Below are 57,671 nucleotides of genomic sequence, written 5' to 3'. Positions count from 1 at the left end.
GGACCCCGACTCGATCAGCCAGCGCCAGCTGCTGGACGAGCTGGCCAAGCTCCAGGACAAGCGCAGGCCGTTGCCCGTCATCGCGATCGGCATGGGCCCTGACGTCGACGTCGACGAGCTGACGAGGATCGCCGACGCCACCGGCGGCAGGGCGTTCACCACCGCCGACCCCGCCGGGATCAGCGACATCTTCGCGCAGGCGCTGAGCACCATGCTGTGCCAGCCGCCCGCGTGCCGCCCTCAGTAGCGCAGAGCGTCAGTACGGGTCGTACGGGCCGTCGTGGCCGAACAGCCGCGCGACCGGCCGCAGCCTCAGGCGGAGCAGAACCTTGATCCACACGTTGCGGACGAACCAGGGCATCTCGGCGAGCACTCGCCTGCGATCAGCCCGGCCCGGCCGCGTCAACCGGAAGCGTGCGAGGGAGCCCGCTCGGTCCACGTACACGTATCGGTTGCCGCACAACACCTTGGCGATGATGCCGCAGGTGACCCCGATGGACGAGAACGCGTCGTGGACCAGAATCTCGCCGTCGGGAACGAGGTTCTCCGACCACAGCATGTCGTCGGTGAAGGTCCAGTAGTCGTGCTTGCCGTCGATGTACAGCAGGTGGACGCGTTCGTTCCACTGCTTGCGCAACTTGGTGCTGTACTCGTCTTCGAGCCGCACGACGTCGTTCAGGCCCGCTCGGGCGAGGTTCTTCTCGAAGCTGACGCGCGTGGGAGTGCCGCCGAAGAGCCGGCCCTCGACGAACGGGTCGACCGCCACCACCGTCGCGCCGACGGACCTGGCCGCGAGGCCCAGCACGGTGGTGGACCGTCCCTGGTGGCTGCCGATCTCCACGATCCGCGCGCCGGGACCGAGCCGCAGCGCGGCTCTCCACAACATGGTGGCCTGGTCGACTGTCAACCAGCCGGGGACCTGGTCGCCCAGCTTCCACGCTTGCTCGAACGCCGTCGGAGAAACCATTGCCACCTGCCTGACTACGCCCCAGACCGATCGTGGTGGCTCAAGATAGCGATAGTCGCCCCGGAGCACTACCCGGTGGTAACTTCCTGCGCCATCGAGAGCCTGAAGATCGCACACCGGAACCCGACCACGTGGGTGCTCGTCGCACTCACGGTGCTGTCGTTCGCCCAGCGGTTCGGAACCGCCACGTTCGACACGAAACTCGACCTGGCCGTCAACCCGGTCGGCTTCCTGGGCAGGGCACTGCACCTGTGGAACCCGGCGGCGACGGCGGGCGAGCTGCAGAACCAGGCGTACGGCTACTTCTTCCCGATGGGGCCGTTCTTCGCGGCCGGCCAGATCCTCGGCATACCCGCGTGGGTGACCCAACGGCTCTGGTGCGCGCTCCTGCTCTGCCTCGCGTTCTACGGGGTGCTCAGGCTCGCCCGCGCGCTCGGTATCGGCCACGAGCCGACGAGGTACGCCGGTGCGCTGGCCTATGCGCTGGCTCCTCGGGTGCTGACCGAGATCGGGCCGCTGTCGTCGGAGATGCTGCCCGCCGTGATGTTGCCGTGGGTGCTGCTGCCTCTGGTGCTGGCGGACCGGATCGGGTCACCACGCCGGGCCGCCGCCCTGTCGGCGCTCGCGGTGCTGGGGATGGGCGGCATCAACGGCGCGATGGTCGTGATGGCGCTGGTCCTTCCGGGGATCTGGCTGCTGACGCGCAGGTGGAACCGCGCGCACGTGAAGCTGGTGCTGTGGTGGTCCGGCTGCGTCATCGCGGTCGCGTTGTGGTGGATCCTCCCGCTGCTGCTACTGGGGCGGTACAGCCTGCCGTTCCTCGACTACATCGAGTCGGCGGCGAACACCACCGCGCCCATGTCGTTGTTCCAGGTGCTGCGCGGGACGAACCAGTGGGTCGCTTACGTGCTCCAAGGCGAACCGTGGTGGCCCAACGGTTTCATCCTGGTCGACAACCCCGTGCTGATGGCGGGCACCGCGCTGGTGGCGCTGGTCGGCCTCGTCGGACTGGCCCGGCTCGGGTTGCCGGAACGCCGCTTCCTGGTGCTGGGAACGCTGGCCGGGCTGACGCTGCTGACCGTCGGGTACGTCGGCTCGCTCGACTCGCCGCTCGCCGAGACCGTCCGCGGACTCCTGGACGGGCCGCTCGCGCCCCTGCGCAACGTGCACAAGTTCGAGCCCGTGCTGCGGCTGTGCCTGATCCTCGGGTTCGTCCACGGCCTGCACCTGGCCCGGCCGGTCGGTCTGAAAGCCGCTTCCGAGCACTGGCGGCCACACGCTCGCACCGGCGTGGCGTTGCTGCTGATCGCGGTCGTGGCGGCACCCGCCTGGCTGCTGACCCTGCGGCCCGGCCCGGGGTGGTCGGACGTGCCGGCCCACTGGCGCGAGGCGGCGGGATGGCTCGCGGAACAGGACGGCAGGGCGAGGACGTTGTTGTTGCCCGCCAACGGTTTCGGTCAGTACACCTGGGGCAGGACCGTGGACGAGCCGATGCAGTCGCTCGCGGAGTCTCCGTGGGCGGTGCGCAACCAGGTGCCGCTCGGGTCCGAGGGCAACACCCGGTTCATGGACGCCGTCAACGACGCGCTCGCGGACGGGCGCGGCTCGGCGGGACTGGCGGACTTCCTCGCTCGCGGAGGATATCGGTTCCTGCTGCTGCGCAACGACATCGAGCGTGAACAGACGGACGCACCGCCTCTCGCCGTGCTGCGTCAGGCGCTCCAGGGATCACCCGGCATCGAGCGCGTCGCCCAGTTCGGGCCCGAGGTGCGGATGAGCGACCAGCGGCTCGTCAGCTCGGTCGACGCCGCCGCGACCGGGAACGCGCTGGAGATCTTCGAGGTGAAGCGGCCGATCCAGGTCGTCACCGCCGTCACCGACGCGGACGTGCCGACGGTGAGCGGTGGACCGGAGTCGTTGCTGCCGTTGCTGTCCCAGGGACTCGTCAAGGTGGACCAGCCCGTCGTCCTCGCGGGTGACGCCGAAGGGCGGACCGGGGCACTGCTCGTCACCGACGGCCTCAGGCGCAAGGAACGCAACGTCGGCAGGGTGTCCGACAACCTCAGCCAGACGATGTCCGCGGACGAGGAGTCAAGACAGGGACGCGTCGCGCTGGACGTGTCGCCGTTCCAGGACGCCAAGGATCATCAAACCGTCGCCGAGTACCGCGGCATCCGGGCCGTGCGGGCGTCCACGTCGACCGCGTACGCCGACGCGGCAGGGGCGATCGACCCGGCGAACTCGCCGTTCGCGGCGGTGGACGGCGACGGCGGGTCCGCGTGGCACTCGTCGAGCTTCACCGGACCCGTCGGGCAGTGGCTGGAGATCGACCTCGACACCCCGCGCTCGGTCGGCGAAGTGACGCTCGACCTGGTCGACGACCTGCGGGTGGGCTGGACGGTCACGCGGATCAGGCTCACCACGGACGCGGGGGAGAGCGAGCACGACGTCCCTTCCTCCGGCGGCGCGCACGCCTACCCCGTCCGCCCCGGTCTCACCGGCAGCGTGCGCCTCACGATCCTCGGTGTCGCCGCCGACAGGCAGGACGGCAACGTCGGCGTCAAGGAGCTGAGCGTGCCGGGCATGACGGCGCAGCGAGCGCTGCGCGTGCCAGGCGACCAGGACGCGGCCAGGCCGGGTTTCTCGTTCACCCGCGGCAGCCAGTCGCGTCCGGCCTGCTACCGGACCGACGGCACAGTGCGATGCGACTCGTCGCTGTCCCGGTTCGGTGAGGAGGTCAACGGGCTCACGCGGCTGTTCCGCACCTCGGCCGACGGGAAGTTCGTGGTGAACGCCACCGTCGTGCCCTCCGCCGGCGGGAAGAACCCGGTGACGCCGGAGGGCCTGACGATCACGGGGTCGACCTCGCTCGCGGGCGACGTCGCGGCGAGCCCGTTGTCCGCTGTGGACGGTGATCCGGGCACGTCCTGGGTGCCGGACGTGACGGACCTGCGGCCGACGTTGACGTTGACCTGGAAGGGAAAACGCACTCTGTCGAAGTTCGGCATCGAGGGCGCGCGAGGATCCAGAACACCCGTCGAGCTGGAGGTGCGCACCGACGCGGGCACCGAGGTCGTGCGTGTCGGCGCGGACGGCCTCGTCACGATCAAACCGGCGGACACCGAGAAGCTCGAACTCGTCGTGCGCGAGTCGGGCGGCTTGGGGCCCGCCGAGATCGGTGAGCTCCGGGTGCCCGCGCTCGATGGCGTGCTGAAGCCGGTGCCCGCGACGACCCCGTTCACCGTGCCGTGCGGCCGGGGTCCGGTCATCGACGTCGACGGGAAGAAGATCAACAGCTCGGTGTCCGGCGTGCTCGGTGACGTCATGGCCAACCGCCCGTTGAAGGCGGTGCTGTGCGACGACGACCTGGCGACCGCTCTGGAGCTGCCGGCCGGTGACCACGTGCTCACCACGTCGCGATCCGACTCGTTCGTGGTGCAGGACGTCTCCGTGACCCACGTCGAACTCCCGAAACCCGTTGCGACGCATCGAGAAGTCACCATCGGCGTCTGGGACGCCACCGAACGGCAGGTCACCGTCGCGCCGGGAGCCCGGGCACTGCTCGTGGTGTCCGAGAACGCCAACGAAGGCTGGTCGGCAACCCTGAACGGGCAGGCGTTGGAGAAGGTCCGCGTCGACGGCTGGCTGCAGGCGTACGTCCTGCCCGAGGGCGACGGCGGCGTGGTCGCGCTGGAGTTCGGCCCGGACGCCCGGTACCGGACGGGCCTGCTGGCAGGCGCGCTGGGAGTGCTGGCGGTCCTCCTGCTCGCCGCGATCCCCGTGCGGCGGAAAGTGACGTTCGTGGCGCCGTCACGGAGTCGTTGGCTGATGGTCACGATGCTCGTGCTGCTGGCCGTCCTCGGTGGCATGCTGCCGGTCGTGGCGGTGATCGCGTGCCTGCTCGCGCGTGAGTTCTGGACGGCGGCGCCGAAGGTGATCGCGTTGGGCGGGATGGCCCTGGGATCGGGTGTCGCGGTGCTCGGCCGGATTCTCGGCCACGGGCAGGAGTGGGCCTACGTCCCGTTGGTGCAGGCCGCGTTGCTGGTGGCGGTCTCGGCGGTGGTCGCGGCCTCGTTCGGCCCGTTCGGCCCGCGTCAAGATCCTGTCGCGCCGTGACGAGGCCGGTCGCGCGCCTCGATGAAGATGCCCGCGACCACCAGCCCGGCCGTGGCGAGCAGTGCGCCGGTCACGGCCTGACCGACCGAGCCGTTGAGCCACGAGGTGATCAGTGCGACCTCGACGACCACCGCGATCCACACCGTGACGGTGGACCGCCGGTCGCCGCTCGCGATCCGGGAGAACAGCAGCAGCTGCGCCAGCGCCAGGCAGGAACCCGTGAGAGCGAACTGCCACAACGGAATCGCGTCGCCGTGGTAGTTCACGCCACCGATCAGCGACACGCCCAGCGGCCCGAACAGCGCACAGCCCACGATCACGAACGCGTCGAGGCCCGCGCACACCGCCAAGGCCTTCGGCAGCATGCGGCGGCGGTCGTCCGCGTCGGCCATGCGGGGCAGCACGAGCACGCCCACCGCCTGCGGCAGCCAGTACGCGATCTTCGTGACGACTGCTCCCACCGCGTAGCCGCCCGCCTGGTCGGCGAGCTGGTGCCGCGCGAGCACGAGGTCGAGGTTCACCAGCAGCACCAGCGCCAGCATGGCCTGGGACGCGTGCATCACCTCGGCCGCGCCGGCGGGCCGCGCCGGACGAGGACTGCCGCACAGCCTCCACCCGGTCAGCACGACCAGGAACGAACCGATGGCCGTGCCCGCCAGCACCGAGGTCGACGAGGGGGAGAGCCACAGCCCGATCACGCCGCCGCCGACCTTGCCGAGTCCTTCCAGGCACACCAGCAACGCCAGCGCGCCGAACCGGTGCGTTCCCTGGAGGAGACCGTGCAGGACACCGAGAACGGTGAGCGGCGCCAGGGACAGCGCCAGCCACACGACCGGCCACGGGTCGTTCAGGTGCAGCAGGCGGGCGAGCAGGGGCACCAGGGCCAGCGTCAGCACCGTCATGCCCGCGCTCACGCTCAGACCCAGCCCGAACAGGGGGCGTGGGCCGAGGCTAGTCAGGCGCAGGGCGGCGACGGTCTGCAGGCTCATCGCCGGCACCACACCGATGACCACGAGCGCGAGCAGCGCGCTGAGCTCACCGAACACCGCGGGCACCAGGGCTCGCGCGGCGGCGATGGTCAGCACGTAGCTCGCCGCGTTGGCACCCAGCAGGGCGCCGGTGATGAGCAGGGCGTCCAGGCGGGAGGTGGTCGTTGCCGGAGCGGACACGCCGGATCCTTCCGGTGGCAGGGTCTGCCGCAGGGGCTACCCGCGAGTACTACTGGCCGGTAGTTTCGGCGACTGTAGCCCCGGTGCGACCGGAGAGGGAGCAAGTGCGGCTGAACGGACTGAAGCTCTACGCCACGTGCGCGGCGCTGGCGCTGGCCGCCCTCGCGCCCGTGCTGCTGCCGGGCTACGTCCTCGTCTACGACATGGTGTTCACGCCGGAGCAGCCGGTGAACGCGGCGGCGTTCGGGCTCGGGGACGCGCTGCCGCGTGCGGTGCCGGTCGACGCCGTGGTGGCGCTGCTGACCCAGGTGGTGTCCGGCCAGCTGGTGCAGAAGGTCGCGCTGCTCGCCATCGTCTTCGCCGGCGCGCTGGGTGCCGGGCTGCTGGTGCCGACGGACAAGACGGGCGTGCGGATCGTCGCCGCCGTGGCGTACTCGTGGAACGCCTACGTTGCCGAGCGGCTCTTCATCGGCCACTGGACGCTGCTGCTGGGCTACGCGGCGCTGCCGTGGGTCGCGATGGCCGGCCTGAGGATGCGCGCCGGCGAACCGCGCGCGTGGACCGGGCTCGTGCTCGCGAGCCTGCCTGCCGTGCTCTCGGCGCCGGGCGGCGTTCTCGCGCTGGGCACGGCGCTGGCCACCGCCGGACGCCGCAAGGCGTGGCAGGTCCTTGCCCTCGGAGTGGTCCTCAACGCGCCGTGGTGGGTGCCCTCGTTGCTGCACAACGGACTCTCCGACCCGGCCGGGGTCGAGGCGTTCAGCGCGCGCGGGGAGAACTGGGGCGGGCCGGTGCTCAGCGTGCTGGGCCTGGGCGGGATCTGGAACGCCGAGGTCGTCCCGGCGAGCCGCGCCAACCCGATGCTTCCCGTGATCACGGTGCTGCTCCTCGGCGCCGCGGTCCTCGGTCTGCGCGAGCTGTCGAAACGCATGCCCGTGTGGCCGTTGGCCGGGCTCGGCGTGCTCGGGGCGGCGCTGGCCCTGATCGCGGTGCTGCCGGGTGGCGCGATGGCGCTGGAGGCGCTGATCCGGCACGTGCCCGGCGCCGGGCTGTTGCGCGACAGCCAGAAGTGGGTGGCGTGGCTCGCGCTGCCGTTCGCGATCGGGCTCGCGGCCGCGGTGGAACGACAGCGCGCGCGGCTGCTGGTGGCAGTGCTGCTGCTCGGGTTGCTGCCGGACCTCGCGTGGGGCGGGTTCGGGCGGCTTGAACCGGTCCGCTACCCGGCTGACTGGGCAGCGGTGCGGGACAAGCTCGCCGACCAGCCCGGCGACGTGGCCGTGTATCCGCTTTCGGCGTTCCGCAGGTTCGACTGGAACGACCGGCGCACCCAACTCGACCCCGCGCCGCGCTTCCTGTCGGGTACGACCGTCGTGGACGACTCGCTGTCCGTCGGCGGGCGGGTGGTGGCGGGGGAGGACCCGCGCGCGGCTCGGGTGCGCGGCGGTGACCTGAGCGGCATCGGCTGGGTGCTGGTCGAGCACGGCACGCCGGGCCGGTTGGACGAGAACCTCCTGGCACGGCTCGAGAAGGTCCACGACGGGCCCGAACTCGCGCTGTACCGGGTGCCTGGAGCAGTGCCGGATGAACCGAACGGCCCACCGGTTGCACCCGTTGTGCTGGCCTGGGTCGCGGCTGGGTCACTGATCGGCACCAGCCTGTTGTGGAGACGGTTACCGGTCGGTAGATTCGCGGCACCCCGACCTGAGGAGTAACCGTGGAACTGGTTTCGGTGCTGGTAGCGATCGTCGCCGGGGCCGCGCTCGCTGGAGGGGTCGGCGTCATCGTCGTCTCGGAGAACCACCCGGACAAGGTGGTCGAGCAGCGCATCGAACAGGGACAGAAGGCCGAGGAGCCCGTGGTCCTCGACTACGGCTCTCGCTGACCGGGTGACCGTGGCTCGCTAAGGGACCCTGCGGCCTCCTGGAGGATCCTGCGCGAAGCTCGGGACCCCGCGCGGATGCCCTGTGCCTGAGTGGAGTTCCCGAACCTCGGCCCGGCCGCGCTGGTGCTCCGTCCGTCCGGTTGGGACGGTGCGCGGACCTGGTTCGCCGATGGTCACTGCCGCGCGGGCGATCCGCTGGTGCGGGTCGCGCTCGTCGGCGACTCGCTGATGATCGCCGCCCACCACGGTGCGACCGGCGCGGCGTACCGGCGGGAAATGCGCGCATGCCAGCCACACACCCGGGCCTTGACCCCCGGACCCGGCCCGAGGCGACACAGGGCACCGGTGCCTCGGTCGTGGTCCCGCGCCCGCCGCAGGTCTTGGCCACCGCTCGATGTTCGGTGACCTATGGGCGAGGCGGGGGTCGCCACCCCGTCACTCAGGCTGAACAGCTGTGCCACCACCGCCACAGGTGCTGGACACCACTCTCGGCGTTTTGGTCGTGACACTGTCGAAAATGTGCACGGTCACTGATTCGGTCAACCAGCCGTTGCTTGCGATGTACCAGTTCCCGGCCGCATCGGTGTAGAACTCGCCGTAGTGTGCCGAACTGGCGCGAGTGATCCACACGTCGATCTTGCGGTTCGGCGGGTATCCCGATCCCCATACCTTGGTGACCGAATGGGGAATGCTGCTGGCGGCTGCGGCACCGGGGTTCCCCAGCGCCCACAACCCGTTGGCGCAGTGGGGGATGCGACTGCCGGCGTCCCGGCTCGGCAGCACCCTCCTCGTGTCGAACCTCGGCGTCGTCGAGGGGATTTCAGCACCCGGCGCCTCTTTCCCGCGGCGAGCGGCCGGTCGGGCGTCGCGTTCGGCGTGGTGACGACAGGGGAGGTCACCACGGTCACGGTGCGCGTGCGGCGCAGGAACTTCGACGCGGCCGCCGCCGCGGAGCTACTCGACCTGCTGTGCGACGCGGTGTTCACCAGCCACTTGGCGCGAAGGTAGCCGCAGGGCGCTGTGCACGGCGTTCTCGAACGCGTCGAGGCTCTCCGCCCAGCTGAACTGCTGGGCACGTTCCCTGCCCGCCGCACCCATCGCCTTGCGCAGCGGACGGTCCCGCAGCAGCGTTTCCGTGTGCCGCACGAAGTCGTCGAAGTCGTCGGCGAGCAGGCCCGTGCTGTGCTCCACGATCGCCTCGGCCACGCCGCCCGCTGAGCGGTACGCGACCGTGGGCACGCCGTGCGAGGCGGCTTCCATGATCACGATGCCCCAGCCCTCCTTGACGGACGGGCACACGTGCACCCACGCCCCGGCAAGGATCTCGTGCTTGGTCTGCTCGTCGACCCAGCCGTGGATGACGACGCTGTCCTGGACCCCGCGGTCGATTGCGTGCTGCCGCAGCACGTCCTTCCACGGGCCCTCGCCGACGAGTTCCAGCCGCAGGTCCGGCCACTTCGGACGGAGCCGCGCGACGAGGTCGATCGCGTGCTCCAGGCGCTTGTGCGGGACCAGCCGGGACACCGCGACGAGGACGGGGGCCTCGGTGCGGCGCGCGGTGACCACGGGCGGCGCGTCCAGGCCGTTCGGCACGACGACCGTGCTGCGCAGCTCGACGCCCAGCTGACCCAGCTCGTCCCGCGTCACGTTGGACACCGTGATGTAGCGGCACTTCCGGTACAGCCGGGGCGCCAGCCACGACTCGATCCACCAGCCGATCGAGCCGAAGAACGGGCCCAGCGCGCTGTGCCACTGCTCGCGGTGCACGTGGTGCACCAGCACCAGGACGGGGCAGCGCGCGACCAGGCGGCTGAAGAAGGGCATGCCGTTCTGCACGTCCACGATGACGTCCGCGTCGGAGCGCAGGATCGCCAGCAGGGCGTACAGGTAGACGGTGAACTTGTTGCCGCGCCTGCGGAAGCGGACGCCCGCCACCCAGTCGCCGGACGGAGCGCGGGCGTGGCCGGCGCACTGGATCGAGACCCGGTAGCCGAGCTGGGCCAGCCCTTCCGCGATGCGTTCGACGTAGCGTTCGGAACCGCCGCCCTCGGGGTGTCTGGTGTCGCGCCAATTCACCAGCAAAATGCTCGGCCGGTAATCGCGACAACGCGACATCTGCCTCTCCCGATGCTAGGTTACTGTCAAGTAGCCATGGTAGACGGAATGCGGGAGATGGCAATGGTCGAGATCGGTTCAGTTTCGGCCCGGGAAAGTTCGCACAGGCCGACGTTGACGCGCTCTGTTCGGCTTTTTCGTGCATTTCTGAAAGAGCAGTCCGACCCCGACCACTTCTACCGCGTCCTGGCCGTCGACTCGGTCGCCCAGGTGTCGTCGTACGTGTCGCTGAGCGGCTCCGTCGTCCTCGACGTCGGCGGCGGTCCCGGCTACTTCGCCGAGGCGTTCCGCGGCGCCGGCGCCCGGTACGTGGGTCTGGACCCGGACGTCGGCGAGCTGTCCGCCCGCGGTGAGCCCGACCCCGGCATGATCCGCGCGAGCGGGACGGCGCTGCCGTTCCGCGACGGTTCGGTGGACGTCTGCTACTCCTCCAACGTCCTGGAGCACGTCGACGACCCGTGGCTGATGCTGGCCGAGATGGTGCGTGTGACCAGGCCAGGAGGCACCGTCTTCATGTCGTACACGCCGTGGTACTCACCTTGGGGCGGCCACGAGACCGCGCCGTGGCACTTCCTCGGCGGCCACTACGCACGGCGTCGTTACGAGCGCCGCAACGGCAAGCCGCCGAAGAACGCGTTCGGTACTTCCCTGTTCCCGGTGAGCGTCGGGGCGGTCCGGCGGTGGGCTCACCGCCAGACCGTCGCCGACGTGGTCGAGACGTTCCCCCGGTACCACCCGTGGTGGGCGAAGTGGATCACCCGCGTGCCGGGGGTCCGGGAGATCGCCTCGTGGAACTTCGTGATCGTGCTCAGGCGACGTGCCTAGCCCGTCGTCCGACCATGCCGAGCGCAATTCCGGCCAGCAGCAGCACCAGTCCGACGGAAAGCAGGACGACCGGTCCGGTGCTGCTGATCAAAGTCAATTTGTCGCGAGCCTCGGTGGCGCGCTCGACCGATTCTTTGACCGTTTTCTCGTTGAAGGTCAGGGTGGCGTCGAGCAACACCGTTCCTTCTTTTCCATCAGGTCCGGCGAGTACCTGCCGCTGCTGTTCGGAACCCTTGATGATGATTCCGCTCGTCGGCTCCACCCACATGGTGCGGGTGTTCTGGTAGCGGCGTTCCGCCTTGACCGAGGCCTCGGTGCTGTTCACCAGCTGGCCGGGCACCTCCTGGTCGCGGAACTTGGTCGACGGGATCTTCTGGACGAACTTGTAGACCTCGAGCCCGCTGAGTTGCTCCGTGCCCTCGTATCGGGCGGTCGACGCCTTGCGCAGGGTGGTGTCGAAGTACTCGTAGTCCTGCGGCTGCGTGTCGAACGGGAACTTGTAGTTCAGGCCCTCCTGGTGCACTGCCTTGTCTGCCGCGGTGGGGTCGCCCTCGGTGTCGGTCACGTACTGCTGGGTGCACTTCTCGAGAGCCATGTTCGTCCGCCGGTCGAGGCACACGCGGTGCTTCATCGCGGAGACGAGCTGGTTCTGGGAGTCGGTGACGACCAGACCCTGGTCCCACACCATCACGTCGCCTTCGACCTGGGCCTCCGGCAGGGTCAGGTTGCTCTCGACCTTGCGGGTGGCCGTCAGCTGGGCGTCCTTGACGACGAGTTCCTTGGGGTAGAAGACCTTCGCTGCGCCTTCCGCGACGGACTCCGTCTTCTGGTCGAGCGGCACGACAGCGAGCTCGGGGTACACGTAGAAGCGCAGGACTGCTCCGAGCGCCAGCGAGAAGATGCCCAGTCCTACCAACACGAGGCTCGCAACACGTCGCACTCGTCCTCCTTTTAGGTGTGAGAGGGACGTCACAGTGGCGTGGAAACTACCGGACAGTAACCTCTGCGCAACCCCCCGACCGGGGTGACCCAAGTCATCTTGATCGGTCCGCGTGCAGAAAGAAGCTACTCGGCCGCCGAACCGCAGAGCCGTTCGGCGGAACCCCTGCTGGCCAACGGGTAGCGGCTGAACGAACCAGCTCCTTACTCATCGGCGACGATGCCGGAGGAAGAGACACGTGGAAGAAACCCCTGTGTGCTATCCCGGAGCAGTTGAGCAGGCCCGGCTGCTCGCCCGCGGTGCGACGACCGCAGCAGAGCTCCTTGCGACGACGGAGAATCGGTTCAGCTCCTGGCGACACGTTTTCACGGATGTCGATTTGGCGGCCGCCCGGCGCAGTGCCGAGGAGGCCGATCGGCGGCTGGCGCGCGGTGAGCGCGGAAGCCTGCTTGGCCTGCCCGTCGCGGTCGAGGACTCCCTGCCACGATCGGCGTTCGACGTGCTGGCCGCGGCGGGAGCCGTCGTGATCGGCCGGACGTCGGCGGCCGAGCGGTATCGCAACCCGACGCCGGGCATCCCCGCCACGGCACTGGATCCGACGGTGTCGGGCACGGTGGTCGCCGTCGCCACCGGCGTGGTGTCCGCCGCACTGGCGCGCCGCGCCCCCGGTGCCGGCCAGGTACCGGCGGGTGGCGTCGGCGTGGTCGGCTTCGAGACCTCCGGCGGAGCCGGTGTGCTGGCGAGAACCGTGGCCGACGTGGCGCACGTCGTGCGTGCGATCGGCTGGGAGGTCGAGGCCGCGAACCGTCCACTGAGGATCGGTGTGTCGTTGCGAGGTCTCTCGGTGACCACGCGCACGCGCGCGCCCATGCGCCGAGCCGTGGAAGACGTCGCCGCGCTGTTGTCGTTGCACGTCAACGAGGTCGTGGACCACGACCCGCACCTCGCCAGCGAGTCCCGGCTCCTGCTGGCGCCGCACCTGGCCGCCGGGCCCCGTGAGCTCGAACTGCTCGACCGGTTCGTGCCTTGGCCGTTCCGCGGCATCTGCCGGTCGATGAGGGCGGCGGAGCGGGTGATGCTGAACCACATGTTCACGGGTGTCGACGTGCTCGTGACGCCCGGTCACACCGGTCCGGCCGAGACGATGTCGTTGCCCGGCGGGGTGCTGGTGCGCAACGGCGTCACGTCCCCGTTCTCCCCGCTCTGGCGGGTCAGCGGGTATCCGGCCGTGTCCGTGCGTGCGGGCTCGGACGCCGCCGGGAACCCGTTGCCGGTGACCCTGATCGCGGTGCCGAACGCGGAGGGCGCGCTGCTCGGCGTCGCCCGGATCATCGAGGAGGAACACGAGGTTCACCGGAGGCCGTAGTCGACGTTCGAGGACGACACCACGTTCTTGAGGTCGAGCTCGTCGTCCGGGTCGCTGGCGTTGGTGACGCCGTAGGTGATCGCGCCTGCCAGGCACGCACCGATCACCAGGGCCAGTGACCCGGCGACGAGACCGCGCCGGTGCAGGAGCAGCAGCACCAGCCCGATCGCGAGCAGCACGGCCCCGCAGACCCACAGGACCACGGGCAGAGCGGTGATCACGAACAGCTTCGGCAGGTTCTTCCTGACCTGGTCCACGTTCGCGGTCACCGAGGCGTTGGTCAGCCGCAGTTCCCCTGCGAACACAGGGGTTCCGGCGCCTTCGCTCTGCGTGTCGGTGCGCAGCTCCTGCCTGATGTCCTCGCGGACCGAGAGCACCGCGCCGGTGGTGGGCTCGACCAGCAACGTGCGGGTGACGCCGTAGTACTGGGTGACGTCCACGGACGGCTCCGCGCTGCCGACCAGGGAACCCGGTACCTCGAACCGGTCCAGTGCCGTCTGCGGTACCGTGTGCACGAACCGGTACACGTCAAGTCCTTGCAGCAGCTGCTCTCCAGCGAAGTGGATGTCGACCGGGCGCTTGAGAACCGTGTCGTACCAACGGTAGTCGCGTTGCTCGGTGTCGAACGGGAACACGAAGTTGAGGCCGGGCTGGAGGAGTTGCCGGCCCTCGGCGGTGATCGGCTTGCCCTGTTCGGTCTCGTAGAACTCCCCGTGACAGGGTGCGACGGCCTCACCGGTGCGGCGGTCGAGGCAGATCTTGCGCACCTCGGCGCTGAGCACGAGCTTGCCGGCGTCCTCCTTGACGATCGTCGCCCGCTTCCACACGGTGACGTCGCCGTTCTCCTTGATCTCGGGGGCAGCCAGATCACCCTCGACGTGCGTCGTAGCCGTGAGTCGGAGGTTGTGACGGATCTCCGGCGCTCCGTCGGGCGGGTAGACGACGGCGGTGACTCCTTCGCCTTCGGAGACCGAGACCGTGTCGATGTTGTGCTGCAACTTGGCCAGCAGGGGATAGGCGTGCAGTTGCAGCACGAGTCCGGTGGCGAGAGCGAAGGCACCGAGTCCGAGCAGGGCGACGACGACTGCGGTTCGCACGGGTCCTCACAGGTATTCGGTTGGCAGGGGAGGTGGTGCGTGAGCTGCGATTTCCGGTAACCGTACGTTCAGTTCTACCTCGCCGGTGAGCTAGATCACAAGGGCATACCTGAATCCCATTCGGGTTACCTGGTCACGACGGCTGAGTCACGATCACCCTTCAACTTCGTCAAGGTGACGCGGGGATCTGGTGCGCCGCCGATCGTCGTGGAGGATCGGCGCCGCAACAGTCCTGTTCAGGTCGAAGAGCTTGGGGGACGTATGAGCGTGCGCAGATGGTCGGCCGTGGCCTTCTCGATCGCGGTCCTGGCCGGAGTCGCCGGTCCGGCCGCGGCTTCTGGATCGGTGCCGACGTGGCGCCTGGTGCCGATTCCGCAGAACAAGGCCACGAGCAACCTCTGGGACGTGGCAGCCGTGGACACCAGGAACGCCTGGGCGGTCGGCCTCGAGGGCTACCACCCGGACCAGCAGTACACGACCGGTGATCCGATGATGCTGCGGTGGAACGGGATCAGGTGGTCCCGCACGTCACTCCCGGTCGTGCGGGGGCGGGTGTCGTTCGAGCGCGTGGCGGCGTCGTCCGCGAAGGACGTCTGGGTGAAGGGTTCCCTGAGGGCGAGCGACATCACCGACAACGTCAGTCTGGTGTGGCGCTACGACGGCAGGACGTGGACCGAGGTGCCGTACCCGCCAGGTGCGACGCCGAGCACGCTGACGATCCGCGATCTGTCCGTTGTGGACGGACATGCCTGGCTGGTGGGCTACCGCGGCAACACACCGGTCTTCCACGAGTGGGCCGCCGGGTCCTGGCGGGAACACCAGCCTCCCACCGAGTGCGTGAACGGCGGCGGCTTCGTCAACTTCTGCCAGATCAACGCCGTCAAGGCCTTCGCGCCCGACGACGTGTGGGCGGCGGGCAACGGCATGTGGAACGGCTACATGGGCCCACTGCTGTTCCACTGGGACGGCACGGCGTGGCGGGTCGTCGAGATCGGACTGAACCAGCAACAGGTCAGCCTCCAGTCGCTGGACGGCCTGTCCTCGAAGGACATCTGGGCGGCCGGCGACAGCGACACGGGCGGCGGCAACGTGGTCGTGCGAGGAGACGGCACCACCTGGCAGGTCGTCGGCGGCCTGAACACCCAGCGCACTCCCGGCCTCGCGGTAGGCGCGAACGGCGCCCCGTGGGTCATCGGGGGCTACCCGCAGGCGACCTTCAACACGCACGGCACCGGCGGCTGGACCGCCACGCCGGCACCGGTTCCGGCAGGCGCCTGGAGCGCGGCCTACAACTCCATCGCCGCCGTTCCCGGCACGAACAGGATGATCGCGGTCGGCTACGCGGACCTGCCAGGCACGAATCCGCTCCTGCTTCAGGCGGTGATCGCCGACTACGCGACGCGGTGAGTCAGGATCCGCCTCCGCGCACCCCGCGCGGAGGCGGGTCGCCCGTCGGTGGAAACCGAGGGGCTTTGCGCGGCCGGCGACAGTAGGGTCGGGACCGTGGAGCGAATCGCGGGATCGTTGTACGGGCTGGCTTTCGGGGACGCGCTCGGTCGGCCGACGGAGTTTCTGAGCATCGCGGACATCGATCAGGAGTTCGGTCCCGCCGGGCCGGATGATCTGGTGGGCGATCCCGCGTTGGTCACCGATGACACGCAGATGGCGCTTGCCGTCGCGTGGGCGCTGCACGGCGTCGACCGGTACACCGCCGATGAGCTTGAGCCGCGCTTGCGGGAGCGGTTCGTCGCTTGGGCGCACAGCCCGGAGAACGATCGCGCGCCGGGGATGACGTGTCTGCGCGCGTGCGGCGGACTGGCGGAGGGCACGCCGTGGGTGGAGGCGACCATCGCGGGTTCCAAGGGATGCGGCGCGAACATGCGCGTGACGCCGGTGGGCCTGGTGCCCGGACTCGACCTCGATCTGCTCGCCGGGGTGTCCCAACTCCAGGCCGCGATGACCCACGGCCATCCCACGGCGCTGGCCGCGTCCGAACTCACCGCCTACGCGACGCGATTGCTGGTCGACGGCGCCGAACTGCCCGACCTGCCCGCCGCGCTGCTGGCCCGCTGCGCGGAACGGCGTTCGATCTACCTGGAGGAGTGGCTCGGATCCCTGTGGCAGATGCCGGGCGCGACCACGCCCGCCGACTACATCGCCCGCGGCTGGGACGAGTGCGCGGTGGTCCTCGATCGACTGGTGGCCGCCCTCGCTCAGCCTGACGACGGCCTGGACGCGTGCCTCGCGACCGGCGAGGGCTGGATCGCCGAGGAGGCGCTGGCGACCGGTCTGTACAGCGCGGTCCGCCACGCCGACGACCCGGTGCGTTGCCTGGTACGGGCCGCACGGACCAGCGGCGACTCCGACTCGATCGCCGCGCTCGCCGGAGCGTTCGCAGGCGCCGCACACGGTCTGGCCGCTTGGCCGGCGGACTGGGTCGCACGCATCGAGTACGCGGACCAGTTGGCCGCCTTGACTTCCGGACCGCCGGCGTGAGCGGACGACGCTAGGTTCCTTGTCGACTGTGGAGCCAATGGCGCCACGTGTTCCGTGTCGACATGGCGCGCCAAAGTTCTTTGAGGTACCAGAAGCATTTCACGACCGTCCGCACACGGCACCCTGATGTCGGGATTCGCTGCCGTGCCAGGATTTCCTCATGGACCTAGACGTTTTCGTACCAGAGCTCATCCGGCGGAACTGGGCTTGGGCGGATCTCAACTCACCGTGCGGCGCCCTGCCACAATGGATCGAGCGCGCGGGCGACCTGGTGGCAGACGGGGAGATCGTCTGGTCCACGCCGGACGACGCGCCCTTCGGCGAGGCAGCCCACGAGGTTCCGCCGGGGACCTATCCCGTCTTCATCGGGACGGACGGCTACAGCGCGGACGACGGGCGGACGCGGTACGACGTGCGCGTGGTGTTCATCGCACTGGCCGGACCCGAGAAGCTCGCCGCGGCCACGTGGCGGCACGACCAGGCGGGCCTCATGACCGTCGAGAACTACACCTGGCTTGCCAGTGCCAAGGCCAACGAGTTCGTCACGGGGGAGACCTTCGCCCGGCTCAAGGACGCGGTGCTGTCGGCCGAGAGCGTTCACCGGAGAGGGCCTTGGCCCAACGAGGTCGTCGATCCGGACTCCGGGCTCAACGTGTTGCTGTTCCCGTCGTACGACGGCGGCTCGGGCATCTCGTGCATCGAGCTGGTGGACGAGGATGAACTCGTCGGCCTGCTCCACTTCAGCTACGGGATCTGACAGCAATCCCGCTTCAGGAGGCCTGAGGAACGTTGTCCGCGACCGGACCCCTGTTCGGGGAGCACATTTTCCGCTCCAGCCTCGCGGATCCCCACAACCCGCGCCGGTCCGCCTGCGTCAGGACGATTGGTGTTGCTCGAAGGCGGGCTCAAGGAGATCGACGACCAGTTGTCCGGCCGCAACTCGCGCAGCCGTGACGAACTCGCGGGCGCCCGGTTGACGCGGACGATCGCGGTGCGTCGTGCCGGCGGAATCGCCGCCTCCGGCGAGACTGAGATCAGAAAACTGTCGGTACCCCGCGCTACGGTGCCGCCGTGAATCCCAGGAACGTCAAGATCCTCGACCAGATCCGCACCGAGGCGCTCGTGCGCGGCATCCCGGAACCCGATGTGGAGCGGTGGATGGAGCTCGTCCGCCCGTCCGCGCTCCTGACGCTCGACGGGGACGGGCCCGTCGTGGGCCGGTTCGGCGGTCCCATCATGCTTCCCGCCGACGTCGAGACGCAGCAGTACCCCCTCGTCGCGACCTTCGACTGCGCCGCCCTTCCACGGGAAGCGACGGATCTTCCGTTGCCGTCCGACGGCAGGCTGCTGTTCTTCGGTTATCCGGAAGAGCACGGCATGGGTGAGGTCGTGTACGTGCCGGAAGGCGCGGCCGTCGTGGAGCGGGAGCTGGATCCTGAGTCCTATCCGGCCTGCAGTGAGGACTTCGCGGAGAACCACGACGAGTTCCCGCAGGGCGACATCCACCTGACGATCGACGTGTCGCTGCCGTTCGTGGGCACGGTCGGCGCGCCGCCACCGGTCTATCTCGTGCCGATGCCAGGACATCCTCACGCCGAGGCGCTGGCCGAGGTGTGGGCGGACCAGTGGGGTGGGGCTGCCCTGGTGCTGGGTGGATACGGCACGGACTGCAACGGGAGTGACGCGACCGAGATCGCCGTTCTTTGCGCTGCCGCCGAAGCGAAAGCGCAGCGATGGCCCGGCGGCGGCACGCCGTCGTCCGATGCCGGCGACTGGGTTCTGCTGCTGGAGTTCAACGTCTACCGGTCCGGCGGGGGCGCTGCCATCTTCTGGGTGATCCAGCGCGAAGACCTGATCGCACAACGCTTCGACCGCACCCAGGTCCTCGTGGACTGGAACCCCTGAGATCGACTTCTGGGCTAGAAGGCGTCCTCGGTGAAGTCGCTCGGCGGGTCGTCGTCGAAGTCGTCGCGCGACCGCCTGGGGCGCTGCTGGCCCGCCTCGACGATGTCGTCGAGGTTCTGGCCCTCCCTGATCGCCGTGTACGCCCGCTTCAGCGACGGCATGCTGGTCTGCATCGCACGCTGCACGTCGGGATCGTTGACGGCCTTGCCGGACGCGATGTCCCGCCAGGACATCGCGCCCGAGTCGACCTTGTGCTGCAGGTCCTTCAGCGCGTTCGGCGCGTCCTTCGACCGTGCGAACTTCTCGATCGCGGCGATGTCCGCGGGGGACAGGTCGGCGCCGCGGGTCTGCACCCTGGACGCTTCCAGAGCGACCTTCTCCAACTGCGCGCCCTTGGCGTCGAGATCTGTTTGCCACGCCTGCAACTGCTGGCGTGCGCTGTCGTACGGGAACGTCATTCCGCACCGCCCGAGCTCGAGGAACCGTTCTCCGCCCAGTGCTTTGCCTTCTGCGCGTCCTTGTACTTGTCGTGCGCCTTGTACCCGCCCTTGGCCATGCCCCACGCGCCACTGCCCACGGCGGCCGTGCCGTCGCCGAACTTCTCCGTGCCGTCCTGCCACGTGTCGACCACGTCGAAGAAGTCGTTGACGTCCCGCACGTCAGGGATCTTGGCGAGCGCGGTGCCCCACAGCTTGATGCCGTTGATCATGCCCTTGACGCCTTCGATGAGCGTCTGCATGGACTGGATGAGCTTGCGCACCTGGTCGACGATGTTGACCACGTCGTAGACCATCCACACGGCACGACCCCAGCCGACGAGCGGGATCCACGCCGTCATCGCGGCCTTCATCAGCTTGTCGCAGATCTTGTCGAGCAGGGTCAGCGCGAGTTTCGCGGCCGACCGGCAGGAGCTCGCCATGTTCTTGAACCGGTCGCCGATGAACTTCGCGACCTGCGAGTCCCACTCGATCGCCGTGGTCCACGTGCGACGCATGCGGTTCTCGAAGCTCTGCGCGGCACCGCCGTCCCAGCTCGGCGCGAGTTCCCCGATGCCGTTGTTGACGTTGTGCCGCACGTTGTCCAGCGCCTTGGCGATCCGGTCCCACGCGGCGGCGTTCGCGTCGATCTTCTCGAAGTCGCCCGCCAGCGGCATGACCAGGTCGCGCACCAGGTCGTCGCCGGTCACCTGCTGGTAGATCCAGTTGACGCCCTGGATCTTCCACCCGGCGGCCTCGATCAGCTCCTTGACGGTCTGCCGGCCGGGCCGGTCGTCGGGTGCGGCGCGCAGCGCGACGTTCGGGTCCTCGATGTCCTGGTAGCCGTTGCAGACCGCGCCCGTCATTCGCCGACCCCCAGAAACCGGCCCAGCCAGGACGGGGGCTCCATCTTGCCGCCCGCGGTGTCGATCAGGCAGACCCCGACCTCGTCCGCCTTCTCGTAGACGTGGGCCGACTTGGCCAACGACTCGGCGTCCTGGCTCATCTTCTTGTTGGCGGCCTCGAGGGTCTCGCCGTAGAGCTGCGCGACCCCGGTCACGACGGGGTCCAGCAGCGACAGCAGCCCGGTGAACCCGGACGTGTCCCCACCCTTGACGATCGCGTGCTCCCGGATCGTCAGGAAGTGCTCGGCCTGACGCTCGAGCAGTCCGCTGTAGCCGCGCAGCTCATCCGGCACGACGTGGAACTTCTCTGCCATGGCGGTCATGATGCCTGACGTCAATCCGCGTTTCCGTCGCATTTACCGAAAAAACCCCGAATCACGTCATGAGTGACCGCGCGTGCGCCGGTAGTAATTCCGCCAGTTCACGAAGCAGCGGCAACGGCACCGTGGAGTACTCCGGGGAGCGGTGGTGCGGCTTGATCATGGGGTGGAAGCGTGCCGGGGGCTCGCCTGACCGCGCCAGGGCCGTTCCGATGCGGTGACCGGGGACCTTGAACGCCAGGTCATAACCGTCCACTTCGGACACTCTCGGCAGCCACTCGGACGCCGGGTAGACCGAACCCTGGTGCGTGGTGACCGATACAGGCCGTGCACACCGAAGTTCCGGTCGCCGTCGTCGCTCGTGAGCGACGACGATGAACAACGGCGCCTCGTCGGCAGTGCCGTACGCGTCGTCGACGGACGCCCAGTCCACGTCGTGCAGTCCGGCCGGCGGGGCCGTGGTGCCGCGCAACGGCGGCCGCTCCACACCACTAACAGGGCGCACTCACGAGCCGAACGCCGAATCCACCGCCTTGGTCAGCTCGCCGACGGTCTCGACCAGCGGTGCGACGGGCCTCACCATGTTGTTGAGCCGCTCGAGGGTCCGCGCGATCACGCCTCGATCGGGTTCGGGGGAGTCCAGTTCGTCCTGGAGTTCCTCGGCGACCTCGTCCACCGCGTCGGGGAGCTCCTCGCGGTGGCGTTGCAGCAACGTCATCAGCTCGGTCACGAGCTCGTTGGTCGCCGGTGCGGCGGTGAAGTGCTGGCCGTGGCTGATCGCGCGGGCGTTCTCACCGACCGCCTGGTTGCCGACGTTGCTCACCCCGCCGGACTGCTGGATGCCGTAGTTCGGTGAGCTCTCGGGCATGCTTCTTCCTTCTGTCACGTCGCTTTTCCGGCGGCGGGTTCGGGTGTGGGGAGATTCGTGGTCGCGGTGGCCTCGCTGCCGACCGCCTGGTTGCCGACGTTGCTGATGCCGCCGGTCTGGATGATGCCCTGGTTGAGGATCGTCATCTGGCGGTTGCGGAACTCGGTGGTGTCCACGCCGCGTTCGTCGAGGAAGTCCAGCAGCGCGGCCAGCACGTGTCGTTCGATCAGCTTGAGGTGCTTCGCGGCGTCGGTCTTCTGGAAGTAGTTGTGGTAGTTGGCGTCCGAGGCCTCCTCGCGGACGCTGAAGCGGGCGCCGTAGCTGTAGCCGAGGTCCTGCAGGGCGATCGCCCGCTCCACGGTGCGGTGTCGTTGCCAGCGCCAGTAGAAGGTCACGTCGCGCACCACGCGAAGAGGAGCGCGCGGGACCGCACTGGACAGTCCGCTCGCCGCCCTGGCCAGCATGCGTCCGATCGCGCCCGCGGTGAGCACCGGGCTGATCCGGTCCACGTCGTGGTACTGCTGCCACAGCGGGCCCAGCACCGTCCGGTCGCACTGCAGGTACAGCAGCCGTCCGTCGGTGGAGAAGTGCAGGAACGTGCTGGCGACGACCTCGCTGCCCCACGACGGGACCTGTGCGCACAGGTAGTGCCTCGCCGAGCCGTGCGGGCGCGCGGCGAGCCGGGCCAGGTCCTCGGCCGGCAGGTCCTGTCGTGGCGCCCGGTCGCGCTCGGGCAGGAGAGCCGGATGCATGGTGAGGGCGTTGCCGCTGACGAAGGCCCGCTCGGTGAGGAACAGTCCTGGCAGTTCGTCGGGCTCCACGCCGACGCCCGCCAGCCGGTCCCGCACGTGGGCGACCAGTTCGACGACGTCGAGCGGCACCACGCTCTCGGTGCCGGCGTCGGCGTCAGGTCGCAGTGACGGCAGGGCGAACGACCACGTCGACACGAGCGGGCCGTGGCCGATGAACGGGGTGAAACCGTCGTAGACCGTCACGTTGCCGCGTTCGGCCGCGTCGATCGCCTCCAGCCGGTCGTCCAGCCACGCCTGGCTGGCGGGCATCTCAGGTGCGGTGTCCGGGCGGAACTCGGCCCGGGTGAGCTCGCTCAGCAACGTCTGGCGGGTCCGCCATTCGTTCCACACCACCAGCGCGTACATCACCAGGCCGGTCAGCAGGGCGAGCCAGGGCAGGCCGACCAGCCAGTCGTCGACGGGAGGCTCCGGTCGCGGGCGGCTGCGCGTCGCCGCCGGGGCGGTGCCGAGCGCGGACACGATCGACACGGTCACCAGGACCAGGACGGCCAGCGCGATGAGCGCGAACACGGCGTCGCGCAACCTGCGGGACTCCGCGGCGCGCCGGGCGAGGCCTCCGGCGACGGGAAGGACCACCAGCAACGCCAGGATCGTCCACAGTGGAGAGAGAACGAGGGCCAGCGCCGTCGCCGCGAGCAGGCACCAGTCCCGCACCTGGCGTTGCCGGAGTCCGGCGAGCGCGTGCAGCAGCACCGGGCGCAGCGAGAACCCGACCGACGGCGCCACCGCGTGCAGGTCGCCGGTCACCAGGGCTTTGATCATCCGCTCGGCGAAGCTCTCGTCGGTCCTGGCCGCGACGCACAGGTACCGGGTCGTGTCGTCGGGGGAGAAAGCGGTCGGCCGGCTCATCGATGCTCCTTCACCACAACGACTTCGGTGCGCGGGCAGGGCGTTCACGGTTCGCCGGGTTACGCCGCTGGTTGGCCACGACGGCGCCGAGCACCGACCCGAACAGGACGCCGAACATCGCCGACGTGCCGAGCTGGCTCAGGAAGAAGTCCTCGGCCTGGTCGGGGACGTAGTAGGGAAGTGCCGCTCCCGCGTCGAGCAGAACCACCCCCACCATCCCGGAGACCAGCCCGGCGATCGACGCGCTGAGCGTCGTCAGTCCCACGGTGGCGACGAACAGGGCAACGCCGCCCGCGGCCTCGTTGACCCACCGCGACACCCTTGACAGCCCCGCGACGGCCAGCAGCACGAACAACACCGTTCGCAGGTTCGCGAACCAGAACAGGAACGGGCCGACGCGATCGACGTCCACGTGCCATCTCGGATAGGTCAGCATCACGTCGAGAACGCGAAAAGCCGAATCCGGGTCCGACAGCGCGACGGCGAGTTCCTGGTACGTCCACGGGTTGCCGACGAGCAGGACGAAGCCGACCAGCACGGCGACGCCAGGCGGGAACGAGCGGCGTAAGTGAGGTTCCCCTGGTCCGGTCACACCGGCAAACCTAGATCCTCTGCCGGTCTCACGGCGACGGCCGATCGGCCTATGGGTGACGAGAGGCGAACCGCGAGATGTGCCGCGCCCGGCTGGAATCTCCTGGCAGGTGGACGAGTGTCCACTTCGGCCCGGTGGGCGGGCTCGCCGGGCCACGTGCGGCGATGAATAGGCTTTCACGTTTTAGTCGTGATCGTCAACCATCCGGTGGCCGTTGCTTTTAGGGTTATTCCTAAAGATTGACGGACTTGTTACGTCTCGTTGACAGGGGTCTGGCAGCTCCGCCATGATGGAAAATAGCATAGGAGACCAATGGGAAAGGTTGTTTCGCATTCTGCCCGGCGTGAAAGCGGCCGCCATTTGAGATAGCGCCGATCCGTCCCGGAAATCGCATTTGTGTTCAACGCGGCAGGACCTTGTGGTCGGCGACGCTTTCGTGAGTTGTGATGACAACGATGGCATGCGGCGTTGCCCGGCCGGACAACACGCATTGGAGAGTTGGCGTGTCCCAGGGGAATCTGGAAAAGGGTTTCGATCCCTCGCTCGTGCCCAGCGTCGCGGCGGTCACCTCACCGCACGGCCGTGAGACCGAACTGCGCGCGGTCGAGGACCTGATCTCCGCGATCGGCGCGGGCGGCCAGGCGCACGTCGTCGTGCTCCAGTCCGAGTCGGGTTCCGGGAAGACCTGGTTGCTGGAGCGGGCCGCGGCGCTGGCGGCACGGCACGGGTTCGCCGTCGTGGACGGCGTCTCGCCGCGCGCCGGTGCCGGCCGGCCCGTCGCGCTGGTCGCCGCGCGCAACGGGCGGAGCGAGGACGACCGCATCGCCGTGCTGGCGGCACGGTGCGAGGCACAACTCGCCGGGCACCTGCGGCATGAGCCGGTGCTGGTCGTCGTGGACGACGTGCAGTGGGCGGAGCTGGCTCTGCTGCACGCGTTCGGCGTCGTGATGGCGAAGCTCGGCGCGGCGCCGGTGCTGTGGATGTTCGCGCTGGACTCGGCGCACGCCGAGGCGCCGAACGGCCAGCTGCTGCACTCGCTGGTCCGGCAGCACCGGGCGAAGAGACTCGGCCCGCTGGAGCCGCTGTCCGGCGCCGCGGTCGTCAGCCTGGTCGAGGACGTGCTCAAGGCCACGCCCGATCCGGGTGTCATCGCGCTGTGCGAGAGCGTCGGGGGTGAACCGCGGTCCGTTGTGGACCTCGTGCTGGCCCTGCGGCAGGAGCAGTGCCTCACCCTCGCCGGCGGGGTCGTCGAGCTGGCGCACGAGGCCGTGACGGCAGGTATGCCGTCGGCGGTGGAGGCCGAACCCGGCGCGCGGCTGCCGGAGGCGTTCGTGCGCATGGTCCGCTCCCGGCTGGGGCGGTTGTCGCTGCGGTCGCGGGAGGTGCTCCAGGTCGCGGCTGTGCTCGGCGACAGGTTCCCGCCGCAGGACCTCGCCGAGATGCTGGGCGAGCGGACGTCGCAGCTGCTCGGGCCCCTGCAGGAGGCCATCCGCGCCGGCGTGATCGACAGCGACGGGGACGAGTTCACGTTCCACCGCGAACCGGTCTGGCTGGTCGTGCTCGGCACCGTGCCCGCGTTGCTGCGCACGATGCTGCACCGGCAGGCGGCAACGATGCTGGTCGAGCAGCGCCGTGCCGAGGCCGCCGCCGTGCATCTGGTGCACTGCGCGAAACCGGGCGACGAAGGTGCCATCCGGATCATCCGGGAGGCGGTCCTCGGACTGCTCCCCACCGCGCCGCAGACCGCCGCCGCGCTCGCCACCCGCGGCCTCGAGATCGCCTCCCCGGACAGCGCCGACCGGGTGGTGCTGGCCACCACCGCCGTCGCCGCGCTGGTGCGCCTGGGCGACCTCGGCGCCGCCGTCGACCTCGCCACCGAACAGCTGCGCAGGTGCGCGGGGGAGTCGTCGGCCTCGCTGCGCAACTGGCTCGCGACGGCGTTGATGCTGCGCGGCGACGAGGCGGCGGCGAAGGACGTGGTCGCCGACCGGCGGGAGGACCACGAGTCGTGGCCGGATCTGTTGCTCCTCAACACCTTCTCCGGCGAGGAACGACGTGAGGTCGTCGACGTGGCGGACCAGGTGCTCGCCGATCCCGGCGCCCACAGCGACGCGGTCCGGGCGGCCGCGCTCACCGTCCGCGCGCGGGTGCGGTGGCGCGAGGGTGAGCTGACCGAGGCGCTGGCCACCACCGACGAGGCCATCGCGCTGCGCCCGGACCCGGCCGAGGTCTGCCAGGCGGACCCGCTGTGGATGCGGGCCTGGATGCTCACCAGGGTGCGCAGGCTCGACGACGCCCTGGCGACGGTCGAGCAGGTGCGCCGCACGATCGACGAGCAGAACATGAGCGTGCTCAGCTCGCTCCCGCTGGCCCTGCGGGCAGAGGTCCTCCTGGTCAAGGGTGACCTGGCCGCCGCGGAGGCCGACGCGACGGCGGGCCTTCAGGCGTCCGAACGGGCCGGCACGCCGATGTACGAACCGCAGCTGCGGGCCGTGCTGGTGATGGCGGCGCTGCGGCGGGGCGACCTGGCGGCGGCGACCCGGCACCTGCGCGGCCTGGAGAGTCGCGCGCCCGGCGGTCAGCCGTTCCTGTTGCGCTGTCTGCTGTCCGCGCTGCTCACCTCCGCCGGCCGTGGCGCGCGGGAGGCGATGGAGGAACTGCGCGAGGTGATCGAGGACCCGGCCTCACGCCGGCGGCTGGTCCTGGAGGACCCGTCGTCGACGTCCTGGGCGGTGCGCACGGCGCTGAGCGCGGGGGAGACCGACCACGCCAAGCTGATCGTCGTCACCGTCGAGGAGATCGCCGGGGCGAACCCGGAGCACTCCGCGTTCGTCGCGGCCGCACGGCACGGCCGGGCGCTGCTCGAAGGCGACGTCGCGGGCCTCGCCGGCCTGGAGGACCTCTACGGCGCCGACGTGTGGGCGGTGGCGTCGTTGGTCGAGGACCTGGGTTCGCTGCTGCGCGACGAGGACCGCGACCGCGCCGTGCTGGAGCTCAACCGCGCGATGGAGCGCTACGACGAGTTCGGCGCGGCGTGGGACGCGGCACGGGTGCGACGCAAGCTCCGGCGGCTCGGCGTGCGGCGCCGGCACTGGAACTACGAGGCCCGTCCCGACTCGGGCTGGGAGAGCCTCACCACCACCGAGGCGAAGGTCGCCGCGCTCGTCGCGGCCGGCCTGACCAACCGGCAGGTGGCCACCGAGCTGTTCGTCTCCCCGCACACCGTCGGGTTCCACCTCCGGCAGATCTACCGCAAGCTGGACATCCGGTCCCGCGTCGACCTGGCCCGCATCGCGCCGTGACCCGTCATCCCGACCGGGTCACGACGACGCTGTGCGGCCCGTGGAACACGATGTCGTGCGGGAACTTCACACTGTCCACTGTGTAGTCGCCCAACGCCGCGAGGAGCAGGCCCAGCCCGATCTCCAGCTCGGCACGGGCCAGCGCGGCGCCGAGGCAGTAGTGGATGCCGAGACCGAAGCCGGTGTTGCGCCCACCGGCACGGCTCAGGTCCAGTGAATCCGGTGCGGCGAACCGGGCAGGGTCACGGTTCGCCGCACCGAGCATCACCATCACCCTGGTGCCGGCCGGGATCTCCACGCCCGCGACGACGGCGTCCTGGTGCGCCCACCGCCCGACGGCCTGCACGGGCGGGTCGAACCGCACGAGCTCCTCGACGGCGGTCGGGGTCACGCCGCGCCGCAGTTCCGCGAGCGCCTCCGGCCGGGACGCCAGCGCCAGGACCGACTTGCTCAGCACGTTCGTCGTCGTCTCGTGCCCGGCGGTCATCAGGTGCACGCAGGTGCCGACGATCTCGTCCGACGACAACGGTTCGCCGCGAGTCTGGGCGGAGACCATCAACGACACCAGGTCGTCACCGGGCTCGAACCGCAGAGTCCGCATCAGCGCGAGGAAGTAGTCCCGAAGCTCTCGCGCGGCCCGGTCGGCGACGGCGTGCGCGTCGGGGTTCGCCGCCGCCCGGACGCTGCTCGCCTCCTGAAGGTCGACCGCCCTGTCCCGCAACCACTCCGAGTCCTCGCGCGGCACGCCGAGCAGTTCGGAGATGACCAGGATCGGCAGGGGTGCGGAGAACCTCTCCACGAGGTCGAACGTCCGGGGCAGGCCGGTCAGCAGGTCCCGGGCGATCTCGGTGATCCGCGGCCGGAGGTTCGTCACCACCGACGGCGAGAACTCCTTGTTCAGCACCGATCGCAGCTCGGTGTGCCGCGGTGGGTCGAGGAAGACCAGCCAGTTCTCCACGAGCGTGCGCAGCGCCGAGGGCACCGACACCGGGCTGCCCCCGCCCGACGGCGACCGGCGGCCGAACGAGGCGCCGGTCAGCACCTCGACCGCGGCGTCGTGACCGAACACGTAACAGGTGCCGTCCGCGAAGTGCACGGGCCCGGCCGCGAGGTAGCGGGCGAACACCGGGAAGGGGTCGTGCAGGTCCTCGTCCGGCCAGTCCTTCAGGGAGAACGGCTTCATCGCGCACCTCCGCGCACGGTGTCCGCGATCGTCCCGGCGTCCGCGGGCAGGTCCGTTCCCCGCCACGCCACGTGCCCGTCCGGCCGCACCAGGACGAACGGCCGCTCGTAGGCGGTCGCGATCTCCGGCGCGTCCAGCCTCTCCGCGCGGAACGGGATCCCGCGTGAGTCGAACGCCTCCGCGAACGCCGCGAGCCGTGCGGAGTCCTCGAAGTGCGCCAGCACGAACCCGTCCCCGAACAGGTCCAATGTGGACATGCCGTCCTTCACCCACGCGTGCGGCGCGCGGGATCCCGGCCGGGTGTTCGGCCTGCGGTCCTCGAGGTTCTCCGCGGTCGGGTCGTCGATGACGAGCCCGGACCCGGCGTAGGTGAACCCGAGGTGGATCTCCGGCGCGTCGAACTCGCGGGCCACCCCGCCGCGTTGCAACCCCTCGCTGATCTTCGCCCGCATCGCCGCGCCCTGCGGGGTGTCGTCGTTCAGGAACGGCGGCACCTCGCGGCGCATCGCCCGTTCCAGGTTGCGGTTCGCCTCCTCCAGCCCCTCGAACGCGACGGGCTGACGTTCCAGCGTGTAGCTGTCGAGCAGGTCGGGCCCTGCCCACCCGCGCAGCTCGGCGGTGAGCTTCCAGCCGAGGTCGGCGGCACCGCAGATGCCGGTGTTCATGCCGAACCCGCCCGACGGCGACAGCGTGTGCGCCGAGTCCCCGACGAGGAACACCCGGCCGGAGCGGAAGTTCTCGGCGACCCGGTGCACGAGGTGCCACTCGTTGTCGGACAGCACCTCGACCGGCGTGTCGAACGCGATCGCCTTGCGCACCAGCGTTTCGGCGTCCTGCGTCGACTCCGGCGACCCCTGCAGGCCGACGGTCATCCGGTACAGCCCGCGGCCGTCCAGGGCGCGGACCGGGAAGCGCAACGCCGAGGAGATCATCAGGTAGAAGAAGTTCGCGACCTTGTCACCGAGCCGCTCACGCAGTTCGGGCGCGTGGAACAGGACGTTGCGGAAGACCAGCGTGTCGTGCACGGCGGGCGCGGCGATGCCGAGGTGCTTGCGGATCGGCGAGCTGGCGCCGTCGCAGGCGATCAGGTAGCGCGCCCGCACCTCGGTGCCGTCGCTGAGCACCGCGGTCACGCCGGTGCCGTCCTGCGTGAACGACTCCAGCCGCGTGCTCATCCGCACCGGCCCGTCCGGATGCACGCCCAACGCCTTGCGCAGCAGGGGACCGAGCCAGTGCTGCGGGCAGATCGCGTCCGGTTCCGGAGTGTGCCGGAAGTCCGGGCGGGTGCCCATCGTGTGGCGGGGCAGCCGGAACAGCTCGTGCCCGCCGATGCGGGTCGTCCACACGCAGTCCAGCGGGTGGTCGTCGGGCCAGCCCGAGTGGCGGATGTCGTCCGCGACGCCCCAGCGGCGGAAGAACTCCATGGACCGCGGCCCGATGCTGGACACCTTGGGGTGACCGACCGTGCCGTCGCCGGCCTCGACCAGGACGAAGGCCACGCCTCGCGAACGCAGTTCCAGCGCGGTGGCCATGCCGGTCGGCCCGCCGCCGACGATGATCACTTCGGCGTCGAGCACGTCGTTCTCCCCTGAGTTCCTGGCCGCGTTCATGCCGCGCCACCACGCATGCGGCGGTAGCCGGACGCCACGAGCGGGCGTTCGACCGTGGTGCCGGCGTGGATCTCCTGCGCCGCGGCGAGACCGGACTCGATCGCGCCCTCGATCCAGGCCGGGTAGGTCGAGCAGTGCTCGCCCGCGAAGAACAACGTGCCCTGCGGTTTGGCCGCCAGCGCCCGTTCCTCCTCGGACGTCGCGACGTCCTTGCTCCACCGCACCGACGCGGCCCCCATGCTGGAGAAGTCCTCGCCCCAAGCCTGGGTCACCACGTCGAGCACCATTCCCGGCTTCTTCAACTCGGGGTGGATCCGGCCGAGCTCGTCGAGCACGACGCGTTCCCGCTGCTCCGGCGAGATCCGCGCCAGCGCGTCGGCGTCCGGGCCGATCGTGTAGCTGGCGAGCAACGCCGCGCCGAGCCGGGGATCGCTCTCGACCGGCGGGTAGTAGGTCTGGCGCACCAGGCCGCCGGTGAACGAGCCGCCGCCGCTGATGCCGTCGCTCTCCCAGAACGCGTCCTTGCAGTGCACCGCGATCTTCGTCGCGGGCCAGTACTGCATGTCGTGCACGGTCGCGAGCTTGTCGTCGTCCAGGCCGCTCAGGTTCATCCGCCGCACGACCGAGAACGGCACGGTGCACAGCACGTAGTCGCAGTGGCTCGCGACGACGTCCAGGCCGCGCCTCGTCTCCACGACCACGCCGTCCGGACGGACGTGCAGGCCGACCACCTGGCGGCCGCGGTGCACCGGTCCGCGCAGGCTCTCGGCCAGCCTGACGGTGATCTGGTCCATCCCGCCCTCGAGCCGGAACAGCGCCGACGACGTCTCGACGGTGATGTCGTCGAAGAAGTGCGCGAGGCGGCTGCGCGCGGCGAACCTCGGGTTGCCGGCGAAGAACCGGTTGACGTCGAGGCGCTCGATGCCGCCGGTGCTCACGAAGTACGGCCGCACGTCGATGCCGTCGAGCAGGTCCAGCAGCTCCAGGTTCAGGTCGCTGTGCAGGTTCGTGCGGAACGCGCCGGGCGCGACGGCGTTGACGCTCGCGGTCAGCCACGTCGCCGCGAGCACGGACTCCTCGCGGTACTCGCCGGCCGGCAGGCCGCGGCGGAACTCCTCGACCAGCACCGAAGTCGCCTCGCGTACCCGCAGGTGCCCGGCATGGGTCTCCAGGTAGCTGGCGTCGTCGGAGAACAGCGTGCGGAACTGCCGGACCCGATCACTGAGCCCCAGCAGGTCGATCCACTGCATGGTCCGGTGGTGCGAGGCGGGGATGCGCATGGCGCCGAGCTCGGCGAGCGGCCCCCTGCCGACGAACGCGTGCGTGCGGACGCGCCCGCCGACCTCCAGCCGTGCCTCGAGCACCTGGACGCTGTGGCCCAGGCGTTCCAGCTCGTGCGCCGCGACCAGCCCGGCGACCCCCGCGCCAAGCACCGTGACCCGCTTCGGCCGCTGCGGCCAGTGTTGTCCGCCGGACAGGACGTTCGTGTGCACCGGACTCATGGGCTGAATCGTCCCGCCGCCTCGTACGGCCCCACATCCCTCAGTGCGGCCGCGGCGCACGCGGTTCCGCGTGCCCAACCCGCTCACTGGAGCAGTTCATACCGCGCGAGACAACGGTTTCTCACCGGCACGGGGGTGTGCTGGTCCGTCCACCCACGACACTGGGGCCTCGCTCTCGTGAGGAGGCCTGTGATGCCGGTGCGCACCGCTGAAGTCGTCCAGCGAACGACCACCGTGCGTGGACACGACGGCCTGCGGCTGGCCGCGACAGCGGTCCTGCCCGCTGGTGAACCCCGTTGCACCGCACTGCTGTTGCACGGGGAGGGCGCCGACCGGGACCAGGGCGGGTTCTACGTCCGCCTGGCCGCGGAACTAGCCGGCCTCGGCGTCGCCAGCCTGCGCGTCGACCTGCCGGGACACGGCGACAGCGAGGGCACGCAGGAGGAACTGAGCCTGTCCGGCCTCCTCAACGTCATCAGCGCCTCGCTGACCCACCTGCGCGACCACGAGGGCCCCGGCCCGGCGATGCTCCTCGCCACCGGCCTGACCGGCGGCGTCGCAGCCGGATACGCCGCCCGCAGGGCCGACGAGGTGGCGAAGGTCGTGCTGTTCAACCCGCTGATCGACTACCAGGAGCACTTCGCCGACGCGAACCCCGCGTGGTCAGGGGGTTTCCTCGGCACGGAGGCCGGTCGCGCACTGCTCGCCGACGGACACCTGCGCGTCTCGGACACCTTCGTGGTCGGCCGCGCGATGCTGAACGAGGTCTTCTGGCTCCAGCCGCGCGGCGTGCTGCCGGTGATCACCGCGCCCACCCTCGTCGTGCACGGCGCCGGCCCGACGGACGTACCGGCGTCCTCCTCGCGCAGCGCGGTGGAGGCGCTGACCTGCCCGAGCCGCCTGGTCGAGATCGCCCCGCCCGTCGACGCGCACTGGCAGGCCCCGGCGATCCGGGTGACGACGGAGTGGCTGCTCGGATCGCACTGAGTGGAGCCCTCGCGGGAACCGGTGCCAGCCACCGCAGGCCGACCCGCGCGGTGTCACCCGGCGGCCGCCAATGCAAGGCGACCACCTACGAAGGTCCGGCGCGCGGTGTCACCCGGCGGCCGCCAATGCAAGGCGACTACCGACGAAGGTCTGGCGCGCGGTGCCACCCGGCGCCCGCCCTCGCAAGGCGACCACCTACGAAGGTCCGGTGCGCGGTGCCACCCGGCGCCCGCCCTCGCAAGGCGACCACCTACGAAGGTCCGGTGCGCGGTGCCACCAGGCGCCCGCCCTCGCAAGGCGACCACCTACGAAGGTCCGGCGCGCGGTGCCACCCGGCGCCCGCCCTCGCAAAGCGACCACGTACGCGGCCTGGTGTGGCGATGCGAAGCGAGCCGTGTGAACCTGTGCCGCCTGGGTGGCGGTGCACCCCGCTCATGGCGATTGGGGCTTTACCTTGAGTGGGCGGGATGCTCCCCTCACGGGCACGGCCGGGCGCTTTTCAGCCCGGCCTTTTCCGGCCGTCAAGCATCCCGCCAGAGGCTCAAGGTCAAGCCCCAATCGCAACCCCGCACTTCGTCCCGACCCGCGGAACCACCCTCGCAAGGCGACCACCCGCACGGAACGCGACCAACCCCGCTGGAACGCGACAAACGCCCCCAAGCCGACCCGCGCGAATCCAACCGGCGGATGCAACGCGACACGCCCCCGCCCTGAAACGCGAATGGCCCCTCACCCAAGCCGGCGAGGAGCCATTCCCACACCGCATCACGCGATCCGCGGCCAGGAAGCGTACTGGCGCAGCCCATACAGCAACGGCTGTGCCGCCGACCGGTGCACAACCTGCTGAACGCCACCGAACACGACCACGTGCGTGCCGGTGCGGTGCATGTGGTCGACCTTGCAGTCGGCCGCCGCGTGAGCGTCGTCCACCAGGTGCGGGCCGCCGACGGACTCCGGGTGTTCCCAGGTCACCTGCCGGAACCGGTCCGGGTCACCGGACGAGAACAGTTCCGCGGCCGACCTGGCCTCGTGGTGCAGCAGGTTCACGGTGAAAGAACCGTTGTGCGTCAACGCGTCCAGCGTGGGACTGCTGTCCCGCAGGCACACGAGCAACGTAGGCGGGTCCAGCGACACGCTCGACAGCGACGACACGGTCATGCCCCAGGGCCTCAGATCCCGGTCGAACGCGGTCACCACCGCGACACCGGTCGGGTAGGCGGCCATCAGCGAACGGAACTGGGTGCTCACAAAGGAACCTCCTCTCGTGCCGCACCGACCTTCCTCGTGATCAGGTCCAGCGCCGGACCGGTCAACGCGGTGGTCGTCAACGCCATCACCAGCAGGGCGACGAACAGTCCCGGCGTGAGCAGGCCGGCGGCGAACCCGATCTGCAGCACCACGATCTCGGTGAGGCCGCGCGTGTTCACCAGCACGCCGATCCGCAGGGACGTGACCTCGTCCTCGCCGCCCCAGCGGGCACCGGCGTAGCCGCCGCCGACCTTGCCGACGATGCCGAGCACGATCGCCAGCACCACACCGACCCACGGGAAGGCGGTCACCCCGCTGGTGGACAGCGTCGCGCCGGCGACCACGAAGAACACCGGTACGAACACCCTGCCCACTTTGCTGACCAGGCCGACGACCTGCGACCACGCCTCGTTCTTCGGCACCATCACGCCGACGACGAACGCGCCGAAGATGGCCGTGAGCCCGAGGGAGTGCACCGCTGTTCCCGCACCCAGCGCCACCAAGGCGAGGACGAGCGCCGTCGTGCGCGGCCGGCCTGCGGCGAACCCGGTGGCGGGAGCCGACCCGAGCACCCTGTTGCCCGCCACCGCGATCAGCGCACCGGCGCCGATGGTCGCGAACGCCAGCCACACGCCGCCGAGACCGCCCGCGCTGAGCCCGAGCGCCACGGCCAGCAACAGCCACGCCGGCGTGTCGATCAGCACCGACGCCATCATCGACAGGCCGGAGGCGCGGCCGAGATCCGACCGCTCCTCCAGGATGCGCGCGAGCACCGGCACCGCGGTGACGCTCAGGGAGACCGCGAGCATGATCACCAACGCGAGTGTCGGCGCGGTGCCGCGCACGTCGGCAGGTGCCAGCCAGACCGCCCACGCGGCGAACGCGAGACCGGTCAGCAGCGGGATCACGAAGGCACCGAGGCTGATCCGGCCGAGCGCCCTGCCACGCCATCCGCCGGAGCCCCGGTCTAGGTGGTGCACCACGCCGACGAGGAAGAGCACCAGCCCCGCCTCGCCGATCTGCTTCAGCGCACCGGTGATGTCCGGGGGCAGCACCGCGGTGAAGACGCTCTTGCCGAACGCGGCCAGCAGGACCGGACCGAGCAGGACGCTCAGCGCGATCTCGCCGATCACCGTGGGCATCCGCAGCGCCCGCGCGAGCAGCCGGCCGAGCGCCGCGACCGCGTAGAACGCGACCAGGAGTGCGACCAGGTGGAGTGCGTTCTGCAGCAACGCCATCACCTCGCTCGGTGCAGCTGGGCGAAGTACTCGTACTGGGTGGGCAGCGTGCGGGCGAGCTCCGCGGCCTGTTCCCCTACGAGCTTGAACTCGTGCTGGGCCGACGACGGGTCCATCAGGTTCAGCGCGGGCGACGACTTCAGGTCGAGGCCGCCGAGCCCGAGCAGCATGCATACGTAGGAGTAGGCCTCGAACCCGTGGTAGTGCGGGAAGACCGACTCACCGTCGGGCAGCCGCGTCTGCCAGCGCTCCAGCCGCTCGGCGAGACCGTCGGGCAGCGAACGGGTCTTGGTGTCCTTCCAGTACTGGTTGTCCTGGCGCTTGGCGGCGTAGTAGTGCACGACGAGGAACTCGCGCACGCCGTCCATCACGTTGTTGACCAGCCGGTTGTACGACGTGCGCAGGCCGTCGTCCCATCGGGCGTCCGGGAAGTGCTTCACCAGCTGCTCGATGGCGTGCTGGATGAAGAAGATCCCGGTGGACTCCAGCGGCTCGACGAACCCGCTGGACAGGCCGATCGCGACGCAGTTGTTCACCCAGTGCCTGCTGCTGCGGCCGATGCGCATCTTGATGTGGTTCGCGTCGGCGTGCTCGGCGGCCGGACCCACGAACGCGCGCAACGTCCGTTCGGCCTCCTCGGGCGAGATGTAGTCACCGGCGTAGACGTAGCCGGTGCCGATGCGGTCGAACAGCGGGATCGTCCAGATCCAGCCGGCGTCCTGCGCGGTGGCCGTCGTGCACGGGCGCAGGCCCCGGTTCTCCATGTCCTGCGGCACCCGCAACGCCACCGCGCTGTCGTTGGGCAGTGAGTCCTGATAGGACACGAAAGGCTCGGCGAGCGCCTTGCCCAGCAACAGACTCCGGAAGCCGGTGCAGTCGATGAACAGGTCGCCGGTGAGGTTCCCGTGCTCCTTGGTGACCACGTGGCTGATCCAGCCGCGGTCGTCCAGCGTCACGTCCAGCACGTCGTCCAGGACGTGCGTGACACCCCGCGCGACCGCGTAGTCGCGCAGGTAGTTCGCCACTAGCGTCGCGTCGAAGTGGTAGGCGTACGGGAACTGCGTGGTCTGCTCGGACAGCGTCGTCCGGTAGGCGCTGCGCTGACCCAGGCCGCCCTCGAACAGCTCGCCGTCCCTGTGCCGCGGCGACTTCAGGTCGTCGCACAGCGTGCCGACCAGGAAGCAGTCCTTGTCGAAGCGGCCGGACCTGTTGTCGCGCAACCACCAGTCCGTCAGCGGGAAGCCGTCGACGACGCGCTGCCGTTCGAACGGGTGGTAGAAGTGGTGCCCCGGCTCGCGCCAGTTCTCGAACCTGATGGCGAGCTTGTAGGTGGCGTTGCAGGCGGGCATCCACTCCTTCTCCTCGAGGCCGAGGTACTCGAAGAAGTGCCGGACCGTGCTGAACGTCGCCTCGCCGACACCGATCGCGCCGACGCGCGCCGACTCGACGAGCGTGACGTTGATCCGGTCGCCGAACGCGGCCGTCAGGTAGGACGCGGTCATCCAGCCGGCCGTGCCCCCGCCGACCACCACTACGTTCTTCAACATCGGTCATTCCTCCGGTTCGTGGTCACTCGGCAACGGCGTGGATCAGGCTCTGCGGGGACGAGGTCGCGGTGATCTCGGCGCGACGCAGCCCCGCCGCGCGGAACAGCGCGTCGTACTGGTCGAGGTCGCGCTCACGGCCGGCGTTGACGGCGAGCATCCCCAGGTCGAGCAACGGGGCGAACCCCGGTTCTCCCACCGGTCCCAGCGGCATCTCGACGACGACCACCCGTCCGCCGGGGCGCAACGCCTTGCGGCAGTTGGTGAGGATCTCGACGCACGACTCGTCGTCCCAGTTGTGCAGCACGGCCTTGAGCAGGAACAGGTCGCCCTCGGGCACCGAGTCGAAGAACGAGCCGCCGGTGAAGGTGCAGCGGTCGCCGAGCCCGGCCTTCTCCGCCTCCGCCACCGCGGTCGCCTCGACGGTCGGCAGGTCGAACACGATGCCCCGCAGGCCCGGGTTCGCCTTCAGCAGCGGGTGCAGCAACGCCCCGTTCGCGCCTCCGACATCCACCGCGGTGGTGAGACCCGTGGTGTCGAGCAGTGCGCCGATCTCGCGCGACAGGCCGTCGGTCAGCTCGGTCATGGAGTTGGTGAACCGCTCCCACTCCTGTGGCTGCGACTGGAAGTACGTCCAGATGTCACTGCCGAGCGCGGCCGTGGTCTGCGGCTCGCCGGCGCGCACGGCGTCCGGGAACCTGCCCCAGGACAGCCAGTGCCCCGGTGAGCCGTGCACGATCGCGATGTCGCGGAACGAACCCGGCACGCCTTCGCGCAGGGTCTCCAGCAACGGCGTGCTCACGAACCGGCCGTCGTCGTAGGCCACGAGTCCCTGCGAGGCGCAGGCGCGCAACAGCCGCAGCATCGTGTCGGCCTCGACGCCCGTCAGCGCAGCGATCTCGTCGAGGGTCAGCGAGGACTCGGCGAGGTGGTCGGCGATCTTGAGCTCGGCGACGGCGTGCACGACCTGGGTGATCCAGTACCCCGTGATCATCTGCATCATCCGTGCCTGCGGCGGCATTCCCGGTGCGGTCATCGGACGGTTCCCTCCGGCGCTTTCTCCTGGGTGCGAACGTGTTCTGGCCGGAAGCCGAGCCCGATGACGCGGCTCATCAGCCACTGGGCGACACCGAGCTTCTCGAAGATCTTCGGCGCGGGCGGCTGGCCGGAACCGTCGAGCGCCTCGTCGATGCCGAACTTCTGCGTGGCGCGTTGAAGGCCCTGGGACAGCGCGACAGCGCGTTTCCTGCGCTTGCGCACCAACGCGAGCAGGTCGTCGTCGAACGGCTCGCCGTCCTGGGCCCGCAGGAGTGCGGCGGTGAGGAGGTTCGAGGTGGCGACGGCGTCCTGCACCGCGAGGTTCACGCCGAAGCCCGCGACCGGGGACATCGCGTGCGCGGCGTCACCGATGAACAGCAGACCGGGCTCGTGCCACCGCTCCAGCCGGTCGATCCGCGCCTCCAGCGGGCTCAACTGGTCCAAAGAGGACACCTCGTGCGCCCGGTCGGCGAGGAACGGCACCAGTTCGGCGAGGTCCGCGCGGAACTTGTCGAGGCCCTCGCGCCGCACCTTCTCCATGCCACCGGTGGACGTCTCGTACGACATCTGCCAGTAGGTGCGGCGGTCGGTGGCGCCAAAGATCTTGCCGTTGCCGATCCGCACGCAGATGCCCTCGTCCGGATCGGTGTCCCTGCGGGAGATCCGGAAGAAGATGACGTCCAGCGAACGGCCGATCAGCGTCGGCACGAAACCCGAGTCCTCCCTGATCACCGAATGTCGTCCATCCGCCGCGACCACGAGCGTCGAACGGATCTCCCGCTCGCCCTCGGGTCCGCGCACGCGCAGACCGGCGACCCGTCCGTTCTCCCGCACCACGCCCAGCGCCTCGGTGTTCATCAGCAACCGGAATCCGGGGTACTTCTTGGCTTCCGCGGTGATGAGGTCGAGGAAGTCCCACTGCGGCACGAAGGCCATGTACGGGTAGCGGACCTTCAAGCGGCGGAAGTCGGCGATGTCGATCCGTTTGCCGTCCTGCACGACGCCGATCGTGCTGACCTTCTGGTGCGGAAGTTCGTGGAACCGGTCGATCAGGCCGAGCTCGTCGAGGATCTGGAGGGTCGCCGGGTGCACGGTGTCGCCGCGGAAGTCGCGATGGAAGTCGGAGTGCTTCTCCAGCACCACGACGTCCACCCCGGACCGCGCCAGCAGGAGTCCGAGCACCGCTCCCGCCGGGCCGCCGCCCGCGACGCACACTGTCGTCTTCTCGGTCATCACAGGTCTTTCAGGTCCATGGTGCGCAACGAGTCACCGATGAAGGCGAGCAGGTCGCCGACGGTCGGGGTGAGGCCGAAGCCGGCGCACTTGCGGGCGAGATCCGCCACCTCGTCGAACTCGCGGGCCATCCACTCGACCGCGACGTCGGGCCGGGAGATGTACTCCGGCGTGGAGTCGAGCTCGAACGACGGGCCCGCGGTGCGGCCGGGCCGTCCGGACGGCAGCGTGACGATCAGCTCGCCGAGCGGCCGCAGCACGCCGGTCATGATGTCCAGCGACCAGTTCATCAACCGGGAGCGGCGCAACGACCTGTCCGGGCTGTACCCGAAGTGCTGCACCATCAGCTGCATCGCCATGAAGTACGACCGGTTGAACGCCCTCATGGCGATCCGGGCCGGCTCGTGCGTCACGTGGTCCATGGCCGCGTTGCCCGGCTTCAGCGTGGGGTTGCGCATCACCGGGTAGGCGGGGTTCCACGGGATCCTGCGGTCGTTGGGACCCTTGGCGCGTTCCGCGATCAGCATCTCGGAGATGCGCAGGAACGTGTCGAAGTGCGACTCCTCCTCCGGCAGCGTCGAGGGGATCTGGCCACCTTCGCCGTGCTCGGTGACGAAGTCGATGGCGAACACCGCGCTCGCCACGTCGTCGACTTCCAGCTGGTAGTCGGGGTGCACCGCGTTGACCGACTCGCGCATGAACAGGTGGTGCGCGCCGCCGCCGCGGCCCTTCTTCACCAGGAACACGCCCGGCACCGCCTGCACGCCCTCGCGGATCGCCGCGTACAGCTCGCTCAGCGACCCGTACTGGTACGGCTCGCCGTCCGTGCGCAGGACCGTGGAGTCGTTGCCCTCGATCTCCTCGATCAGGTCGTGCGGTTGTTCCAGCGCCACGAACCGTTGCACGCTGGCCAGGTTCAGCGCCTCCAGCGAGAACTCGAGCGGTACGCAGATGTCGCTGTTGAACGTGCCGAAGTCGAGCTTGGGCAGGTGGAACGGCCTGCCCATCGCCATCAGGATGTTGTTGATGGCGAGGAAGTGCATCATCTCCTCGCGAGCGACGGACATCAGGCTGCCGCGGATGCCGTTGCTCCACGTCTCGGTGCCTTCGCCGCACGCCGTGAGCAGCTGCTCCTCGGTCCACTCACCGCGCTCGACGAGCTTCTTGCCGGCGCCGTGGGTCGGGACGCTGTAGGCCGCGTACAGGTACTGGATCATGGTGGCCAGCTCGATCGCCGCCGCCTGGTACAGCGCGTGCAACAGCTGGTCCTTCGTGGTGATGGTGCCGAGCTTGCGTTGCTGCGGAACGAAAGTAGGTGGGGTCTGCCGCTGGGCGTCGTCGGCGAGCAGGTAGCGCAGCATCATCCGGATCTGTGGTGCGCTCATGTCGCGCGTCGGCGGCATGTAGAACGTCTTGCCCTTGTGCTCGGGCGCCGACACGTGCCAGATCAGGCGGGCGTAGGGCTCGACCTTGAACTCGTCGGCGAGGCTCAGCACCTCCGACCGCATGAACGAGTACTGAAGCTCGTAGTACGCCAGGGCTTCCCGGTACAGCGTGCGGAAGGTGATCTCGTCGTCCGGCAGGTCGTCGAGGTGCCAGTGGTTCGGCAGCACCCGCACCGCGACCGAGCCGACCGACGACCAGTAGCCCTGGTCGTCGTCGTTGTCGTAGCGCTCGGCCGCCGTGTCACCCCGCGGTTGCGGCGTGGACTCCGGACGGAGCAGGACCCTCGTCGCTCCACCCCGCACGCCCTTGAGGGTGATCGTGCCGCGGCCGTGCTCGTCGGTCGAGAGCACCTGCTCGGCCTGGTACTCGGCCTGTCCGGTGGGCAGGAACACCACGAGCTGAGCGGTGTCGCGGTCTTCGGCCAGCGGCAACGCGGCGGGGTTCACGTACTGCCGGACGTGGACGCGGTCGACGCGCGCGGGCACCCCGCGCAGGTACGAGCGGACGGGGATCTCGACGGCGTGGTCCTCACCGGTCCTGGTGTTCTCGTGCTCCAGGAACAGCGCGGCCTCGTCGGACTCGACGACGGTCTCCTCCTCGCGCGACAGCACGGTGCCCTCGCGGTCGGTGATCACCAACGCCTCGGCGGGGTTGCCGCTGCCACCGTCCACACGCGACGCCACGACCACGCCGAACGAGTCCGATGTGGATGCGAAAGTGGCGAGCAGCGTGCCTGACGCCGTGCGGACTTCCAGATCGGTGTCCGGTCGCGCGGTGATGAGGTTCGCGGTGACGTGCTCGTCGGTGACGTGCACGGAGACGTTGTGCAGCGAGGAACCCGTGGTGCGCGGCGTGAGCAGCCGCCCGGCCGGATAGCTGCGCAGCTCGTCGCGGTGCCAGGCCGCGACGGTTCCCCGCAGCTGCCAGACGTCGGGCTGGCCCACACCGGTGTGCTTCTGGTCGGTGAGCGCGAACTGGACCACCAGGCCGTCCGCGTCGTTCTCGACCACCTCGCGCAGTCGCGTGAGCACAGGGGAGTCCGCGACGCCGTCGAGCCAGTGCAACCCCTCGGCCTTGTCGACGGCGAACTGGTGCAGGACGGTGTGGAACTGGTTCCAGCGCGGCGGGCACAGGCCGTTCACGTCACCGGTCACGAGGTAGGGAACGTCGTGGGAGCGGCCCGACCTGCCGAGCGCGAGCTGGCCGACCATCAGCGTGGTGGTCCAGTTCGAGGCGGGGTCGACGTCGAACACGCGCGAGCGGTTGGCCGTGCCCGCGGTGTAGTCGCAGAAGTGGCCCCAGAAGTCGAGCTGCCGCCCGACCACCAGGTCGCCGGTGCCTGCGTCGCCGGGAGTGAGCTCGGTGCCGACGACCTTCGCGTCGACCCAGAAGTGGCCGTTGCCCTCGAAGTTGTGGCCCTTCGAGTCCGCCAGGAAGTCGTAGTAGTCCTGCACGGGACGGTCGGTGTCGAACACGCCCTGGTCGTCGATGGCCTGGTTGGTCTCGAGGTCGAGCCAGCCCGCCCGCGGCCCGGTGGGCAGGCGGGTGATCGCCGTGCCCGCGAAGTGCAGGCGGGGGAGGTGGAAGACGCTCATGCGTTGTCCCAGACGGCCGCGCTCATCGTGGGGATGAGGTCCTTGGTGATCCGCACGCCGGGCAGCGCCTTCTCGTACTGGAGCCCGAACTCCGTGTCGGTGAGCGGCATCGCCGCGGCGCTCATCTCGAGCCAGCGCGGGTGCAGCATCATCCGGACCGAGTCGCACGCGGCATCGACGTCGCCGGAGACGTCGTAGATGATCTTGCCGGTCTGGAACGCGTAGGCGCTCTGCTCGGCCGGGGCCGCCGCGCCGTCGGGCTGGGTCACGTCCACGATCACCAGCCGGCCGCCGGGGGCGACGAGGGCGCGCAGCACGGGCAGCACCTCGTCCGCGGGTCCCAGGTGGAACACCGCGTTCACCGACATCACGAGGTCGAACAGGCCGTCGCGCTCGGGCGTCAGGTCGGCGGCGTCGCGGCACTCGTAGCGCACCGGCACCCGCGTGGGTTTCGTCGCCGCGATGTCGAGCATCTTCTGGGACAGGTCGACCCCGACCACGTCGTCGTACCGGTCGGCGAGCAGGCCGCAGTTGTTGCCGCCGCCGCACCCCACGTCCAGCGCGCGGGTACCGGCGGGCAGCTGCTCGACGAGCCAGGACCGCACCGGACTCGTGGCGGCGTCACGGATGACCGTGAAGCGCTCGTACAGTTCGGCCAAGTCGTCGAAAAACGCTTCGGGTGCGGCGCTCATTGAGGTCCCTCGGCTTCCGGCAGTCCACCATGTGATCGCTTCCACCATCGAGCGTCCGGTGGCCGTGGAGAAGGACGGCACCGAGAACCTGCGCGCTCGCGCAGGGTGATCCGCCGATCACGCTCCACTACGGGCGATGTGGTGGCAGACGGCTCGTGGCGATACTTCGTTCGCAGACTCGCCGACGTGAATGAGGAAGCCGATGCGCGACGAACGCGACTGTGACGTCCTGGTGGTGGGGGCGGGGCCGACCGGCCTGTGCACCGCGCTGATGCTCACGCAGCACGGCGTGCGCGTGCGGATCGTCGACTCCAAGTCCGGTCCCGTAGAACAGGCGCGCGCCGCGATCGTGCACGCCCGCACGCTGGAGCACTTCGACCGGCTCGGCGTCGCGGAGGCGGCGGTCACGCGTGGTCTGCCGATCACCGACGTCGCCATCCACGAGGCCGGGCGGCACGTGGGGGACATGCCGCTCGCGGGGGAGGGCACCAGCGACCGGACGCGGTTCCCCTACGCGCTCGCGCTCGAGCAGTTCGAGACCGAGCGGGTGCTGGTGGAGGCGTTGAAGGAACACCACGTCGAGGTCGAGTGGAACACCGCCGTCGCCGGTCTGACCGACACCGGTGCCCTCGTCGGCGTGACGACGGCCGAGGGCGCTTCCATCACCGCGCGCTGGCTGGTCGGCGCGGACGGGGCGAGCAGCGTCGTGCGCGGGTTCGTCGGCCAGTCGTTCGACGGCGAGACCTACGACCAGGCGGGCATGCTCGCGGACGTGACCCTCGACGTCGACCTGGGCGTGCGGGGCATGCGGCTCAACCTGACCCGTGGCGGTTTCGTCGGGATCCTGCCGCTCGCGTCGGGCCGCTACCGGCTTTTCGGTGTAGTGCCCAGGGAACTGGAGCAGGCACCGTCCCAGAAGAACCCGTCGCACGAGGCCTACGCGCCCTTGCCGCCCGCGGATCTCCAGCAGTGGTTCGAGAGTTACTTCAAAGTGGACGCCCGGTTGAAGGAGATCGTCTGGGCGTCGATGTTCCGCTTCCACAGCAGGATCGCGTCGCGCTTCCGCGTGGGCAACGTCTTCCTCGCCGGCGACGCGGCGCACATCCACAACCCCGCGGGCGGCCAGGGCCTCAACCTCGGCGTCGGCGACGCGATCAACCTCGCGTGGAAGCTCGCGCAGGTCGTGAACGGCGAGGCACCCGAGCGGTTGCTCGACACCTACGAGTCAGAACGCCGCCCGATCGCCCGCACCGTCCTCAAGCGCACCGACCTCGGCTTCAAGCTGGAGACCGGGAACAGCGCCGTGGCGGTCTGGATGCGCACCCACGTCGCGACCCGCGTGGTCGGCGTGGTCTCGCGGCTCGCCCCGATCCGCCGGATGTTCTTCCACATGTTCTCCCAGCTGTGGATCTCCTACCGCGACTCGCCCGCCGTCGGCCGCGGCACCGGCCCGCTGCGACCGGGCGACCGCGCGCCGTACGCCGAGATCAGGCCCACCCGCGACGGCGCGAGCAGCGTGCTCGACCTGACCCACGGCACCGGCTACCACGTCCTGCTGTTCGCCGCGCAGTCCCTCGACACCGACCGCCTGGCCGCGAGCCTGGACGACCGCTACACCGTCGCGATCACCACCCACGTGATCCCGCCGGAGGAGGAGGCCGCCTACCGCGTGTACCAGGTGAACGGCCCGCTGCTGGTGCTCGTCCGCCCGGACGGCCACATCGCGGCGGTGGCCGAACCCCAGCCGGACAGCATCACGGAGTTCCTGGACACCGTGCTGACCCGCGTGAGGACACCGGCCTGAGGTCCATCCAGCGTCACGGTCGCGCGGACCGGGATTCCATGCCGCACAACCCAGTGGGTTCGTTTCCCGGCTGTGTTCCCGGACCAGGCGGTTCACCACACTGAAACCCATGACACAGACCGGAAAGACCGACGAGTCCCGCGGGTTCGAGGATCCGGAGTACTGGAACTTCATGTACGACGAGGGAACCGCGCCGTGGCTCATCGGCGGCCCGCAACCCGCGATCGCCGAACTGGAGGCCGCCGGCCTGATCCGCGGCCGGGTGCTCGAACCCGGCTGCGGCTCCGGTGAGCACACCATCCTGTTCACCAAGCTCGGCTACGAGTCCCTCGGCGTGGACCTCTCGCCGAGCGCGATCGCCTACGCCCGCCGCACCGCCGCGGAACGAGGCGTGCCCACGGCCCGGTTCGAAGTCGCCAACATGCTGCACCCCGAACAACACCCGTTCCTCGCGGGCGGCTTCGACACCATCGTCGACGTGGCCCTCTTCCACGGCTTCGGCGCCTACGGCGACCCCCGCGCCGCCAAGGACTACGCCGACGTCCTGCACTCCCTCACCAACCCCGGCGCCCTGGTGCACATCCTCGCCCACTCCGACGCCGCGGCGGGTTTGAGCTCCAGCATCAGCGACGACGTCATCCGCGCGACCTTCACCGAGGGCTGGGAGATCGAGAGCATCGAACCCGCCCACTACCAGGGCTTCATCACCGGGCAGATCTCCGAGGTGGCCGTGCGGCGGGGCCTGCCCGCCCACGGCCACGTCGAGCTCGCGGCGTGGCTGGCCCGGGTCCGCCGCCTCTGAAGTTCCCGCGTGGCCGGGCGTTCCCGTCCGGCCACCCGCGCTCACCGGACCGCGAGACGTCCAGCGGACAGTCCACTCCGTACACGCTCGCCGCGGCCTCGCGGATTCGACGTCTCGGATTCGCGAGGCACGTGGCGTGGGATGCCGTAACGCTCCGAACGTCGCAGCGATGGTGTTACCTGGCGACCACGCAGGTCGCGGAACCGTCTGGGAGGGATCCCGCTGTGACCGAAGCGCCATCCAGCTCCGTCAACGACGACGACCGCGAAGTCGTCGAAAAGGAGCGCGCCAAGCTGCGGGAGTTCGTCACAGGCCTGAGCGCGGACGACATCAAGTCGGGCGGCTGGTTCACGAAACTCTGCGCTCAGGCTCTGCGGTCGTACACCGAGAAGGCCACCTGGGAGTACTTCCAGGAGAAGTACAAGGGCGTCCCCGCGGACGGAATCGTCGGGCAGCAGATCAAGTTGGCGGCGAAGAACGCGATGATCGAAGGCGGGATCACCTCCAGCCTCTACACCGGGACGATCGCCGCGACCATCGGGTCGTTGGGTGGCGCCAGCCCCGCAACCGTTCCGGCCGGTGTCGTCACGTTCATGATCGACCTGACGTACATCAGCCAGCTCCAGATGCGCCTGGCCCACGACATCGCGGTGATCTACCGGATTCCCCTGGACGTGGACGACCCCGAGGACATGATGAAACTCGTCCGGGTGGCGTTCGGCATCAAGGCCGGAGAAGTGGCCAGAGGCACCATCAGGTTCGTTCCCAGCGTGGTCCGGCAGGTCCTCAAGAAGTACTACTCCGGTCCGGTGCTCGCCGCCGCGAGAAGCCTTCCGTTCGTCGGGAGACACCTCCTGCAACGCAACATCATCAAGTTCGGCATCCCCGGCGTCGGGATCCCCCTCACCGTCCTCATGAACCGGTACACGACGCTGGCCGCGGGACGCCATGCTCGATCGGTGTTCCGTGACGAGGCAGAGGTGATCGAACTCGCCGAAACCCTGATCCGACGCACGCGGCACCTGCGGTTGATGCTGTGGGTCGCGTGGCTCGTCATCAACGCGGACGGCAAGATCACCGACGCCGAGCGCCTGCTGTTCCAGCGGCTGACGCGGCTTGCCAGGGAACGGCATCAGGTCAACGACGAGCAACTCGCCAACGTCATCGACATCGACCCGGACGAGGTGTGGCACCGCGTCTCCGCCGAGACTGGCGATCTCAGTGATGTTGTCGACGCCGCCGAGCGGGTCGGCGCCGTCGACGGGGATCTCAACGCGCACGAGAAGGCAGTCATCGCCGAGCTTCAGGATCGCTGCCGGCGCTAGACGTGGAGTACGGACCTTGCGAACGCTGGCGTGTGCGACTTTCCTTGCGTCTGGCACAGGTGCGCGATCATGGTACGCGCCGCATGCTCGACGAGTCCTGTTCCAGCAACGGCTGGAACAGGACTGACGGCCCAGCCTGTAGGGTGAGGCCGGCCGAAAGGACCTGATCGCGGAGATCGCCACGCACGATCCGCGGGTGCGCATCCGAGACCACCCAACTGCAGAGCCGGGCCGACGTGTTGACAGGTCGCCGACCTCTCCCCGTTGGGCTGATCAACGGGTACGAACCTGCTGCAGCCGGACACGCGGCAATGGGTCGTCAGGCGAGCTGGACCCCGGCGAGCGTCGAGTCGGCGCCAATGCACACGAACGGCCGGCGCAATGGATCACCGGCGACCGCGTCCGCCAATGCCGCGGCTGCGCCCTGCCCATTCAGCAGCGCCCGGTGAAAATCTTCCATGGCACGGCGCGCAGCCAGTTCGCCGACGTTGTTCACGGCGACGATCACTGTGCTGGTGCCTACGCTGAGCAGAGCACCCGCGAACCCGAGTAGCTCGTCACCTGGGCGAATGTCGTGCAGCGCCAACCCGCACGCAGCGAGCACAACCTGCCGTGGAGGCTTGCCTAGCCGGCCGAGGTGATGCGCGAACAGTGGCGCGTCGGCCAGTTCGAGTCGCGAGAACAACGCGTTGTCCGGTTCGTGCTCACCGTGTGCCACCACGTGCAGAAGGTCGCAGGTGCGCAACGCGCCGAGCACTGTCGCGACCGTCGCGTCGTCCCCGCGGAACGTGACAGCACCGCGGTACCGCCCAGCCAGTCTTTCGTCAGCGGCCGCTGCACCGACACCGGGACCTACGACTATTACGACGCCTCCTGGCGCGCATTCGTTTTCGGCCGCCGTCAATGCCCGCAACCAGGCGGTCGCCGACGGTGCCACGACGACCGGACGGCGGTGCAGGCTGGGCAGGCTGTTCCAGGGCACTGCGTACAGCTGCCCTGCAGGCACGATCACGAGGTCGCGTTCTTCGATGATCGGCAGCAGCGGGCGGATGAGCTGTGTGTCCAGGCGGTCCAGCCTGCGGCGGGTCGACTCGGCGATCACCTCGGCCAGCGGAGGCGGCAGGTGGTCTGGGGCCATCGCCGTCTGATCGGAGCGAAGTAGGCGGATAGCATCGACCACTGCCGATGCCCGGCTGAGCTTGACAAGATGCTTCTCACGCGCAGCGACCACGACCGCGGCAAGCGCGTCCCCGGAGATCACAAACTCGATCAGCGCAGAGTCTTGCAACGCATCTGCCAGCTCGTCCACGCGGATCAGCGCATTGGAGCCGATGCACGTCGTTGACCACCACCCGAGCCTGCTGACCCGCTGCAGCGCGATCTCGTGCTGTTCGGCCAGCCCTGCCTCGACCGGGCCGTTGACGCGTTGGAGTTGCAGGGTCCGGGTGATGCGGATGAAGTCGTCGACCGCGTCCGCCACTGCGGGGTCGGTCGAGCTGACCGGCTGGTGCCGGTGTAGGTGGGCACGTGCGCGTTCCAGCCACGTCAGCACCTCTTCCGCCGTGTGTCGTCTCTTGAGCGCTATCTTCACGGCGAGGTCGCCCAACTCGCGCCCGAACAACCCGGCGCCGCGAACCAGGTCGGTCGCGCCGTATCGGTCGAATGCGGCAAGCAGGCGGTCGAGGCCTGACTCCGCGCAGTCGAGCGCGTCGTTGAACCGGCGCTGTTCTGCGGCGAGCTCCGCCAGCACCAGGCTGCGGAACACGACGTGGTCGAGCGGGGTGCCATCCCGTGGTGGTGCGGTGCGGGAGATGAACTGTTCCGCGGCGTCCACGTCCCCGAAGGACACAGCGAGCCTGGCCGCCCACAGCAGCGCGAGGTCGGCCTCGTCGGTGAGGTCTAGTGCGCGTAGCCGCCATGCCAGATCTTCCGCGACCTGGAGGAGTTCAGCTGCCGAGCCATCGCCCCATGCCCTGGCGAGCGACATCTCGGCGCGCAGCAAGGTGAGCTCCGCGGTGACGACCGCGCGATCATCGCCAACTCGGCCCAGTCGGGTGACCGCCTCAGTCGCGGCCTCCTGAGCGCACTTGTAGTCGGACTGCAGCAGGGCGCACATGGCCCGCACGTGTTCGACCTGCCCGATCGACCGATCATGTGCCACATCTGCAGCGTGTAGGAGCTCCAGCACGTTGTTGAGGTAGACCGAAGCCTTGTTCGGCATCCCTGCGGCCAGCAACGTGTCGACCTGGTCGAGCCAGAGTGTGCGGACGTGGTCGGGGTCGGCGTCCGGGGCGAAGCGCCACGCCTGCTCGAAGTGCGTGAGTGCGACGGGAAGGTCGCCACTGTGCTGAGCGAGCACTCCAAGCAGTTGTTCGGCTGCGGACAGCGTCCACACAGGTACGAGACCATTGCCGATCGCGCCGAGCGCGGCGGCAAAGTTCTGGTGCTCATCCCGCAACCATTGCCATGCCACGTCGCTGTTCCCGAAGTCTGGCAGTGGCACGGGAGTCTCCTCGACGTGCCAGCCCGAGCGGCGGGTGGGAATCGCGATGTTGACGGCACAACAGAATGCCGCCACGTAGTACCGGAACAGCCGCTCCAATGCGGCATCTCGGTCACCGGGTTCATCGGTCTGCTGACCCAGGTCCGCTGCGTACGAGCGCAAGAGGTCGTGCGTGCGCATCCTGCCGTTGCCCGTGGGCTGGACGAGATGTGCACGTTCCAGCTCGGTGACAGCCCTGCGAGCCTCGGTGAGTCCGGTTCCGGTGAGTGCAGCGACGGCGCGGACATCGACGTCGCGCACTGGCACGATCGCTATGAAGCGGAACGCTCTGGCGGCAGCGGGGGTGAGATGTCGATAGGACCACGAGAACACGGTTCGCACAGCAGTTCGGTCGTCGTCACCTACCTCTAGCAGGTCGAGACGGTCATGGTGGGCGGAGGCCAGTTCCTCGGCTAGCGCTGGAAGCCCCTCGTCCGGCCGTGCGTTCACCATCTCCGCCGTGATGCGCAGCGCGAGTGGCAGCAGGGCGCTCCACTCACACAACATTCGTGCGGCTTCAGGTGCCCGCTGCGCTCGCTTCCCTACCAGCGACTCAAGCAGCTCGACAGCCTCATCGACGTGCAGCAGCCCCAGATTGACTCGGGTCGCTCCGTCCCTGACCACCAAGCCCGTCAACGTATCCCGGCTGGTGACGAGTACGAAGGTTGATCCTGCGCCCGGCAGCAGCGGCCGCACCTGCTCCACGCTGCGGGCGTTGTCGAGGACGATCAGCATGCGCCGCTCGGCCACCAGGGTGCGGAACAACCTCGCGCGGTCGGACAGGGTCGCCGGGATTGGCTCGGCCGGCCCCACGAGGCTGCGCAGCAGTTCCGCGAGTGCGTCCTCAGGCCGCACCGGCTGGTCGCGGCCATACCCCTGCAAGTCGATGTAGAGATCGCCGTCGGGAAACGTGCTACGTGACCGATGCGCCCAATGCACAGCAAGTGCGGTCTTACCAACCCCGGCGGTACCGGATACCGCCGAGATCACCACTGTGCCCATGCCGGAAGCCTGCTCGCACAACCGGTCCAGAGCCGCCAGCTCATCGTTCCGCCCGGCGAAGTCCCGGACGTCGAGTGGTAGCTCTCGCGGTACCCGAGCGACGGGTTTGGCCGGTTGGCCGACGGTGAACACCACGTCGCCGGCGATGTCGCGGACCTGCACCGCGTTGCCGCTGACGTGCTCAGCGACGTTCACGGAGTCGTACCGCGTGTCCTTGTCGCCGTCGTCCACCGCACCACCGTAGCTGCGATGGTTGCCGGTCGTGCGCGAGCCGAGATCGCGCGCAGTCATCCACGTCGCGACCCGCTCAGCGGCCGTGGACTTGCCTCAGGTCGGGTCGAGCCTTTGCGCGAGTTGCCCTACGCGAACCGTGTGCGACGGCTGGCCGGTGTTCTCCCGGTCGTGGCGCCCGGTGGACCGCTGGGCGAGCTGCTCGCGTTCGTGCCAACCCCACTCGGCGTTCTGGTTGCCGGAGTCCGCGCCCGACCAGCTGCGGATCGAGGAGAACCTCATCAGCGCGCTGAGCGGGGCTCTCGCCGTGGTGCCTGCTGGGAGCACCGCTTGGGTGAGATAGCGCCGCAACCTGGTCGTTTCCTGGAAGGGCGCATCGCGGAATCGGCAGCGAGCGCAATGTTGCCGAGGACGCCGCCCAGCGGCGTGCCGCCTGTGAGGCTGGCATGGCGTCGGATCTCGGCTGGTGCCTACAAGCCACGCGGAAGTGGGGCGCGGCCGAGGTCCGGGTTGAGCGGCGAGAAGGCGTGGCGACACGGGTGGGTCCTCGCCGCCGGCCCGCTGGTTGTTCGGCTTGCAACCGTTTGCTGGCACAACGAGGACTGGCTGCGGCTGGCCACCGGCTTCGGCGACGTCAGGTCGTCCTGTACCTGGAAATCGGCCGGAAGGCCTCTGCGGTCCGGGTTCTGGAAGTAGAGGCGTGCACAGGTTCTGGCCGAACGTTGACGTGCAACGAGATGAATCCGGACACGCTCATCGCTGCAGACCATCCGGAACTCGCTCGTCACCACTCCGCAGGTAGCGGACGAGGAGTGGTGCTAGCCACCGATGATCCAGTTGAAGAATCCGGTCCCTCCTGCCAACGCGCCGACGCCCACCAACGCGGCTTCGGCGGGATGCCTGCCCGCCCACGCCATCAGGACGGCAGCTCCGACCCCGGTGAGCATGGCGAGCAGGAGGATCAACGTCGCGCGTTGGCTCAGCAGCGGTGACGAGTTGTCGTCCGATCTGCGGGTTGTACGTGGCATCGGCCTGTTCTCCTCGTCGTCATCAGGACCAGGTCGGTTGTGGTGACGTTGAGGCGTAGGTGGGACCGCCTCGGTGCGCCTACGCTTTTCCGCGCGGCGATCTCGTGTGAAAGTTTCGTAGGGCTGTGCGGCGAGCCCGACATAGCAGGAAGGAACCGGACCTCACGACCTGAGCGTGAACTGCGGCTGTCTCGACGAGAGTGGGACGGATGACGAGTGGGCGACGCGCAGCGGACGCGTCGAGACACGTCGTCCAGGACCTAAAATCCGGCTCGGTCTTTCCTCGTGACCTCGACTGCGTCGAAGCCGACGAAACGACCACGGCGGAGGAGAATCTCGCTCGACGCATGGCCGATGCGCGCTTCTACCAACGGGTCGTGGAACAGGATTTCGTCGGCACCGCATACGACGTGCTGGCCGCGGATCTGGTCGCCTACGCGTTTCCGACGATGAAGTCCTGGCTGCGGCACGGCACGATCTTCGCTCGCTGCTCGGAGATCGGTCGCGCGGTGCCGCACAGCGATCGAGACCGCGAGCGGGTCGCGACCTCGCTGGATGACCGTGACGAGCTTGCCTACGAGACGATCGCCGAGGCACTCGCGTTGTTCGTCCAGCTGGGCAAGGCGGCCAGGGGATGGTCGCCGGAAGGCGGCGCCGCCCTGACCACCTACTTCGTCGGAACCTGCGTGGGGTGTTTTCCGAACGTGTGGCGCCGGTGGCGCAATGAACAGCAACGTCACCATGTCCACGATCACGTGGAGAGCGCCGGCGAGTTCGACGGCGCGGCGCGGCGAGCACTCGACCCCCGTGTTTCGGAGGACCCGGCGGACATAGTCGTAAGCAGGGACCTAGTCCGGACGACCCTCGACGGCATGCAGGGAGATCTTCGCGGCATCGCCGAACAATTGGTGCTTCACGGCAGCACGCTCGCCGAGATCGCGGATCAAAGAGGGACAACGCCCGGAGCCGTTGAGCAGCGGCTGCGTCGTCATCGCAATGAGATCGCAAGGCGACGTGGAATCCGAGGCGCGCCATGATCGTCGAGAGTGGGATGCGGCAGCACGTCTCGTGGCTTGCCGACGTGTTCGATTCGAGAAGCGCCAACGACACCACCGTGGCGACGGCACACCGCGGACAAGCTGCCGACCTCCGGGACGCCGTCACCGTTGAGATGCTGAACGATTCGTCCGACCTTCGGACGTCGAGCGACGCGGATCTCATCGCGTCTGTCCGCGAAGGCACGGTAGACGCATTCGGCCTGCTGTACGAACGGCATGTCGCATCGGCGTTCAACCTTGGTCGGCAACTGGCTCGGTCAGAGACCGAAGCCGAGGACCTCGTGGCGGACGCGTTCACCAAGGTGCTCGACTCACTGCGATCGGGCAGAGGGCCGAACGGAGCGTTCCGTCCCTACCTGCTCACCGCCTTGCGGCACACCGCCTATGACAAGACTCGCCGCGAGAAGAAGATGGAGTTGTCCGAGGACCTTTCGGACGTCGCCCCGTCATTGCCGTTCAAAGACACCGTCGTAGCCGACCTGGAGAGGGCACTGGCGGCTCGCGCGTTCGCGGCCCTGCCGGAACGCTGGCAAACAGTCCTGTGGCACACAGAGATCGAAGGACTGTCACCCAGCCAGGTCGCGCCGTTGCTCGGGATCACCGCAAAGGGAGTCTCATCGCTCGCCTATCGCGCACGGGAAGGACTTCGCCAGATGTACTGGCGGCTGAACCGCGAGCCCGTTCCGGTCATGAGCGAACGGTGTACTGCCACGGCAGACCTGCTCAGTGCGTGGACCCGCGACGATTTACCGAAAGGGGAACGGTTGCAGTTCGAGCGGCACCTTCGCGAATGCGCGCAGTGCCGGGCTTCGGCAATCGGCTTTGTTGAATCCAACGTGGACAGGCGAACCCTCGCCACACTCGAAGCGGTCGAGACCATGCGGATGCTCAACGCGACATCGCTGGGCACTGTTCGCGCACGACACACGCGCCAGGCGACATCCGTACGAGCGGTCGCGGAGATTCTGAACCGCGCTGACCTGAAGTCCCGCCGCAGGGCGTGATTTCGAGCGGCCGCACGAACAGATCGGTCTCGGTTAGCGCCGCTGACGGGTCGTGCGGTGACAAGCATGATCGATGTGCTACTTGGGCGGCGATCAAATCCACGAGACGTAACACCGGATCAACCCAGAAGGGTCAGATCTCGAAGCGCGGGCATACCGCGATCAGCGGAACGAGAATCCAGCGCCGTGATGCCGCTGACGAACGACGGAGTGGAAACGGCCGCTGGTGCTCGAGGGCGATCTTGCTCGTTAGTTGCACGCTCGCAACGGGCGGCGCAGCTGGCGGCCAGGCCGCGGCCGGGATGCCCAGCTCGGATGAGCTCGCCAGGTGCACCGTTGTAGAAGCCCTGGACTGGTCGCGCTGCAGGTTGATCGCCGCTAAGGCTCATCAAGATCCTGCACACGGCACCGCCGAGCCGTTGCCTGCACGACGCCCCGGCGGGATGGCACCAACCACCAGTCATGGCCTGTCGTACAACGCCCTGGGTTCAGCGACGGCAGGTCGGCGGCGTGTGCCGAAGCGCGCTCGTCACCCCGGTTCACCAGACGCTGAACAGTGATGTTCGTCAGTCAACGAAGAAATCTGAGCGGTTTTGGCTCGCGTTGGCAAAGACGGGGTGCAAGGGCGAAGCAAAACCCGAGGAGCTTCATGTCGTCAGACGCGGAACTGATCGACAGATCACTGCGCGGAGACACCAGTGCCTTCGTGGAGGTGATCAGTCGCCACGAGACCGCGATGGGGAACTACCTCGCGCGCAGAGTGGGGCGGCAGGCCGCCGAGGACGTGCTCGGCGACGTCTGGGCGGCGGCCTACGAGTCCCGTGCGACCTATGACCGTTCGTATCCCGAGGCCAGGCCTTGGTTGTACGGCGTCGCACTGAACAGGTTGCGCCGGCACTGGCGGTCGGAACCGGCCGTGGAACCGGCGCTGGACCTGTCCCGCTTGGCGAGCGACTGGGACCTATGGCCGGCGGTGGACGTCCGCGCGGACACGCAGCGTTGCTGCGCAGTGCGCTGGCCCGGCTGAAGCCGGAAGAGCGAGAAGTGCTGGGCCTGGTCGCCTGGGAGGACCTGACCGTCGCGGAGGCCGGGCGTGTGCTCGACATCCCCGCGGGCACGGCCCGCCGCCTGTTGCACCAGGCGCGCAAGACGTTGCGTGAGACCCCCGAGGTGGCCGCGCTGCTGCGAGTCCCGACAACGTGAAAAGACACCCCATGGATGAAATGGATCTGATGAGGAATCTGCGTGAAGTGCCGTCCCCGCGTCCCGAGGCCTACGACCGTGCCCGGACGGCGCTGCACACGGCTATGGCGGAACCCGTGGCCGCGGTCGTGCGACCGAAGCGCTGGTTCTCCTGGCCCAAGGCCGGCGTCGCCGCCGTGGGCGCGGCAGCCGTCGCGGCGGCCGTGGTGATGGGCACGACGGGCGGCACCGTCCCGGCCGGTCCCTCCGACGCGGCCCCGCAGGCGGTGGTCGAGTCGCCGCTGGTGAAACTGGCCTCCGAGATCAAGGCCGCCGCGCAGCCTGGTGACTCGTCGCTGATCATCACCAAGAAGATCGCGCCGGACGGCTCGCTCTACGTCGTCTACACCGTCTACACCGACAAGGGCCAGGTGTTCCACGGGGACTCGGTGAAGAGTCTGGCGGCCGCGTCCGCCAAGAACGACGACGGGGCCCATCCGTTCGACGCGAAGGTGACGGCGGTGGCCCGCCTCGCCGCGAACGGCGACGTGGAGAAGGCCAGGGTCGCGATGATCACCGCGTCCGGCAACGCCCTCGGACTCGGCCTGAGCCCCGCCGAGGCGGACAAGGCCTGGGCGGACGCCCAGGCGGAGGTCGCCGAGATGTTCCGCGAAGGCGGCAAGCCGGTGCCCGCTCCCAGGCCGCGTCCGACGGGCGTGGAACTGGAGAACCTCATCGGCAACCACCTGTGGAGCAACACCACGTACGCGCTGTTCGTCGGCGCCGCCAACGCCGAGGTCCGCTCGGGTGTGCTGAAGCTGCTCGCGACCATGAAGGACGTGACCGTCGGCGAGACCGACGTCAACGGTCAGCGCGCGCTGACCCTCACCGGGGCCGCCGCGATCCAGGGTGGCGGCGGTTCTCAGGTGATCACCGTCAACGCCGACAACGGCCTACCGTTCAGTTCCGAGGTCGTCCCGGCCAAGGACTCGGCTGACCCGTCGAAGCCTTCGAGGGTGAAGTACGAGTCGTCCCGCGTGAATCTCGCCGACGTGGTGGCGGGCAAGATCTGATCCACCGGCCGGACCGTGCTGGGAGGGCTGAGACTCCCAGCACGGTCGTGTCCGCGTCAGTGGTCGTACATGGCTTCCAGCGCGGTGCGACGGGTGGTGACGTCGTCCGGATCGTCGCCGAACACCAGCAGGTGCAGGGTGGTCTGGTTGATCGGGTTGTTGGTGCGGCGGGTGTCGTGCCCGCCGGTGACGAGGAGCCCTCCGCGTTGCAACGCGGGGCGCAGCGCGGCCAGCAGCGCGGCGATGGGTGCGGAGGTGGTGATCTTCGTGGACTCCGACGGGCGGTCGAGGGCGTCGGGGCGGATGGTGTGCAGCGCCAGCAACGGGATGGACCCGCTGGTGATGCGGAAGTTGAGGTCGAGCATGACGAGCCTGCCGTCGTGGGTCTGGGCGCAGTCGAGGCTGCACATGCCGCGGTAGCCGACGTCGGCGGCGCGCTGGGCGATCGCCAGGCATTCGGTGAGCAGGTCGGCTGGGAGGGGGACGACGCGCCCGAACCGGCCGCCGGTGTAGACGCCGTCGGCGTCGATCCGCTGGTCGGTCACGGCGAGCAGGCGGGCCAGGCCGTCGGCGGCGACGTAGAGCTGCACGCCCCAGTTGCGGTGGATGCTCAGGTACTCCTCGACGACCACCTCGGTGAGGATGTCGGTGAACGCCGGCAGGTTCACCAGGTCCCCGGCCCGGTGCAGGTAGACGTCGAGGCTGGCGCCGTGGGCGGCGTTCGTCGCGGCCTTGAGCACCCAGGACTTCTCGGCGGGGGCGGCCAGGGCGAGTTCGTCGGTGGCGACGATCTCGCGGCGGGCCTGGAAGCGCGGCGCGACGAAGGTGCTGATGCTGGCCTTGTTGTTGAGATAGCCGACGAGCTCGGCGCTCTTCACGGAGCGTTCGTCCGGGAACAGGCTGGTGGGCTGCGGGTATTCCATGGACAGGCGCAGACCGTCGCTGAGGGCCTCGGTGACGCGGGTGGCGAACTCGGCCTCGGTGCGGAACTCGCGCGGGTCGGTGCCGACGGGCAGGCCGCCGTCGCGGAGAGCGGCGATCAGGTTGGGTTCGGTGCCGCCCGCGCTGCTGATGACGGGGGTGTCGGCGGCGACGGCGAGAGGGCGGACGGACAGGACGTCACGGGTGTTCCGGTGCCTGCTCGACGGCACCGTCGGTTCCTGGGCGGGGCGCGCGCAGACGGCGATGTCGGGGCCGTAGATGTCGGTGAGGGTGCGGGGAGCGGCCAAGGTCGGCGTGAGCGCGGAAGCGGTGATGGGAGATCTCCCTCGTGGGGTGTTCTTGTGCCCGGTCCTGGGCGTGGAGTGGTGCGAAACGACCGGGAGCGGTGAAACGCGCCTGGATGAGGCGGCGTCCGCTCCGGGGTGAAGGCGCGCCACCGGGGGTGAGCCCTGGGCGGGCGGAGATGTCCACTCTCTCACGTTTTGCGAGGTTGGGGGCGATGCCGACGGCACGGTGACGGGCGGCACGGCGGGAGCCGTGCCGGGCGCTGTGAGCCAGGCGGCCTTCCTGGCTCACAGCGGGATCAGGACGGTCGGGTCATCCGGCCGGCTCACCCGACGGCGCGGGGAGCTGCGCGCCGAGCGGGACGGGGGCGCCGAAGTTCGGGGTGCCGTCGGCGTTCCAGGTGAACTTCTGCGCGCGGGTGGACCGTTCCATCCCGCAGCCGGCCGAGGCGCTGGTGTTGCCGTGGTAGACGATCCAGTCCTCGGTGCCGTCGGGGGACTTGAAGAACCCGTTGTGGCCCGGACCGAACACCCCGTGGTCGTCGTTGCGCTGGAACACCGGGTTGGGCGACTTCGTCCAGTGTGCGCGGTTGAGCGGGTCGGACCCGGTGAGGGTGAGCAGGCCGAGCTTGTAGTCGGGACCCCAGCAGGCGCTGGCCGAGTACACGATCATGGTGCGGCCGTTGCGGTACAACGGTTCCGCGCCCTCGTTGACCGGCGCGGTCTGCCGCTCCCACGCCAGGGTGGGCTGCGAGATGGTGCGCCGCGCGCCGCTGATGGTGTACGGGTTGGACAGCGGGGTGATGGTCAGGCTCTGCGTGCCGTCCATCGCGCTGCCCATCAGGTACAGCTTCCCGTTGTGCTCCAGGATGCTCGGGTCGAGCTCCCAGGTGCTGCCCAGGTCCGCCTTGAACGTGTACGGGCCCATCGGGTCGGTGCCCGCGCTCTCCAGCACGTGCAGACGTTGGGTGGGGTTGTAGTCGGGCACGTTCTGCCCGGCCACGTAGTACAGGTACCACCGGCCGCCCAGCAGGTGGAACTCCGGTGCCCACATGTTGCAGCACCCGCTGGGCCGGCCG

General features: G+C 69.3%; 49 protein-coding genes (2 of these 49 only partly in view). 22 read left to right on the top strand and 27 right to left on the bottom strand.

Annotation, left to right across the window (positions count from 1 at the left end; genetic code table 11):
- Window positions 1-247, top strand: partial view of a substrate-binding domain-containing protein gene (locus BM417_RS06990; RefSeq protein ID WP_093588953.1) — the 3' portion only. It extends 1,301 nt beyond the left edge of the window; 247 of the gene's 1,548 nt are visible here — the last part of the coding sequence; its start codon lies beyond the left edge, outside the window; the stop codon is at window positions 245-247.
- Between the two features lie 9 nt (window positions 248-256).
- Here BM417_RS06990 and BM417_RS06985 read toward each other — a convergent pair whose 3' ends face one another.
- Complete coding sequence (locus BM417_RS06985) at window positions 257-967, bottom strand: class I SAM-dependent methyltransferase (protein ID WP_245821749.1); 711 nt, start codon at window positions 965-967, stop codon at window positions 257-259.
- A gap of 75 nt (window positions 968-1,042) precedes the next feature.
- Between BM417_RS06985 and BM417_RS06980 the strand changes: the two genes are divergently transcribed.
- Complete coding sequence (locus tag BM417_RS06980; protein WP_245821748.1) at window positions 1,043-5,083, top strand: alpha-(1->3)-arabinofuranosyltransferase; 4,041 nt, start codon at window positions 1,043-1,045, stop codon at window positions 5,081-5,083.
- Here the strand turns inward: BM417_RS06980 and BM417_RS06975 are convergent.
- Entirely contained in the window at window positions 5,062-6,252 is a 1,191-nt protein-coding gene (locus BM417_RS06975; RefSeq protein WP_093588951.1) for a lipopolysaccharide biosynthesis protein, read from the bottom strand. The two genes, BM417_RS06980 and BM417_RS06975, sit on opposite strands and share 22 nt — an antisense overlap.
- 104 nt (window positions 6,253-6,356) lie before the next feature.
- On the opposite strand from BM417_RS06975, the gene BM417_RS06970 reads away from it, so the two are divergent.
- From BM417_RS06970 to BM417_RS46670, 3 genes are all read left to right on the top strand, one after another.
- On the top strand, window positions 6,357-7,961 hold the full coding sequence (locus BM417_RS06970; protein ID WP_093588949.1) for a hypothetical protein: 1,605 nt from the start codon (window positions 6,357-6,359) through the stop codon (window positions 7,959-7,961).
- 2 nt (window positions 7,962-7,963) lie between these two features.
- A complete protein-coding gene (locus BM417_RS47640; RefSeq protein ID WP_177320324.1) occupies window positions 7,964-8,131 on the top strand; it encodes a hypothetical protein in 168 nt (55 codons plus the stop codon).
- A 673-nt stretch (window positions 8,132-8,804) separates the two neighbouring features.
- A complete protein-coding gene (locus BM417_RS46670) occupies window positions 8,805-9,014 on the top strand; it encodes a hypothetical protein (RefSeq protein WP_143138544.1) in 210 nt (69 codons plus the stop codon).
- A gap of 71 nt (window positions 9,015-9,085) precedes the next feature.
- Here the strand turns inward: BM417_RS46670 and BM417_RS06965 are convergent, their stop codons facing one another.
- On the bottom strand, window positions 9,086-10,207 hold the full coding sequence (locus BM417_RS06965) for a glycosyltransferase family 4 protein (RefSeq protein WP_245821747.1): 1,122 nt from the start codon (window positions 10,205-10,207) through the stop codon (window positions 9,086-9,088).
- A gap of 153 nt (window positions 10,208-10,360) precedes the next feature.
- Between BM417_RS06965 and BM417_RS06960 the strand changes: the two genes are divergently transcribed.
- Window positions 10,361-11,071: a class I SAM-dependent methyltransferase gene (locus BM417_RS06960; RefSeq protein ID WP_245821746.1), complete on the top strand. Its 711-nt coding sequence runs from the start codon at window positions 10,361-10,363 to the stop codon at window positions 11,069-11,071.
- Here the strand turns inward: BM417_RS06960 and BM417_RS06955 are convergent.
- A complete protein-coding gene (locus tag BM417_RS06955; RefSeq protein ID WP_177320323.1) occupies window positions 11,055-12,011 on the bottom strand; it encodes a DUF3068 domain-containing protein in 957 nt (318 codons plus the stop codon). The genes BM417_RS06960 and BM417_RS06955 overlap by 17 nt on opposite strands.
- A gap of 379 nt (window positions 12,012-12,390) precedes the next feature.
- Between BM417_RS06955 and BM417_RS06950 the strand changes: the two genes are divergently transcribed.
- Entirely contained in the window at window positions 12,391-13,377 is a 987-nt protein-coding gene (locus BM417_RS06950; protein WP_093588943.1) for an amidase family protein, read from the top strand.
- On the opposite strand, the gene BM417_RS06945 is transcribed toward BM417_RS06950, so the two are convergent.
- Window positions 13,362-14,474, bottom strand: a complete 1,113-nt coding sequence (locus BM417_RS06945; RefSeq protein ID WP_093588941.1) for a DUF3068 domain-containing protein — start codon at window positions 14,472-14,474, stop codon at window positions 13,362-13,364. The two genes, BM417_RS06950 and BM417_RS06945, sit on opposite strands and share 16 nt — an antisense overlap.
- Before the next feature lie 261 nt (window positions 14,475-14,735).
- Between BM417_RS06945 and BM417_RS06940 the strand changes: the two genes are divergently transcribed.
- The 5 genes from BM417_RS06940 to BM417_RS06920 all read left to right on the top strand — a co-directional run bounded on the left by BM417_RS06940 (window position 14,736) and on the right by BM417_RS06920 (window position 18,875).
- Entirely contained in the window at window positions 14,736-15,881 is a 1,146-nt protein-coding gene (locus BM417_RS06940; RefSeq protein ID WP_093588939.1) for a hypothetical protein, read from the top strand.
- 96 nt (window positions 15,882-15,977) lie between these two features.
- The gene (locus BM417_RS06935) at window positions 15,978-16,970 is read left to right on the top strand and encodes an ADP-ribosylglycohydrolase family protein (protein WP_218164373.1); all 993 of its coding nucleotides are present in this window, start codon (window positions 15,978-15,980) and stop codon (window positions 16,968-16,970) included.
- A 160-nt stretch (window positions 16,971-17,130) separates the two neighbouring features.
- Window positions 17,131-17,727 carry a hypothetical protein gene (locus BM417_RS06930; RefSeq protein WP_093588937.1) on the top strand — a complete coding sequence of 199 codons (597 nt, stop codon included), beginning with the start codon at window positions 17,131-17,133 and terminating at the stop codon, window positions 17,725-17,727.
- 129 nt (window positions 17,728-17,856) lie between these two features.
- Window positions 17,857-18,045: a hypothetical protein gene (locus tag BM417_RS06925; RefSeq protein WP_093588935.1), complete on the top strand. Its 189-nt coding sequence runs from the start codon at window positions 17,857-17,859 to the stop codon at window positions 18,043-18,045.
- Complete coding sequence (locus BM417_RS06920; protein WP_093588933.1) at window positions 18,042-18,875, top strand: DUF1963 domain-containing protein; 834 nt, start codon at window positions 18,042-18,044, stop codon at window positions 18,873-18,875. Before BM417_RS06925 ends, BM417_RS06920 begins: the two co-directional genes overlap by 4 nt.
- A gap of 14 nt (window positions 18,876-18,889) precedes the next feature.
- Here the strand turns inward: BM417_RS06920 and BM417_RS06915 are convergent, their stop codons facing one another.
- From BM417_RS06915 to BM417_RS06885, 7 genes are all read right to left on the bottom strand, one after another.
- Entirely contained in the window at window positions 18,890-19,333 is a 444-nt protein-coding gene (locus BM417_RS06915) for a hypothetical protein (protein ID WP_093588932.1), read from the bottom strand.
- Window positions 19,330-20,217 carry a WXG100 family type VII secretion target gene (locus BM417_RS06910; protein ID WP_093588931.1) on the bottom strand — a complete coding sequence of 296 codons (888 nt, stop codon included), beginning with the start codon at window positions 20,215-20,217 and terminating at the stop codon, window positions 19,330-19,332. Before BM417_RS06910 ends, BM417_RS06915 begins: the two co-directional genes overlap by 4 nt.
- Window positions 20,214-20,570, bottom strand: a complete 357-nt coding sequence (locus BM417_RS06905) for a hypothetical protein (protein WP_143138543.1) — start codon at window positions 20,568-20,570, stop codon at window positions 20,214-20,216. Before BM417_RS06905 ends, BM417_RS06910 begins: the two co-directional genes overlap by 4 nt.
- A gap of 61 nt (window positions 20,571-20,631) precedes the next feature.
- A complete protein-coding gene (locus tag BM417_RS06900) occupies window positions 20,632-21,063 on the bottom strand; it encodes a hypothetical protein (RefSeq protein ID WP_093588930.1) in 432 nt (143 codons plus the stop codon).
- Window positions 21,064-21,081: 18 nt separating this feature from the next.
- Window positions 21,082-21,444: a hypothetical protein gene (locus BM417_RS06895; protein ID WP_093588929.1), complete on the bottom strand. Its 363-nt coding sequence runs from the start codon at window positions 21,442-21,444 to the stop codon at window positions 21,082-21,084.
- A gap of 14 nt (window positions 21,445-21,458) precedes the next feature.
- A complete protein-coding gene (locus BM417_RS06890) occupies window positions 21,459-23,105 on the bottom strand; it encodes a hypothetical protein (RefSeq protein ID WP_093588928.1) in 1,647 nt (548 codons plus the stop codon).
- 10 nt (window positions 23,106-23,115) lie between these two features.
- A complete protein-coding gene (locus BM417_RS06885; protein WP_143138542.1) occupies window positions 23,116-23,697 on the bottom strand; it encodes a hypothetical protein in 582 nt (193 codons plus the stop codon).
- A 503-nt stretch (window positions 23,698-24,200) separates the two neighbouring features.
- On the opposite strand from BM417_RS06885, the gene BM417_RS06880 reads away from it, so the two are divergent.
- Window positions 24,201-26,999 (top strand): ATP-binding protein, encoded by a 2,799-nt coding sequence (locus BM417_RS06880; RefSeq protein ID WP_143138541.1) that lies wholly within the window; start codon window positions 24,201-24,203, stop codon window positions 26,997-26,999.
- 4 nt (window positions 27,000-27,003) lie between these two features.
- Here the strand turns inward: BM417_RS06880 and BM417_RS06875 are convergent, their stop codons facing one another.
- The 3 genes from BM417_RS06875 to BM417_RS06865 are packed head-to-tail and all read right to left on the bottom strand — an operon-like array spanning window position 27,004 to window position 31,294.
- Window positions 27,004-28,182 carry a cytochrome P450 gene (locus BM417_RS06875; protein WP_093588925.1) on the bottom strand — a complete coding sequence of 393 codons (1,179 nt, stop codon included), beginning with the start codon at window positions 28,180-28,182 and terminating at the stop codon, window positions 27,004-27,006.
- A complete protein-coding gene (locus tag BM417_RS06870) occupies window positions 28,179-29,792 on the bottom strand; it encodes an FAD-dependent monooxygenase (RefSeq protein ID WP_093588924.1) in 1,614 nt (537 codons plus the stop codon). The genes BM417_RS06875 and BM417_RS06870 overlap by 4 nt, the downstream gene beginning before the upstream one ends.
- Window positions 29,789-31,294, bottom strand: coding sequence for a flavin monoamine oxidase family protein (locus tag BM417_RS06865; protein WP_093588923.1), 1,506 nt, complete (start codon window positions 31,292-31,294; stop codon window positions 29,789-29,791). The genes BM417_RS06870 and BM417_RS06865 overlap by 4 nt, the downstream gene beginning before the upstream one ends.
- A gap of 192 nt (window positions 31,295-31,486) precedes the next feature.
- Here BM417_RS06865 and BM417_RS06860 point away from each other — a divergent pair, with 192 nt between their 5' ends.
- On the top strand, window positions 31,487-32,281 hold the full coding sequence (locus BM417_RS06860) for an alpha/beta hydrolase (RefSeq protein WP_093588922.1): 795 nt from the start codon (window positions 31,487-31,489) through the stop codon (window positions 32,279-32,281).
- Between the two features lie 765 nt (window positions 32,282-33,046).
- Here BM417_RS06860 and BM417_RS06855 read toward each other — a convergent pair.
- Genes BM417_RS06855 through BM417_RS06825 form a run of 7 tightly spaced genes read right to left on the bottom strand, consistent with a single transcriptional unit; the run spans window position 33,047 to window position 42,315 of the window.
- Entirely contained in the window at window positions 33,047-33,529 is a 483-nt protein-coding gene (locus tag BM417_RS06855) for a flavin reductase family protein (RefSeq protein ID WP_245821745.1), read from the bottom strand.
- Window positions 33,526-34,767 (bottom strand): cation:proton antiporter, encoded by a 1,242-nt coding sequence (locus BM417_RS06850; RefSeq protein ID WP_093588921.1) that lies wholly within the window; start codon window positions 34,765-34,767, stop codon window positions 33,526-33,528. Before BM417_RS06850 ends, BM417_RS06855 begins: the two co-directional genes overlap by 4 nt.
- Entirely contained in the window at window positions 34,767-36,314 is a 1,548-nt protein-coding gene (locus BM417_RS06845; RefSeq protein ID WP_093588920.1) for a tryptophan halogenase family protein, read from the bottom strand. The genes BM417_RS06850 and BM417_RS06845 overlap by 1 nt, the downstream gene beginning before the upstream one ends.
- 22 nt (window positions 36,315-36,336) lie before the next feature.
- Window positions 36,337-37,347 (bottom strand): methyltransferase, encoded by a 1,011-nt coding sequence (locus BM417_RS06840; protein WP_093588919.1) that lies wholly within the window; start codon window positions 37,345-37,347, stop codon window positions 36,337-36,339.
- Complete coding sequence (locus BM417_RS06835; RefSeq protein ID WP_093588918.1) at window positions 37,344-38,582, bottom strand: FAD-dependent oxidoreductase; 1,239 nt, start codon at window positions 38,580-38,582, stop codon at window positions 37,344-37,346. Before BM417_RS06835 ends, BM417_RS06840 begins: the two co-directional genes overlap by 4 nt.
- Window positions 38,582-41,623 (bottom strand): ferritin-like domain-containing protein, encoded by a 3,042-nt coding sequence (locus BM417_RS06830; protein WP_093588917.1) that lies wholly within the window; start codon window positions 41,621-41,623, stop codon window positions 38,582-38,584. The genes BM417_RS06835 and BM417_RS06830 overlap by 1 nt, the downstream gene beginning before the upstream one ends.
- Window positions 41,620-42,315 carry a class I SAM-dependent methyltransferase gene (locus tag BM417_RS06825; RefSeq protein ID WP_177320322.1) on the bottom strand — a complete coding sequence of 232 codons (696 nt, stop codon included), beginning with the start codon at window positions 42,313-42,315 and terminating at the stop codon, window positions 41,620-41,622. The genes BM417_RS06830 and BM417_RS06825 overlap by 4 nt, the downstream gene beginning before the upstream one ends.
- Window positions 42,316-42,517: 202 nt before the next feature.
- On the opposite strand from BM417_RS06825, the gene BM417_RS06820 reads away from it, so the two are divergent.
- From BM417_RS06820 to BM417_RS06810, 3 genes are all read left to right on the top strand, one after another.
- Complete coding sequence (locus BM417_RS06820) at window positions 42,518-44,119, top strand: FAD-dependent monooxygenase (protein WP_177320321.1); 1,602 nt, start codon at window positions 42,518-42,520, stop codon at window positions 44,117-44,119.
- Between the two features lie 109 nt (window positions 44,120-44,228).
- Window positions 44,229-44,921 (top strand): SAM-dependent methyltransferase, encoded by a 693-nt coding sequence (locus tag BM417_RS06815; RefSeq protein WP_093588914.1) that lies wholly within the window; start codon window positions 44,229-44,231, stop codon window positions 44,919-44,921.
- A gap of 224 nt (window positions 44,922-45,145) precedes the next feature.
- Complete coding sequence (locus BM417_RS06810) at window positions 45,146-46,246, top strand: tellurite resistance TerB family protein (protein WP_093588913.1); 1,101 nt, start codon at window positions 45,146-45,148, stop codon at window positions 46,244-46,246.
- A 319-nt stretch (window positions 46,247-46,565) separates the two neighbouring features.
- Here the strand turns inward: BM417_RS06810 and BM417_RS06805 are convergent, their stop codons facing one another.
- The 3 genes from BM417_RS06805 to BM417_RS06795 form a co-directional block, all read right to left on the bottom strand.
- Window positions 46,566-50,081 carry a CHAT domain-containing protein gene (locus tag BM417_RS06805; RefSeq protein ID WP_093588912.1) on the bottom strand — a complete coding sequence of 1,172 codons (3,516 nt, stop codon included), beginning with the start codon at window positions 50,079-50,081 and terminating at the stop codon, window positions 46,566-46,568.
- 36 nt (window positions 50,082-50,117) lie between these two features.
- Complete coding sequence (locus BM417_RS06800) at window positions 50,118-50,372, bottom strand: hypothetical protein (RefSeq protein WP_143138539.1); 255 nt, start codon at window positions 50,370-50,372, stop codon at window positions 50,118-50,120.
- Window positions 50,373-50,839: 467 nt separating this feature from the next.
- Window positions 50,840-51,049 (bottom strand): hypothetical protein, encoded by a 210-nt coding sequence (locus BM417_RS06795; protein ID WP_093588910.1) that lies wholly within the window; start codon window positions 51,047-51,049, stop codon window positions 50,840-50,842.
- Window positions 51,050-51,258: 209 nt separating this feature from the next.
- Here BM417_RS06795 and BM417_RS06790 point away from each other — a divergent pair, with 209 nt between their 5' ends.
- The 5 genes from BM417_RS06790 (at window position 51,259) to BM417_RS06775 (ending at window position 55,366) form a co-directional block, all read left to right on the top strand.
- A complete protein-coding gene (locus BM417_RS06790; protein ID WP_093588909.1) occupies window positions 51,259-52,086 on the top strand; it encodes a sigma-70 RNA polymerase sigma factor region 4 domain-containing protein in 828 nt (275 codons plus the stop codon).
- Window positions 52,083-53,111 carry a sigma-70 family RNA polymerase sigma factor gene (locus BM417_RS06785; RefSeq protein ID WP_322788947.1) on the top strand — a complete coding sequence of 343 codons (1,029 nt, stop codon included), beginning with the start codon at window positions 52,083-52,085 and terminating at the stop codon, window positions 53,109-53,111. The genes BM417_RS06790 and BM417_RS06785 overlap by 4 nt, the downstream gene beginning before the upstream one ends.
- Window positions 53,112-53,760: 649 nt before the next feature.
- Window positions 53,761-54,138 carry an RNA polymerase sigma factor gene (locus BM417_RS06780; protein WP_245821744.1) on the top strand — a complete coding sequence of 126 codons (378 nt, stop codon included), beginning with the start codon at window positions 53,761-53,763 and terminating at the stop codon, window positions 54,136-54,138.
- Complete coding sequence (locus tag BM417_RS49075) at window positions 54,111-54,314, top strand: RNA polymerase sigma factor (RefSeq protein ID WP_245821743.1); 204 nt, start codon at window positions 54,111-54,113, stop codon at window positions 54,312-54,314. Before BM417_RS06780 ends, BM417_RS49075 begins: the two co-directional genes overlap by 28 nt.
- Window positions 54,315-54,343: 29 nt before the next feature.
- Window positions 54,344-55,366: a hypothetical protein gene (locus BM417_RS06775; protein WP_245821742.1), complete on the top strand. Its 1,023-nt coding sequence runs from the start codon at window positions 54,344-54,346 to the stop codon at window positions 55,364-55,366.
- Between the two features lie 56 nt (window positions 55,367-55,422).
- On the opposite strand, the gene BM417_RS06770 is transcribed toward BM417_RS06775, so the two are convergent.
- Together BM417_RS06770 and BM417_RS06765 are read right to left on the bottom strand one after the other, a co-directional pair.
- Entirely contained in the window at window positions 55,423-56,595 is a 1,173-nt protein-coding gene (locus BM417_RS06770) for a hypothetical protein (RefSeq protein ID WP_093588907.1), read from the bottom strand.
- A 310-nt stretch (window positions 56,596-56,905) separates the two neighbouring features.
- On the bottom strand, window positions 56,906-57,671 hold the 3' portion of the coding sequence (locus BM417_RS06765; protein WP_245821741.1) for a family 43 glycosylhydrolase. The gene runs 710 nt beyond the window's last position; only the last 766 of its 1,476 coding nucleotides appear in the window; its start codon lies off the right edge, out of view — the gene reads right to left on this strand; the stop codon is at window positions 56,906-56,908.

Source organism: Lentzea waywayandensis (assembly GCF_900115955.1).
GTDB lineage: Bacteria > Actinomycetota > Actinomycetes > Mycobacteriales > Pseudonocardiaceae > Lentzea > Lentzea waywayandensis.
Note: the sequence above shows the minus strand (reverse complement) of the source record. Positions and strands in the feature narration are given on the sequence as shown.

Bases quoted from the DNA above. Each gene is read 5' to 3' on its own strand.
- BM417_RS06860 (WP_093588922.1), top strand. From the start codon at position 31,487: ATGCCGGTGCGCACCGCTGAAGTCGTCCAGCGAACGACCACCGTGCGT.
- BM417_RS06910 (WP_093588931.1), bottom strand. From the start codon at position 20,217: ATGACGGGCGCGGTCTGCAACGGCTACCAGGACATCGAGGACCCGAAC.
- BM417_RS06790 (WP_093588909.1), top strand. From the start codon at position 51,259: ATGACGAGTGGGCGACGCGCAGCGGACGCGTCGAGACACGTCGTCCAG.
- BM417_RS06930 (WP_093588937.1), top strand. From the start codon at position 17,131: ATGGACCTAGACGTTTTCGTACCAGAGCTCATCCGGCGGAACTGGGCT.
- BM417_RS06795 (WP_093588910.1), bottom strand. From the start codon at position 51,049: ATGCCACGTACAACCCGCAGATCGGACGACAACTCGTCACCGCTGCTG.
- BM417_RS06895 (WP_093588929.1), bottom strand. From the start codon at position 21,444: ATGCCCGAGAGCTCACCGAACTACGGCATCCAGCAGTCCGGCGGGGTG.
- BM417_RS06915 (WP_093588932.1), bottom strand. From the start codon at position 19,333: ATGACGTTCCCGTACGACAGCGCACGCCAGCAGTTGCAGGCGTGGCAA.
- BM417_RS06875 (WP_093588925.1), bottom strand. From the start codon at position 28,182: ATGAAGCCGTTCTCCCTGAAGGACTGGCCGGACGAGGACCTGCACGAC.
- BM417_RS06785 (WP_322788947.1), top strand. From the start codon at position 52,083: ATGATCGTCGAGAGTGGGATGCGGCAGCACGTCTCGTGGCTTGCCGAC.
- BM417_RS06825 (WP_177320322.1), bottom strand. From the start codon at position 42,315: ATGAGCGCCGCACCCGAAGCGTTTTTCGACGACTTGGCCGAACTGTAC.
- BM417_RS06870 (WP_093588924.1), bottom strand. From the start codon at position 29,792: ATGAACGCGGCCAGGAACTCAGGGGAGAACGACGTGCTCGACGCCGAA.
- BM417_RS06780 (WP_245821744.1), top strand. From the start codon at position 53,761: ATGTCGTCAGACGCGGAACTGATCGACAGATCACTGCGCGGAGACACC.
- BM417_RS06805 (WP_093588912.1), bottom strand. From the start codon at position 50,081: ATGACTGCGCGCGATCTCGGCTCGCGCACGACCGGCAACCATCGCAGC.
- BM417_RS06850 (WP_093588921.1), bottom strand. From the start codon at position 34,767: ATGGCGTTGCTGCAGAACGCACTCCACCTGGTCGCACTCCTGGTCGCG.
- BM417_RS06820 (WP_177320321.1), top strand. From the start codon at position 42,518: ATGCGCGACGAACGCGACTGTGACGTCCTGGTGGTGGGGGCGGGGCCG.
- BM417_RS06840 (WP_093588919.1), bottom strand. From the start codon at position 37,347: ATGACCGCACCGGGAATGCCGCCGCAGGCACGGATGATGCAGATGATC.
- BM417_RS06890 (WP_093588928.1), bottom strand. From the start codon at position 23,105: ATGAGCCGGCCGACCGCTTTCTCCCCCGACGACACGACCCGGTACCTG.
- BM417_RS06845 (WP_093588920.1), bottom strand. From the start codon at position 36,314: ATGTTGAAGAACGTAGTGGTGGTCGGCGGGGGCACGGCCGGCTGGATG.
- BM417_RS06940 (WP_093588939.1), top strand. From the start codon at position 14,736: ATGAGCGTGCGCAGATGGTCGGCCGTGGCCTTCTCGATCGCGGTCCTG.
- BM417_RS06835 (WP_093588918.1), bottom strand. From the start codon at position 38,582: ATGACCGAGAAGACGACAGTGTGCGTCGCGGGCGGCGGCCCGGCGGGA.
- BM417_RS06815 (WP_093588914.1), top strand. From the start codon at position 44,229: ATGACACAGACCGGAAAGACCGACGAGTCCCGCGGGTTCGAGGATCCG.
- BM417_RS06905 (WP_143138543.1), bottom strand. From the start codon at position 20,570: ATGGCAGAGAAGTTCCACGTCGTGCCGGATGAGCTGCGCGGCTACAGC.
- BM417_RS06775 (WP_245821742.1), top strand. From the start codon at position 54,344: ATGAGGAATCTGCGTGAAGTGCCGTCCCCGCGTCCCGAGGCCTACGAC.
- BM417_RS06985 (WP_245821749.1), bottom strand. From the start codon at position 967: ATGGTTTCTCCGACGGCGTTCGAGCAAGCGTGGAAGCTGGGCGACCAG.
- BM417_RS06865 (WP_093588923.1), bottom strand. From the start codon at position 31,294: ATGAGTCCGGTGCACACGAACGTCCTGTCCGGCGGACAACACTGGCCG.
- BM417_RS06830 (WP_093588917.1), bottom strand. From the start codon at position 41,623: ATGAGCGTCTTCCACCTCCCCCGCCTGCACTTCGCGGGCACGGCGATC.